Annotated in this window: 50 protein-coding genes; 28 read left to right on the forward strand and 22 right to left on the reverse strand. The window is 66.1% G+C overall.

The annotated features are described in order from the left end of the window. The 8 genes from BLIN9172_RS06580 to BLIN9172_RS06615 all read left to right on the forward strand — a co-directional run. A partial coding sequence (locus BLIN9172_RS06580; protein ID WP_180956946.1) for a transposase occupies window positions 1–584 on the forward strand: 584 nt, incomplete at its 5' end. Between the two features lie 182 nt (window positions 585–766). Further along, entirely contained in the window at window positions 767–1,561 is a 795-nt protein-coding gene (locus tag BLIN9172_RS06585) for an exodeoxyribonuclease III (RefSeq protein WP_101554345.1), read from the forward strand. A 110-nt stretch (window positions 1,562–1,671) separates the two neighbouring features. Next, the gene (locus tag BLIN9172_RS06590) at window positions 1,672–2,586 is read left to right on the forward strand and encodes a GTP pyrophosphokinase (protein ID WP_101554346.1); all 915 of its coding nucleotides are present in this window, start codon (window positions 1,672–1,674) and stop codon (window positions 2,584–2,586) included. Window positions 2,587–2,710: 124 nt separating this feature from the next. Further along, on the forward strand, window positions 2,711–3,589 hold the full coding sequence (locus BLIN9172_RS06595) for a DUF5926 family protein (RefSeq protein ID WP_101554347.1): 879 nt from the start codon (window positions 2,711–2,713) through the stop codon (window positions 3,587–3,589). 82 nt (window positions 3,590–3,671) lie between these two features. Then, window positions 3,672–4,445 (forward strand): glycosyltransferase family 2 protein, encoded by a 774-nt coding sequence (locus tag BLIN9172_RS06600; protein WP_101554348.1) that lies wholly within the window; start codon window positions 3,672–3,674, stop codon window positions 4,443–4,445. Beyond that, window positions 4,442–5,380, forward strand: coding sequence for a prephenate dehydratase (gene pheA / locus BLIN9172_RS06605; protein WP_101554349.1), 939 nt, complete (start codon window positions 4,442–4,444; stop codon window positions 5,378–5,380). The genes BLIN9172_RS06600 and pheA overlap by 4 nt, the downstream gene beginning before the upstream one ends. Window positions 5,381–5,578: 198 nt before the next feature. Then, window positions 5,579–7,345: an FAD-binding dehydrogenase gene (locus BLIN9172_RS06610; RefSeq protein ID WP_205751083.1), complete on the forward strand. Its 1,767-nt coding sequence runs from the start codon at window positions 5,579–5,581 to the stop codon at window positions 7,343–7,345. Continuing rightward, window positions 7,342–8,181 carry an SDR family NAD(P)-dependent oxidoreductase gene (locus BLIN9172_RS06615; RefSeq protein WP_101554350.1) on the forward strand — a complete coding sequence of 280 codons (840 nt, stop codon included), beginning with the start codon at window positions 7,342–7,344 and terminating at the stop codon, window positions 8,179–8,181. Before BLIN9172_RS06610 ends, BLIN9172_RS06615 begins: the two co-directional genes overlap by 4 nt. 41 nt (window positions 8,182–8,222) lie before the next feature. On the opposite strand, the gene BLIN9172_RS06620 is transcribed toward BLIN9172_RS06615, so the two are convergent. Then, the gene (locus tag BLIN9172_RS06620; RefSeq protein WP_101554351.1) at window positions 8,223–9,155 is read right to left on the reverse strand and encodes an NAD-dependent epimerase/dehydratase family protein; all 933 of its coding nucleotides are present in this window, start codon (window positions 9,153–9,155) and stop codon (window positions 8,223–8,225) included. A gap of 33 nt (window positions 9,156–9,188) precedes the next feature. After that, on the reverse strand, window positions 9,189–9,968 hold the full coding sequence (locus BLIN9172_RS06625; protein WP_101554352.1) for an enoyl-CoA hydratase: 780 nt from the start codon (window positions 9,966–9,968) through the stop codon (window positions 9,189–9,191). A gap of 107 nt (window positions 9,969–10,075) precedes the next feature. Here BLIN9172_RS06625 and BLIN9172_RS06630 point away from each other — a divergent pair, with 107 nt between their 5' ends. After that, window positions 10,076–11,653, forward strand: a complete 1,578-nt coding sequence (locus BLIN9172_RS06630; protein WP_101554353.1) for a Na+/H+ antiporter — start codon at window positions 10,076–10,078, stop codon at window positions 11,651–11,653. A 189-nt stretch (window positions 11,654–11,842) separates the two neighbouring features. After that, a complete protein-coding gene (gene clpB / locus BLIN9172_RS06635; RefSeq protein ID WP_101554354.1) occupies window positions 11,843–14,449 on the forward strand; it encodes an ATP-dependent chaperone ClpB in 2,607 nt (868 codons plus the stop codon). Window positions 14,450–14,780: 331 nt separating this feature from the next. On the opposite strand, the gene BLIN9172_RS06645 is transcribed toward clpB, so the two are convergent. The 3 genes from BLIN9172_RS06645 to BLIN9172_RS06655 form a co-directional block, all read right to left on the reverse strand. After that, window positions 14,781–15,974 carry an HTTM domain-containing protein gene (locus tag BLIN9172_RS06645; RefSeq protein ID WP_240812222.1) on the reverse strand — a complete coding sequence of 398 codons (1,194 nt, stop codon included), beginning with the start codon at window positions 15,972–15,974 and terminating at the stop codon, window positions 14,781–14,783. Continuing rightward, window positions 15,964–16,752 carry a DUF5819 family protein gene (locus BLIN9172_RS06650; protein ID WP_101554356.1) on the reverse strand — a complete coding sequence of 263 codons (789 nt, stop codon included), beginning with the start codon at window positions 16,750–16,752 and terminating at the stop codon, window positions 15,964–15,966. The genes BLIN9172_RS06645 and BLIN9172_RS06650 overlap by 11 nt, the downstream gene beginning before the upstream one ends. A 305-nt stretch (window positions 16,753–17,057) precedes the next feature. Then, window positions 17,058–18,233 carry a CaiB/BaiF CoA transferase family protein gene (locus BLIN9172_RS06655; protein ID WP_101554357.1) on the reverse strand — a complete coding sequence of 392 codons (1,176 nt, stop codon included), beginning with the start codon at window positions 18,231–18,233 and terminating at the stop codon, window positions 17,058–17,060. Window positions 18,234–18,433: 200 nt separating this feature from the next. Here BLIN9172_RS06655 and BLIN9172_RS06660 point away from each other — a divergent pair, with 200 nt between their 5' ends. After that, entirely contained in the window at window positions 18,434–19,468 is a 1,035-nt protein-coding gene (locus tag BLIN9172_RS06660; RefSeq protein ID WP_101554358.1) for an agmatine deiminase family protein, read from the forward strand. Window positions 19,469–19,680: 212 nt separating this feature from the next. Continuing rightward, the gene (locus BLIN9172_RS06665) at window positions 19,681–20,076 is read left to right on the forward strand and encodes a hypothetical protein (RefSeq protein WP_025779019.1); all 396 of its coding nucleotides are present in this window, start codon (window positions 19,681–19,683) and stop codon (window positions 20,074–20,076) included. A gap of 106 nt (window positions 20,077–20,182) precedes the next feature. On the opposite strand, the gene cls is transcribed toward BLIN9172_RS06665, so the two are convergent. Next, complete coding sequence (cls, locus tag BLIN9172_RS06670; protein ID WP_101554359.1) at window positions 20,183–21,679, reverse strand: cardiolipin synthase; 1,497 nt, start codon at window positions 21,677–21,679, stop codon at window positions 20,183–20,185. A gap of 189 nt (window positions 21,680–21,868) precedes the next feature. Between cls and BLIN9172_RS06675 the strand changes: the two genes are divergently transcribed. Continuing rightward, a complete protein-coding gene (locus BLIN9172_RS06675; RefSeq protein WP_101554454.1) occupies window positions 21,869–22,570 on the forward strand; it encodes an NUDIX hydrolase in 702 nt (233 codons plus the stop codon). Between the two features lie 83 nt (window positions 22,571–22,653). Here the strand turns inward: BLIN9172_RS06675 and BLIN9172_RS06680 are convergent, their stop codons facing one another. Beyond that, the gene (locus BLIN9172_RS06680; protein WP_101554360.1) at window positions 22,654–23,544 is read right to left on the reverse strand and encodes an enoyl-CoA hydratase-related protein; all 891 of its coding nucleotides are present in this window, start codon (window positions 23,542–23,544) and stop codon (window positions 22,654–22,656) included. A gap of 107 nt (window positions 23,545–23,651) precedes the next feature. Next, the gene (locus BLIN9172_RS06685) at window positions 23,652–25,043 is read right to left on the reverse strand and encodes an MFS transporter (RefSeq protein WP_101554361.1); all 1,392 of its coding nucleotides are present in this window, start codon (window positions 25,041–25,043) and stop codon (window positions 23,652–23,654) included. Between the two features lie 222 nt (window positions 25,044–25,265). Between BLIN9172_RS06685 and BLIN9172_RS06690 the strand changes: the two genes are divergently transcribed. The 4 genes from BLIN9172_RS06690 (at window position 25,266) to BLIN9172_RS06705 (ending at window position 29,441) form a co-directional block, all read left to right on the forward strand. Further along, window positions 25,266–25,706, forward strand: a complete 441-nt coding sequence (locus BLIN9172_RS06690; RefSeq protein ID WP_164742849.1) for a TM2 domain-containing protein — start codon at window positions 25,266–25,268, stop codon at window positions 25,704–25,706. A gap of 123 nt (window positions 25,707–25,829) precedes the next feature. Then, window positions 25,830–27,413, forward strand: a complete 1,584-nt coding sequence (locus tag BLIN9172_RS06695) for an FMN-binding glutamate synthase family protein (RefSeq protein WP_101554363.1) — start codon at window positions 25,830–25,832, stop codon at window positions 27,411–27,413. A 168-nt stretch (window positions 27,414–27,581) separates the two neighbouring features. Then, window positions 27,582–28,151: a dienelactone hydrolase family protein gene (locus BLIN9172_RS06700; RefSeq protein ID WP_101554364.1), complete on the forward strand. Its 570-nt coding sequence runs from the start codon at window positions 27,582–27,584 to the stop codon at window positions 28,149–28,151. Between the two features lie 306 nt (window positions 28,152–28,457). Beyond that, window positions 28,458–29,441, forward strand: a complete 984-nt coding sequence (locus tag BLIN9172_RS06705) for a hypothetical protein (protein ID WP_240811997.1) — start codon at window positions 28,458–28,460, stop codon at window positions 29,439–29,441. Window positions 29,442–29,564: 123 nt separating this feature from the next. On the opposite strand, the gene BLIN9172_RS06710 is transcribed toward BLIN9172_RS06705, so the two are convergent. Beyond that, window positions 29,565–30,368 (reverse strand): 3-oxoacyl-ACP reductase, encoded by an 804-nt coding sequence (locus BLIN9172_RS06710; protein WP_127365052.1) that lies wholly within the window; start codon window positions 30,366–30,368, stop codon window positions 29,565–29,567. A gap of 241 nt (window positions 30,369–30,609) precedes the next feature. On the opposite strand from BLIN9172_RS06710, the gene BLIN9172_RS06715 reads away from it, so the two are divergent. The 4 genes from BLIN9172_RS06715 to BLIN9172_RS06730 all read left to right on the forward strand — a co-directional run bounded on the left by BLIN9172_RS06715 (window position 30,610) and on the right by BLIN9172_RS06730 (window position 36,560). Then, window positions 30,610–31,638, forward strand: coding sequence for a hypothetical protein (locus BLIN9172_RS06715; protein WP_101554365.1), 1,029 nt, complete (start codon window positions 30,610–30,612; stop codon window positions 31,636–31,638). Between the two features lie 123 nt (window positions 31,639–31,761). Further along, window positions 31,762–32,790, forward strand: a complete 1,029-nt coding sequence (locus BLIN9172_RS06720; RefSeq protein ID WP_101554366.1) for a 3-oxoacyl-ACP synthase III — start codon at window positions 31,762–31,764, stop codon at window positions 32,788–32,790. Window positions 32,791–32,798: 8 nt separating this feature from the next. Continuing rightward, a complete protein-coding gene (locus BLIN9172_RS06725) occupies window positions 32,799–35,585 on the forward strand; it encodes an alpha/beta fold hydrolase (RefSeq protein WP_101554457.1) in 2,787 nt (928 codons plus the stop codon). Between the two features lie 9 nt (window positions 35,586–35,594). Continuing rightward, complete coding sequence (locus tag BLIN9172_RS06730; RefSeq protein WP_101554367.1) at window positions 35,595–36,560, forward strand: NAD-dependent epimerase/dehydratase family protein; 966 nt, start codon at window positions 35,595–35,597, stop codon at window positions 36,558–36,560. Between the two features lie 92 nt (window positions 36,561–36,652). On the opposite strand, the gene BLIN9172_RS06735 is transcribed toward BLIN9172_RS06730, so the two are convergent. Further along, window positions 36,653–37,936 (reverse strand): hypothetical protein, encoded by a 1,284-nt coding sequence (locus BLIN9172_RS06735; RefSeq protein WP_101554368.1) that lies wholly within the window; start codon window positions 37,934–37,936, stop codon window positions 36,653–36,655. A gap of 154 nt (window positions 37,937–38,090) precedes the next feature. On the opposite strand from BLIN9172_RS06735, the gene BLIN9172_RS06740 reads away from it, so the two are divergent. Then, window positions 38,091–40,022 (forward strand): acetate--CoA ligase, encoded by a 1,932-nt coding sequence (locus BLIN9172_RS06740; protein ID WP_101554369.1) that lies wholly within the window; start codon window positions 38,091–38,093, stop codon window positions 40,020–40,022. A gap of 89 nt (window positions 40,023–40,111) precedes the next feature. Here BLIN9172_RS06740 and BLIN9172_RS06745 read toward each other — a convergent pair whose 3' ends face one another. Continuing rightward, window positions 40,112–41,059 carry a hypothetical protein gene (locus BLIN9172_RS06745; protein WP_101554370.1) on the reverse strand — a complete coding sequence of 316 codons (948 nt, stop codon included), beginning with the start codon at window positions 41,057–41,059 and terminating at the stop codon, window positions 40,112–40,114. 85 nt (window positions 41,060–41,144) lie between these two features. Here BLIN9172_RS06745 and BLIN9172_RS18485 point away from each other — a divergent pair, with 85 nt between their 5' ends. Beyond that, window positions 41,145–41,732 carry a MarR family winged helix-turn-helix transcriptional regulator gene (locus tag BLIN9172_RS18485; protein WP_240811996.1) on the forward strand — a complete coding sequence of 196 codons (588 nt, stop codon included), beginning with the start codon at window positions 41,145–41,147 and terminating at the stop codon, window positions 41,730–41,732. A gap of 107 nt (window positions 41,733–41,839) precedes the next feature. Here the strand turns inward: BLIN9172_RS18485 and BLIN9172_RS06755 are convergent, their stop codons facing one another. The 5 genes from BLIN9172_RS06755 to BLIN9172_RS06775 all read right to left on the reverse strand — a co-directional run bounded on the left by BLIN9172_RS06755 (window position 41,840) and on the right by BLIN9172_RS06775 (window position 46,567). Next, entirely contained in the window at window positions 41,840–42,325 is a 486-nt protein-coding gene (locus BLIN9172_RS06755; RefSeq protein ID WP_101554371.1) for an SRPBCC family protein, read from the reverse strand. A 154-nt stretch (window positions 42,326–42,479) separates the two neighbouring features. After that, a complete protein-coding gene (locus BLIN9172_RS06760; RefSeq protein ID WP_101554372.1) occupies window positions 42,480–43,928 on the reverse strand; it encodes an LssY C-terminal domain-containing protein in 1,449 nt (482 codons plus the stop codon). Between the two features lie 188 nt (window positions 43,929–44,116). After that, window positions 44,117–45,187 (reverse strand): MerR family transcriptional regulator, encoded by a 1,071-nt coding sequence (locus BLIN9172_RS06765; RefSeq protein ID WP_240811995.1) that lies wholly within the window; start codon window positions 45,185–45,187, stop codon window positions 44,117–44,119. 209 nt (window positions 45,188–45,396) lie between these two features. Next, a complete protein-coding gene (locus tag BLIN9172_RS06770; RefSeq protein WP_240811994.1) occupies window positions 45,397–46,206 on the reverse strand; it encodes a HEAT repeat domain-containing protein in 810 nt (269 codons plus the stop codon). 94 nt (window positions 46,207–46,300) lie between these two features. Beyond that, window positions 46,301–46,567 carry a hypothetical protein gene (locus BLIN9172_RS06775; RefSeq protein ID WP_145997930.1) on the reverse strand — a complete coding sequence of 89 codons (267 nt, stop codon included), beginning with the start codon at window positions 46,565–46,567 and terminating at the stop codon, window positions 46,301–46,303. Window positions 46,568–46,718: 151 nt separating this feature from the next. On the opposite strand from BLIN9172_RS06775, the gene BLIN9172_RS06780 reads away from it, so the two are divergent. Together BLIN9172_RS06780 and BLIN9172_RS06785 are read left to right on the forward strand one after the other, a co-directional pair. Further along, window positions 46,719–47,306 (forward strand): peptidoglycan-binding protein, encoded by a 588-nt coding sequence (locus tag BLIN9172_RS06780; RefSeq protein ID WP_240811993.1) that lies wholly within the window; start codon window positions 46,719–46,721, stop codon window positions 47,304–47,306. A gap of 100 nt (window positions 47,307–47,406) precedes the next feature. Then, entirely contained in the window at window positions 47,407–47,766 is a 360-nt protein-coding gene (locus tag BLIN9172_RS06785; protein ID WP_101546621.1) for an ArsR/SmtB family transcription factor, read from the forward strand. Between the two features lie 98 nt (window positions 47,767–47,864). Here the strand turns inward: BLIN9172_RS06785 and BLIN9172_RS06790 are convergent, their stop codons facing one another. The 3 genes from BLIN9172_RS06790 to BLIN9172_RS06800 form a co-directional block, all read right to left on the reverse strand. Next, window positions 47,865–48,800 (reverse strand): DMT family transporter, encoded by a 936-nt coding sequence (locus BLIN9172_RS06790; protein WP_101554376.1) that lies wholly within the window; start codon window positions 48,798–48,800, stop codon window positions 47,865–47,867. Window positions 48,801–48,840: 40 nt separating this feature from the next. Beyond that, window positions 48,841–49,974, reverse strand: a complete 1,134-nt coding sequence (locus BLIN9172_RS06795) for a pyridoxal phosphate-dependent aminotransferase (protein ID WP_240812000.1) — start codon at window positions 49,972–49,974, stop codon at window positions 48,841–48,843. Between the two features lie 133 nt (window positions 49,975–50,107). Further along, on the reverse strand, window positions 50,108–50,680 hold the full coding sequence (locus tag BLIN9172_RS06800; RefSeq protein WP_205751030.1) for a peroxidase-related enzyme: 573 nt from the start codon (window positions 50,678–50,680) through the stop codon (window positions 50,108–50,110). A 173-nt stretch (window positions 50,681–50,853) separates the two neighbouring features. Between BLIN9172_RS06800 and BLIN9172_RS06805 the strand changes: the two genes are divergently transcribed. Beyond that, the gene (locus tag BLIN9172_RS06805; RefSeq protein WP_101554379.1) at window positions 50,854–51,159 is read left to right on the forward strand and encodes a cupin domain-containing protein; all 306 of its coding nucleotides are present in this window, start codon (window positions 50,854–50,856) and stop codon (window positions 51,157–51,159) included. 125 nt (window positions 51,160–51,284) lie between these two features. Here the strand turns inward: BLIN9172_RS06805 and BLIN9172_RS06810 are convergent, their stop codons facing one another. Then, window positions 51,285–52,766 carry a glutamate-cysteine ligase family protein gene (locus tag BLIN9172_RS06810; protein ID WP_101554380.1) on the reverse strand — a complete coding sequence of 494 codons (1,482 nt, stop codon included), beginning with the start codon at window positions 52,764–52,766 and terminating at the stop codon, window positions 51,285–51,287. Between the two features lie 149 nt (window positions 52,767–52,915). Between BLIN9172_RS06810 and BLIN9172_RS06815 the strand changes: the two genes are divergently transcribed. Continuing rightward, a complete protein-coding gene (locus BLIN9172_RS06815) occupies window positions 52,916–54,088 on the forward strand; it encodes a M20 family metallopeptidase (protein ID WP_101554381.1) in 1,173 nt (390 codons plus the stop codon). Window positions 54,089–54,178: 90 nt separating this feature from the next. Here the strand turns inward: BLIN9172_RS06815 and BLIN9172_RS06820 are convergent, their stop codons facing one another. Further along, complete coding sequence (locus BLIN9172_RS06820) at window positions 54,179–55,189, reverse strand: FkbM family methyltransferase (RefSeq protein ID WP_101554460.1); 1,011 nt, start codon at window positions 55,187–55,189, stop codon at window positions 54,179–54,181. Window positions 55,190–55,399: 210 nt separating this feature from the next. Between BLIN9172_RS06820 and menC the strand changes: the two genes are divergently transcribed. Beyond that, window positions 55,400–56,524 (forward strand): o-succinylbenzoate synthase, encoded by a 1,125-nt coding sequence (gene menC / locus BLIN9172_RS06825; protein ID WP_101554382.1) that lies wholly within the window; start codon window positions 55,400–55,402, stop codon window positions 56,522–56,524. A 62-nt stretch (window positions 56,525–56,586) separates the two neighbouring features. Here the strand turns inward: menC and BLIN9172_RS06830 are convergent, their stop codons facing one another. Beyond that, window positions 56,587–57,495 carry a cation diffusion facilitator family transporter gene (locus tag BLIN9172_RS06830; protein ID WP_101554383.1) on the reverse strand — a complete coding sequence of 303 codons (909 nt, stop codon included), beginning with the start codon at window positions 57,493–57,495 and terminating at the stop codon, window positions 56,587–56,589. Window positions 57,496–57,671 lie beyond the last annotated feature (176 nt).

Here is a 57,671-nt window from a genome sequence, read left to right on the forward strand (position 1 = left end):
CGATCTACGACGAAGAGACCAGGGCCTGGATTTCGAAGGCCGAAGTCGCCGAGGTCCCGTTCACCGCATTCACCTCGAAGAAGAAGTCCCTGCACGCCGCCGGCCGCTTGGTGGTCCGCCGCATCCCTGAACTCAACGAGACCAAACGCACTGCCGGGCAGGACCCATTGTTCGACTTGTTCCGCTATCACGCGTTCTTCACCACGGTGGACAAAGACCGTTTCGACACCGTCGCTGCTGATCACATCCACCGCAAGCACGCGATCATCGAGCAGATCAATGCGGAGCTGAAGAACGGTGCCCTGGCACATATGCCCTCTGGGGTGTTCAACGCCAACGCCGCCTGGGTAGCAGTCGCAGCGATCACACACAACCTGATGCGGGCTGCGGCCGGACTCATCGGTGGACGGATGAGCAAAGTGCGCGCTCAGACGCTGCGGACACGGATCATCGGCATCCCGGCCCGGATCGCTCACCGGGCCAGGAAGCTGATTGTGCACCTGCCGAGACGGTGGCCGTGGGCGACGGAATTCGCACGACTCTGGCACGCGGCTCTGAGCCCACCTACACGATCATTGTCCTGACCGATTCGCTCCTGCTCGAGCACGACGCCGCAGGGTCTGGAGGAGACCTTGGGAAACATTTGTGGAAGAGACCGGTGAGAGACCGGGACACTACTTCCTGCCCTCGCACCGCGTTCGCACTCGAATCCGAGTGAGCCCCTTGCCATCAAGCGAATCGGTGGATCAAGGCTTAGGGTGGGAGGGTGAGAATCGCTACGTGGAATGTGAACTCGATCCGTGCCCGCCACGACCGCATCGGGGCCTGGCTGGATCGTTCTGATGTCGATGTCCTGGCCATCCAGGAACTCAAGTGCAAGGATGCCCAGTTTCCCGAGGAGCTGTTCACCGAGCGCGGATACGAGGTCAGCTATCACGGCCTCAACCAGTGGAACGGGGTGGCCATCGCCTCGCGCGTCGGACTGGCCGACACCGAGATCGGGTTCACGGACATCCCTGTCTTCGGCTCGGAAGATCCCGTCGTCGAAGCCCGGGCGCTGTCGGTGACCTGCAACGATGTGCGCGTCTACTCGCTCTATGTGCCCAATGGCCGCGAACTCGACCACCCGCATTACGCGTACAAGCTCGACTGGTACAAGGCGCTGACGGCCGATATCGCCGCCCAGCTCAGTGCCGAACCGGAGAAGAAGCTCGTCCTCTGCGGTGACTTCAACGTCGCCCCGCTCGATGAGGACGTCTGGGATATGGCCGAGTTCGACGGCGCCACCCACGTCTCCGATGCCGAACGCGCCGCCTTCGACGAACTGCTTGGCGCGGGACTGTCCGAAGTCACTCGACAGTTCACGCCCGGCCCCGGCGTCTTTACCTTCTGGGACTACCAGAAGCTGCGGTTCCCGAAGAAGCAGGGCATGCGCATCGACTTCCAGCTCGCCTCACAGGCACTGGCGAAGACCGCGACCGCAGGCGAGATCGACCGCGAGGAGCGCAAGGGCAAGGGAGCGTCCGACCACGCTCCCGTCATCGTCGACTACGACGTCTGAGGCACCCTCGTCTCACCTTTCGGCACCCCGGCGCAACTTCAGCGTCGAAGCCATAGACATCTCCCCTCTCTTCTGGTGAAGTTGAATCAGGAGCTAGGAAGGTGACGAGGATGTCAGCAACTGTCCGTGAATTGGTCGACGAAGCCTACGACCGGCGTGAGTCCACCTGGAGAGCCGCCCTCGAGACGGTCAACGACTGGGTCGAGTCCGTCCGTGCTCCGTCCGCTCTGCTCTCCGGGGACCGAATCCGCGTCGTCGACGGTCGGATCAAGGATCGGCTGCGCACGGGCGAGAAGCTGCGCCGCAAGCTCGCCGATGCCAATGACGAGATCCACGAATCCGTCGAGGTCGAGAATCAGGTCATCGATGTCGTCGGGGCCCGCGTCATCTGCCGCACCGAACGCGAACAGTCGGCCCTGTGGGATCTGCTCACCGAGGTGAGTGACGATACGAACCTCTCCATCGCCGAGGTGCGCGACTACTCCGCGACCCCGAAGCCCTCGGGATACCGCGGCCGCCACCTCATCGTCGAGGTCCCCTTCGACTCCGAACCCTCCGTCCTCGTCGAACTCCAGCTGCGCACGATCATGCAGGACGCGTGGTGCGTGCTGGCCGAGGAGCAGCTGTTCAAACCCGGCCAGGCCCTGAAATCCGATCCCCAGCAGGAGCGGCTGTCGGTCATCCTCGCCGGACTCATGGCGCAGGCCGATTCCGTGGCCGGCTACATCGCCGATGACGTCGGCGCGTATCTGGGCATGGGCAATTCCGCCCCTCCGCGAGCCTTCGCCGAGGCGGACGAACCGACCGATCCGGCCATCGAGGTCACCATCCGCGAGCTCAACCACTCCTATGTCCTCGCCGCCGACGAGGTGGGCCGCCACGGCATCATCCGGCTCGAGACACTCGGGCTGACTCCCGACAATCCGGAGCGCTCGGCCTTCCCCCATCCCGGCGACAAGCTGCAGGTGCGCATGGACGAGTCGAACACCACGCGCTACTTCATCCCCGTCGGCCACGAGAGCTGAACGGCCCCGCATCGGCTCGGACAGACTGTGCTCAGTCACATTCGATGCCTCTGACCCCGCCGCCACAGGCACGCCTGCGAACCCAACAGCCTGGCACGCGCTCCACCGACTAGACTTGCGTCCCATGGGAAAGAAGTCGAAGCGCTCCAAGGAAGAACTCATCGCCAAACGCCTCGCCAGGGCGCAGGCCACGGCATTCGTCGCGCGTCCGTTCGCGGACCTGCCGTTCGAAGCCGACCTCATCTGCCTGCGTGAGCTCGTGCCCGCGGCCACCGCAACCGCGAAGCTCACCGAGGAATACGGCGGCCACGAAGTGACCATCACGTCCCTGCTGCCCGCCGCATGGCAGGCCTGGCGCCGCGACGACGGTGAGATCCTGGCCGGAATGCAGGTGCCCGTATCCTCGACCGACGCCTCCCGCGACGTCGCCCGCGGCCTGCTGGCCGCCGTCGACGCCGAACCCGGCACCTCCATCGAGGCAACGACCGAACCCGGTGAGGGCCCGCGTCTGCAGGACATCCTCGACACCTCTCACCCGTTCGACGTCCGCGTGCTCGAGAACTTCGACTACTGGGCCCTGCCCGAAGCCGAGTCCGATGCCGACGTCGCCGCCGCACTACAGCAGGCCAACGACTCCGTGGCCCCGACCGAGAAGCTCGCCTCCGTCGACTCCGCCTACTGGACCGAGATGTCCGGCCGCACCTACGTCCGCTGGGCCCGCCCCGAAGGTGAGGACCGCGTCGTCGATGCGATGGCCCGCCTGCAGGCAGAGAACGCCAACGACCTCGGCGGAATCGGCACCTTCCTCGGCTACTTCCGCGCCCACGGCATCATCGTTCCCGTCTGGGAACTCGAGTTCGGCACCCCAGTCGACGACGTCGACGAGCCCATCGCCGCGTTCGGCAAGCGCCTCGACGAAGCGCTGAACACGACCGAGCCGATGAGCACCGAGGCCCGCCGCGTCCGCTCGGGCATCGTGTCCCGCCAGCTGACCATCCACTGATATCCGTCACCACTCCATCACCGAGGCGGGACCCGAAAAAGGGTGCCCCACCTCGGTGATGGTGACGGACAGGAGAACCGACATGAGCGCACAGCCGCACCCCGCCCCCGAGGCAGTCGCCGCCATCATCCCCGCGATGAACGAATCCCAGCGGATCGGTGCCACCGTCACCGCGGCCAAGCAGATCCCCGGGGTCGACCTGGTCCTCGTCGTCGACGACGGATCGGCCGATGACACGGGGACTCGGGCCCGCCGGGCCGGCGCCGAGGTCATCACCCACCCGAAGAACAAGGGCAAGGCCGCGGCAATGATGACCGGGGCCTTCGCCGTGCGCAATCGGGAGATCTCCGACGCCGATCCGGGCGTCGACCCGCACCACCGAGCGCTGCTGTTCATCGATGGCGACCTCGAGGACTCCGCCATTAACACCGCCCCCCTGGCCGAGCCCGTGCTCGCCGGTCGGGCGGACATGACGATCGCGATCCTGCCCGCGCAGAAACGCAAGGGCGGAGGCTTCGGCTTCGTCGTCGGACTGGCGAAGAAGGGCATCGCCGAACTCTCCGGATTCGACGCCACCCAGCCCCTGTCGGGAATGCGCTGCCTGTCGAGGGAGGCCTTCGACGCGGCCCTTCCCTTCGCCGCCGGATGGGGCGTCGAGGCGGCTATGACCATCGATGTCGTGGGCGCCGGTCTGCGCGTCGAAGAGGTCGAATGCGACCTCCACCACCGCGTCACCGGGCGCGATCTCAAGGCGCAGCTGCACCGTGCCGCGCAGTACCGCGACGTCGCACGCGCGCTCCTCGTCCGCCGCCTCCGCGCGAAGCGGAACCGTAACCAGAAGGAGACCGGCAAGTGAGCCTCAACCGTTTCGCGTACCTCGGCCCTGAGGCCACTTTCACCGAGGCGGCCCTGCTCAGCTTCCTCGGCTCCCGGAACCTGCGCGCCGAGGCCACGACGCATCCGATGCGCAACGCCCCCTCGGCACTCGATGCGGTACTCGAAGGTGACTGCGATGCCGCAGTCGTGCCGATCGAGAACTCGCTGGAAGGCGGGGTGCCCGCCACGATCGATGCGCTCACCGAGAACGGGCGTCTGCAGATCATCGCCGAGGTGGTCGTGCCCGTCCGCTTCGTCCTCGCCGTCAAACCCGGCACCACCAGGGATGAGATCTCCTCCTTCGGTTCGCACCCGCACGGCGAGGCACAGGTGCGGGCGTTTATGAACGAGAACTTCCCCGAAGCCGTCTACCTGCCCACCTCCTCGACTGCCGCGGCCGCCCGGGATCTGGCCAATGACGCCGGTGACCATATGGCTGCCGTCTGCCCGGCCCTGGCCGCTCAGCGCTACGGACTCGAGATAGTCGCCGAGGACATCGGCGACCGCAAAGATGCCGTCACCCGATTCGTCGTGGTCACCCGCCCGGGTCCTCTGCCCGCTCCGACAGGGGCCGATAAGACGACCATCGTCGCGGCCCTACGCTCGGACCGTGCGGGTTCGCTGCTCGAACTGCTCGAACAGTTCTCCAGCCGCGGGGTGAACATGTCCCGCATCGAATCCCGGCCCACCGGTGACGGGCTGGGCCTCTACCAGTTCTCGATCGACCTGCTCGGACACATCCATGAGTCACGGATGGCCGAGGCCCTGCAGGGTGTCCACCGGGCGGCCCTCAAGCTGCACTTCCTCGGCAGCTACCCGAGCTCCGACGGAGCAGCGGTGCCCGTCGACCCGACGACGGCGGACGAGTCCTTCGCCGCAGCCGCCGATTGGCTCGACCGCACCCTCGAAGGCTGACGCATTCCGACCGGCGGCCCCCGTCCCAATTCGGTCCGCCTGCCCCTCTTCTCGCCGGGAAAATCTGCAATACTGAAACCTACTGGCAGGTAGGTGTGTCCAGATTGTCAGAGCCCTGAGCCCACCGGCCCAATTCGGACAATCCGAACCCACTTAACGTCGGTTCACACACCGGCGGAGACGACAGAGGAGTCGATTTTGGACACAGACAGCCACACGTCCCCCGATGCGATCGTCGTCGGGGCTGGACTCGCCGGTCTCGTCGCCGCCCACGAACTCACCCAGGCCGGCAAACGCGTGCTCATCCTCGACCAGGAGAACCGGGCGAATCTCGGCGGACAGGCGTTCTGGTCCCTCGGCGGACTCTTCCTCATCGACTCCCCCGAACAGCGGCGACTGCGCATCCACGATTCGCTCGAACTCGCCAAGGACGACTGGGCCACCTCGGCGGGATTCGACCGGGAGGACGATCATTGGCCCCGAAAATGGGCGGAGGCCTACCTCGAGTTCGCCGCCGGAGAGAAGCGCCGGTACCTGTGTGACCTCGGCTTACGCCTGACACCGATCGTCGGCTGGGCCGAACGCGGCGGGTCTGGCGCGGGCGAGCACGGCAATTCCGTACCGCGGTTCCACCTCACCTGGGGCACCGGCCCCGAGGTGGTCCGGGTCTTCCGCGAACCCGTCGAGACCGCGGAGGCCGCCGGACTCGTCGAGTTCGCCTTCCGTCACCGCGTCGACGAACTCATCACCGAGGATGGGGCCGCCGTCGGGGTCCGCGGGCACACGCTCGCCCCCAGCCACACGGCCCGCGGAGTCGAATCGAACCGCGACGAACTCACCGACTTCGAACTCCGCGCTCCCGCCGTCATCGTCACCACCGGCGGCATCGGACACAATTTCGAGCTGATGAAGAAGTACTGGCCGGTCGACCGCCTCGGCGAGTTCCCGGACACGATGCTCGCCGGAGTGCCCGCGCATGTGGATGGGCGGATGCTGCAGATCGCCGAGGATGCCGGTGCCAGCCTCATCAACCGGGACCGGATCTGGGCGTACACGGAGGGAATCGAGAACTGGAACCCGATCTGGCCGGAGCACGGCATCCGGATCATTCCCGGCCCGTCGTCGATGTGGTTCGATGCCGGGGGCAACCGATTCCCGGCCCCGAACTATCCCGGCTTCGATACGAATCGGACGATGCGCACGATCCTGGAGACCGGGCACGACTATTCGTGGTTCGTGCTCAACGAGTCGATTATCCGCAAGGAATTCGCGCTCTCCGGTTCGGAGCAGAACCCGGACCTCACGGAGAAGGACATTCGGATCACGCTCGATCGGGTTCGCTCCTCCGATGCGCCGGGGCCGATCGAGGCTTTGAAGAAGTACGGCTCCGACTTCGTCGTGGCCGAGACCACCGAGGAACTGGTGGCGGGAATGAACGAACGCTCCCGCGGGCCGGTCATCGATCACGACCACCTCATCGCACAGATCCGGCAGCGGGACCGGCAGACCGAGCACGCTTTTTCGAAGGACGCGCAGGTCCAGGCCATCCACAATGCGCGGTCCTATCTGGGCGACAAGATCGTGCGTGCGGTCAAACCGCACAAGATCCTCGACTCGGCACACGGTCCGCTCATTGCTGTGCGCCTGAGCCTGCTTTCACGCAAGACCCTCGGCGGGCTGGAGACGAACCTCGACGGGCAGGTGCTGGCGGGAGCCGTCACTGGTGACAGCGCAGGTGGCACAGACTCGAACACACCGATCCCTGGCCTGTACGCGGCCGGCGAGGTCACCGGTTTCGGGGGCGGCGGAATGCACGGGTACAACGCGCTCGAGGGAACGTTCCTCGGCGGGTGCATCTTCTCCGGCCTGCGTGCCGGGCGCGCTGCCGCCGAGCAGGCGGGCCGTGCGGTGACATCTGTGCGACCGGAAAGCGGGTCTGCACGAGACGAAGCAGCGCACTCGTGACCGGCAGCGCGCGTTCAGCCCTCACCGTCTTAGTCACCGGCGGCACTTCGGGAATCGGCAGAGCCGTCGCCGAGGCGCTGTCGGCGAAAGGCTGCACGGTGCTGGCAACCAGCCGGAACCCGGACCGTCTCTCCCCTGCCGATCGGATCCCCGGCGTCAGTTATCTTCGGCTCGATCTCGCCGACCCGGATGGCCCCGACCGACTGGCCGCAGAGCTCGACGGGCTCGGTCTGCTCGAGAGCCTCGATGTGCTCATCAACAATGCCGGGGAGAGCCAGTCGGGTCCGTTCGAAGAGCTGCCGGCCGAGGCGATCGAACGGCTCTTCCGCACGAATGTGTTCGGGCCGGTTCGCTTGAGCCAGCTCGTTCTGCCCGGAATGCGTGCGAGGTGGGCGGGACGCATCATCATGGTCGGGTCGATGCTCGCCAGCTTCCCTTTGGCCCACCGCAGTTCGTATTCTGCGGCGAAGGCGGCTCTGCGCGCTTTCGCCACGGCGGCTCGGCAGGAGCTCTCACCCTTCGGCGTATGGGTGAGCACCGTCGAACCCGGATCGATCGCCACAGGTATCGGGCTGCGACGGACGAAGTACCTCGACGAGGGGTCGCCCTATACGCAGGACGTGACGACGATGCTCCAGCATCTCGACGCCAACGAACGCGGCGGCATTCCGGCCGCCGAGGTTGCGGCCACGATCGTCGATGCGATCATCGCGCCGAGGCCGCGAGGATTCTATGCCGTCGGCAGCAGAGCGCCGCTGCCGTTCCTGCTCCAGCGTGCGCTTCCCCGCGAGCTCGTATCGAAGATCGTCGCCGCCCAGCACGGGCTGAAGCGGTGAGCGCCTCAGTCGCCGGGTCCGGCGGCGGAGTGGTCATCTGACTACCGCAGGCGGGACGGGATGAGGTGTTGTGTAGTCGAGATGCCGAGCACCCGCTGCTGCCGCGACAGGTTGTACGTCCGATCGGACTGCAGGTACTTGACGAGGAAGAGCTTCGCTCGGTCCCCGCGCTTGAACACGCCCTTGATCTTGAGTCCGAGCTTCGCCGCGACCAGCGCCTTGTCCTTCGCCACGCCTTCGATGACGACTTGGTCGTAGCCCATCCGCGCGAAGTGCGTGACGATCGCCTCTTTGAGCCGGTACGGAATCGGGTCGCCGATATTGAAGGGTCCCGCCGCCGACGGCACGTCGAGGCAGGCGAGAGCGGCTCGCACCACATTGTCGACATGCGTCAGGGTGAGCTTCTGCCGACCGCCGCCGGGCAGCCGCAGCACACCCTTCTTGGCCAGCCTCGACAGGAACGGCATGAGCATCGTCTCCCCCGGACCGTAGACCGACGCGGGCCGGAGAATCGCGGCATCGGGGCGGATCCTCATGACAAGCTGCTCGGCGAGAGCGTGAGTGCGGGAGTAGGCGTCGGCGAATTCACTGGGGTCCTTCGGCCCGGCCTCCTCCCACAGCTCGGCGTGGGGTTCGGTCTGGGAGTACACCGTCGTCGAGGACAGGTGGACGATTCGGGCGACCGGGAAGGCATCGAGGACATGACGCGTGCCCGTCACCTTCACGGCGTAGAGATCGTCGTCATCAGCGCTGACCGAAGAGATTCCGGCACAGTGGAAGACCGAAGTCACGCTCTTGGCCAACGAGGTCACCGACGCGGGAGCAGGTTGCGTGATGTCCCAGTACTGGAAGTTCACCCCGGGGATCTCGGGGTCTCTCCGGCACAGGGCATAGACCGTTTCGTCCCGATTGGCGAGCGCCCGTGCAATGGCACCACCGATGAAGCCGCTGGCTCCGGTCACTATCACCGACACGACGGTCCTCTTCTCATCGTCACACCCTCCGCCTCAGCGGCGGTGCTGCCACTGCGGTTCCCTCTTGTTCAGGAAGGCATCGATCCCCTCCTGCGCATCGGCTGCGACGGCGTTGTCCGCCATCACCTGCGACATCCGCGCATAGGCATCGGCCACAGGCAGTTCCCGCTGTTCGTAGAACGCAGCCTTTCCTAGGGCAACTGTAGCCGACGAGGCGGACGCGACCTTGCGAGCCAATTCCAAGGTCGCCGACTCCAGATCGGCATCGGCGACGACATCCGAGACGAGACCGAACGTCAGCGCATCGTCAGCGGTCACGAAATCACCGGTCAGCAGCATCCGCATCGCCTGCTTCGCCGGCACCGCACGGGAGACCGACACCATCGGCGTCGAACAGAACAGCCCGATCTTCACCCCGGGGGTCGCGAACCTGGCGGATTCGGCGGCGACGGCCAGATCACAGGTCGCCACAAGCTGGCAGCCGGCCGCCGTGGCCACTCCCTGGACCTGCGCGATCACCGGCTGCGGGATGGATCGGATGAGCTGCATCAGCCGTGCACAGGCATCGAACGTGACCTGCTGGGTCTCCAGATCCGCCCCGCGGATCTCGGTGAGGTCATGACCGGAACTGAACACATGACCGGCGGTCGACAAGATGACTGCGCGCACATCGGTGCGGTCGGCCACCTCGTTGAGGGTGTCGATGAGGGATTGCATCACCTTAAGCGACAGCGCGTTGCGCGTGGATGGCCGATTGATCGTCACGGACGCGACCCCGCCGTCGAGCTGCGCGAATACAATTGATTCCGACATAGCCTCATTCTGCCAAAGGCCACGGGCCCGGCGCGGAATCTGCGCCGACGATCTCCGCCCGCCTCCGGACCCATCCGCCCCGAGGGGAGCGGCACGGAAGGACTGGCATGACCACACTGCTGATGATCATCGGATTCGGTGCCGCCACCTCGGTGGTGGTCGGTCTGGGGCAGAAGCTCAAGCTTCCGTGGCCGGCGCTCATGGTCCTCATCGGCATCGCCGGCGCGTTCATCCCCACCTTCGCCGAGGTGGCCATCGATCCGGAGCTCGTCCTCCCCCTGTTCCTGCCGCCCCTGCTCTTCGCCGCCGCACAGAAGACGTCGTGGGCGCTGTTCGCGATCCGGTGGCGCACGATCCTCGGCATGTCCGTGGCCTTGGTCGGGGTGACCGTGGCCGCCGTCGCCGGGTCCGCGGTCTTCCTCATCCCCGGAATCACCATCGCCGCAGCCATCGCGCTCGGCGCGATGCTCGCCCCGCCCGATCCCGTCGCCGTCGAAGCCGTGGCCAGCACCGTGTCCATCCCGCGCCGCATCATGTCCACCCTGCAGAGCGAGGGCCTGTTCAACGATGCCGCCTCCCTGGTCATCTTCCAGACCGCGATGGCCGCGGTATTGGCCGGGACCGAGGTGGACTACGCAGATCTGGCCGTGTCGTTCGTCGTCTCCGCCGTCGTGGCGATCCTCGTCGGTCTGGTCCTGTCCTTCGCCGCCTGGTGGGTGATGGAGAAGATCGATCACACGATCGCTCGGTCCTCCCTCATGCTCGTCCTGCCCTTCGGCGTCTACCTCGTCGCCGAGCACTTCCACGCCAGCGGGGTCATCGCCGTCGTCGTTGCGGCCCTCGAAGTGCGGCGCCGCGATGTCGCGGGCAACTCGGCGGAGCGGGTGACGCAGAATTCGACGTGGCAGGTCCTCGAGATGCTCATCACGGGAATCGCCTTCGGACTCATCGGCCTCGACCTGCGCCTCATCGTCGAATCCGAGCATGCCGACCTCGGGCGAGCGCTGCTCGTCGGCGGCTTCATCGCCGTCGTGGTCGTCGCCGTCCGTTTCGTCTGGCTGGTGCTCGGCACGGTCATCGAACGCAAGCGACGCGAGGAGGATCCCGACGCCGCCCCCTTGAGCGTCCGCGATGCCACACTGATGACCTGGGGCGGGATGCGCGGCCTGGCCACAGTCGCCCTCGCCCTGTCGATCCCGGCCACGACGGCCTCCGGCGCCCCGTTCCCCGGCCGGTCGTATGTCGTCGTCGCGGCGGCGGTGGTCCTGCTGGTCACACTGGTGCTGGCGGGCCTGAGCTTTCCGACAGTCGTCGCCGCCCTCGGCATCGACGACGAAGCGGAGAAGGAACATCAGGCGACCAGGGACATCGCACTGCGCGCCTACAAGGCCGCGATGCGCGAGATCAAGAACGATGACAGCCTGCCCGACGACATCATCGAACCCCTGCGTGCGAGGTTCAAAGTCCTGCACGATCAGCTCAGCGGAACCACCGATGACCAGGCGAGTTCGGAGCAGGCGATGGCGTTCAAGGAACACCGGGAGCAGATGTTGGCCGTGCAGAAGAAGGCCATGCAGTCCGCCCGCGCCGAGGTGCTCAAAGCTCGTCGTGAGCGCGGCACCGATCCGGAGGTCGCGGACAAGGTGCTCCACCGCTTCGACCTGCAGTCGGTCATCACGAGGTAGGGGCGGGTCGGTCCCGACCGGACGGGATTCCGGGCCGGTCCCGGTGGGGCAGGGGCACGCATCCGGGCGGGATGCTTCGACGAAGATTCCTCTGGAAATTCAAAGTTGAGCGGAATAGACTCAACTTTGTCGATGTTGTTCTAGGCGAGAGTTCAAATCAGCCCGGAATCTTAAGAAGGAGATGCGCAGATGGACGCACAGATGACAACCAAATCCCGGGAGGCGCTGCAGACTGCGGTCAACGACGTCGTCGCCCGGCACAACAACCAGATCGAACCGGCCCACCTCGTGGCCGCGCTGCTCAAGCAGCCCGACTCCCTGGCCTCGGCCCTGCTGACGAAGGTCGGCGCCGACCCGCAGTCGGTGCTCACCGCGATTGAAGCAGTGATCGGCGGGTTCCCCACGGTCAGCGGCGCCTCGGTCAGCCAGCCGGGCCTGTCCCGCGCCGGACTCGAGATGATGAACCTCGCGCAGGAGGAGATGACCTCCCTGGGCGATCAGTTCGTTTCTACCGAGCACCTGCTGCTCGCAGCGGCGGCCGGAGATGACGGCGCCGGAGAGACGCTGCGCGCGAATGGGGCGAACCGGGACGCACTGCTTGCGGCCCTGCCCGAACTGCGCGGAGGCAAGAAGGTCACTTCGGAGAACCCCGAGGACACCATGCAGTCGCTGGAGAAGTTCGGCGTCGACCTCACCGCCACCGCCCGCGAAGGCAAGCTCGACCCGGTGATCGGCCGCGACAAGGAAGTGCGCCGCGTCGTCCAGGTGCTCTCGCGCAGGACGAAGAACAACCCCGTCCTCATCGGTGATCCCGGCGTCGGCAAGACCGCCGTCGTCGAGGGCCTGGCCCAGCGGATCGTGGCCGGAGACGTGCCCGAATCGCTGCGGGACAAGACGCTGATCAGCCTCGACCTGTCCGCCATGGTCGCCGGTGCGAAGTACCGCGGCGAGTTCGAGGAGCGGCTCAAGGCCGTGCTCGAGGAGATCAAGAACTCCGACGGGCAGATCATCACCTTCATCGACGAGCTCCACACTATCGTCGGAGCCGGCGCCGGCGGGGACTCCTCGATGGACGCGGGCAATATGCTCAAGCCGATGCTCGCCCGCGGCGAGCTGCGGATGATCGGCGCCACGACTCTGGACGAGTACCGCGAGAACATCGAAAAGGACCCCGCCCTTGAGCGCAGGTTCCAGCAGGTGTTCGTCGGAGAGCCCAGCGTCGAGGACACGATCGCGATCCTCCGCGGGCTCAAGGAACGCTATGAGGCGCACCACAAGGTCTCGATCAATGACGGCGCGCTGGTGGCCGCGGCGACGATGTCGGACCGGTACATCACCGGCAGGCAGCTGCCGGACAAGGCCATCGACCTCGTCGACGAGGCGGCCTCCCGCCTGCGGATGGAGATCGACTCGGCTCCGGTCGAGATCGATGAGCTCCGCCGCGCCGTGGACCGCCTGAAGATGGAGGAAATGGCCCTGTCGAAGGAGACCGATTCCGCATCGGCCGAGCGCCTGACCGCCCTGCGCGCCGACCTCGCCGACAAAGAGGAGGAGTTGCGTTCGCTCGAAGCGACGTGGGAGTCCCAGCGTGCCGGCCTCAACCGGGTCGGTGAGCTGAAGACGAAGCTCGACGAACTGCGCTCGCAGGCCGAGAAGGCTCAGCGCGACACGGACCTCGAGACCGCATCCCGCCTGCTCTACGGGGAGATCCCCGCCGTGCAGAAGGAGATCGCCGAAGCCGAAGCAGCAGAGGCTCAGGCCGACGCCGGTCAGACCTCGGATCCGATGGTCTCGGACAAGGTCTCGAGCAGCGATATCGCCGAGGTGGTCTCCTCCTGGACGGGCATCCCCGCAGGACGCCTCGTCCAAGGTGAGGTCGAGAAGCTGCTCGAAGCCGAGAACATCCTCGGTGAGCGCCTCATCGGTCAGAAGAACGCCGTCGCCGCGGTCTCCGATGCCATCCGCCGTTCGCGTGCGGGTGTCGCCGACCCCGACCGTCCGACCGGTTCGTTCCTGTTCCTCGGGCCCACCGGTGTGGGTAAGACGGAGCTCGCGAAGTCGCTGGCGGACTTCCTCTTCGACGATGAGAAGGCCCTGATCAGGATCGATATGAGCGAATACGGTGAGAAGCACACCGTGTCCCGCCTCGTCGGTGCCCCTCCGGGCTACGTCGGATACGACGAGGGCGGCCAGCTCACCGAAGCGGTCCGCCGTCGTCCGTACTCCGTCGTCCTGCTCGACGAGGTGGAGAAGGCGCACCCGTCCGTCTTCGACATCCTGCTGCAGGTCCTCGACGACGGCCGCCTCACCGATGGTCAGGGCCGTACGGTCGACTTCAGGAACACCATCCTGATCCTGACTTCGAACCTCGGTTCGCAGTTCCTCGTCGACACGAACCTGTCGACCGAGGAGCAGAGGTCCAAGGTGCTTGATGTCGTACATTCGACGTTCAAGCCCGAGTTCCTCAACCGGCTCGACGACATCGTGCTCTTCGACGCACTCAGCCAAACCGAGCTCGCGTCGATCGTCGATCTGCAGATCGCGCACATGTCGCGCAGGCTCTCCGACCGCCGGATCTCGCTCGAGGTCACACAGGGTGCCGAGGACTGGTTGGCCCTCGAAGGCTACGATCCGGCGTTCGGTGCCCGGCCGCTGCGCAGGCTGGTCCAGCGCGAAATCGGCGACAAACTGGCCCGCGCGCTGCTGGCTGGCGACATCGTCGACGGGGACACCGTGGTCGTCGACCTGCCCGAGGATCCCGAGGCCACCGGCCTGGAGCTGCGCCCCAAGCGCTGAGTCTCCCGGCCACGCGGGTTCAGCCCAGTCTGAGTTGGAAAGCACATGTTTGAACATGGGCTATTCAACTCAGACTGGGCTGTTCCGCCTACCGATGCCGGCCGAACGCGGGAACTGCGAATGTCTTCGCCGACAGGAGGAGTGGCTGAGAGTCGTTGCGGCGCAGTTCCCTCAGGCGGCACAGAACGAGGGCACTGAACTGGAGCACAGAGTCGAATGGGACATGTTCTTCCGAATCGCTCACTTTCTTCGGTGAGCATTTCAGAGAAACATGTCCCATTCTGCGCCTGCAGGACGCTGAGCACCGTCTGCTGGAGGCTGTGCGCGCGGTCTACTTGCCGCGGGAGCCTGCGGAAGTCCGTGCGCCGGCCTTCGCGGCATTCCCACCGGCCACTCGACCAGCCGAACCGCCCGAAGCCTCACCAGCACCCCGCGGCGCCGATGACGTCCACCAGTGCCGCAGGTAGGCGGAGACCTTCGCGAACGAACGGTCGCGGATGAAGATCGCATCGACGGCGATCATCGTCAGCGAGAACCACGGCAGGCCCATGAGCAGCGCGATGCCCAAGTGGAAGGACAGGATGCCCAGCAGCGCGATGATGCGGGTGTAGCGGTTGAAGAGCATGAACGGGAAGGCGCACTGGAAGAGGATCGAACCCCACGAGATCGCCACGACCATCGGCCCCCACGCCGTGACCAGGTCCGACAGCACCGGCCACGTCCCGAACTGCTGAGTGTGCAGCGGGTTGTACACGGCGAAACCGTGCTGCCAGGCTTCACCTCCGGCCTTGTACAGACCACCCGACATGTAGATCGCACACACCTGGAACGCGAGCACGACGATCGCCAGATTGTTGGCCATGATGAGCGCCCAGCGACACTGACCGCCGTCGGTGTCCGGGAACTCCGGATTCCGCGCCCGCCGCCTGGCATCGAGGGACCACCGGCGTGTCGTATCGGCGAAGAGCATCGCGATCATGAACATCCTGTAGGCGTTGTCGCCCTGGTCGCCGGCCCCGTCGTTGAGCTCGATGAAGCTCACCCACAGCACGAGGTAGATCGGCAGGACGATGCGCGTGCGCCAGCCGAGGATGATGACGATCGCCAACAGCGCGAGTCCGATCAGCATCGCGGTGAACAGCGGCGGCACAGTCACCGCCCGGTGGAAGAGGGAGAAGAGCCAGATGTTCGGGAAGTCGCTCTTCGGTTCGGCGATCTCCCCGTTCCAGGCCGCCCCCACCCCGAAGGCGTAGTGCCGAGCGCTGAAGTTCGTGAGGATGAGGCCGAGACCGGTGAGGCCGATGAGGATCCGCGTCACCGCCAGACCGTACGTCGCGTGGTACCGGCCGGTGAGCATCTCCTCGAGCCAGTTCCACCCCTGCGCGAGCTTTGTCCGCACGAGGGCCGTCACCGGGACGAGCCCGAATTCGGGGGCGGAGACCTGCGCCGAGGCGGTCGTACCGGTCCGCTGGTCCGTGACCTCTGCGTCACGGTCGTCCCTGCCGGTCGTGTTGTCACTGTTCACCGACGCACCTCACTTCGTCGGAGGCGCAGAAGTACTTCGTGAATTCCTCCTGGGACTGGTCGTCTTCGACGACGAGTGCGCGCCAGCCCACGGGGACGGGCTGGATGTTCGGACGTTTCGCGCCTTTGTCGTTGCGGTCGGCGAACGGTACGACGTTCTGGCGGGCGGCCTGGTATTGGACGCGCTGGACATCGTCGCCCCAGATGGCCTTGGCCACCTGGGTCGCATAGGCCGTGGCCAGGTGTTCGCTCTCGAGATAGGCCGGGATCGCGTTCTCCGGGTCGTCGTACTCCTTCATCTTCGTCTCCAGTCGGTCGACGGAGTCATCGCCCTTGAAGTAGTCGAGTTTGACGATCGCCTTCTGGTCGTCGGGCAGATCCTCCCACGAGCCCTTGATGTCCGAGGCCACTCCGATGCCCAGTCCCGCCGACCGCGGCGGGAAGAGCTTGTAGGTGGAGTGGTCGAGTTCGACGTCGGTGGCCCGCACCCACTGAGTGATCTCTTCGCCGCTGTCGGTTGTGATCACCGCGCGCACGTCGAAGTAGTAGTCTCCGTTGATCGGTTCGGGGGCGAACACGCTCCACGACTGTCCCCACAGCGGGATCATGTATTTGGAGAGCAGATCACCGGGAATCACCTCCCGCATCGTCGACGCAGGGGCGATCCACAGGAAGCTGGCGAAGATATGGAACCCCGTGATCGCCATCGCGATGACCATCAGGGTCCGTTTCACCGCCGAACGTCGCCGAGGTGTGACCTCGGTCGGCTCATTGTCCATCTCGGTTCCGGATTTCTTTTGGGAGTACGACAGTCGTCACCGCTGGTCCCACACCGCGCTGGTCGCTTCGCAGTTCCCTCGGTGACAACGCACAGTCAATAGCGTACTTCAGCTGTGGCAGTGCCCGCCCGGGTGTCGGCACAATCATTCGCGGTCATCAGACGCACGATGACCCATCATCCGTGACCACCGCACACACGATGTCCCACCTTTCGCGGTCGCAGGCACGATGGCTCGCCGAACCACGGCAGACCGACCACGGCCGCCTCGCCGGCCCACGGCAGCCGACCACGGCAGAGCGCCGCCTATTCGCCGGCTCGCAGCCACGCCTTGACCGCTTCGGTGGAATCGCCGAGCGTCGGCGGGGCCAGTTCGTAGCTGGGCGGGGTCTCGGACAGTCGGATCGGGTTGGCCACGGTGGGGATGACGCGATCTCCCTGACCCGCCTCGGCGACGGGTTTGAGCCCCAGCGACGATGCCAGGTCCACGCCCTGGGCGATCGAGTTGATCGGTGCGCAGGGCAGCCCCGCCTCGGTGAGGATGTCGAACCATTCCTGATTCGTCTTCTCACTCAGCGCGGCGATGAGCTCGGGTTCGAGGTCATCGCGGTTGACGTTGCGGTCGGCGAAGTTCGCGAACCGTTCATCGGCAGCCCATTCGGGGTGGCCGAGCACCTCGGCGAGCCGGGCGAACTGCTTGTCGTTGCCGCACGCGATGATGATCTGCCCCTCGGCCGTGGGCATCGGCTGGTACGGGTAGAGGCTCGGGTGCTTGTTGCCCATCGCCTGCGGAGTCACGCCGCCGGCCACGTACGCCGAGGTCTGGTTCGCCAGACCGGACAGCGCCGAGGACAGCAGGTTCGTCTCCACCAGCTGACCGACCCCGGTGTCCTTGCGATGGTTGAGCGCACCGAGGATGCCCACGGCCGTGTGCAGCCCCGTGATCACGTCGACGACGGCGACACCGGCCTTGACCGGGCCCGATTCCTCGGATCCGGTCACCGACATGAATCCGGACAGACCCTGGATGAGCAGATCGTAGCCGGGCTGCGGGTTGCCTCGACCGAAACCCGTCACCGAGGCGTAGACGATTCCGGGATTGACCGCGCTGACCGTGTCATAGTCGAGGCCGTACTTCGCCAGTCCCCCGGCCTTGAAGTTCTCCACGAGCACGTCCGCACGAGCGGCCAGCTGCTGCGCGAACGCGAGATCATCCTCGTCCTTGAAATCGAGGACGACGGAGTGCTTGTTCCGGTTCGCCGTGAGGAAATACGTCGCATCATCCCCTCGCCGAGGCGGCGCCCAGTGACGTGTATCGTCCCCGGTCGTCCCCTCCACTTTGATGACCGTGGCACCCAGGTCCGCAAGCATCATCGTCGCGTAGGGGCCGGCGAGGACTCGCGAGAAGTCGGCCACGACGGTTCCGGCCAGCGGCCCCGTCCCCTGCCGACCGAATGCTGCGTCTGCGTCCGCTGCTGACAACTGATGCCTCCCTTGGCACGTTCGACTTGTCTGTTCTCCGCCCGACTATACGGAATCGACATGGCTGCCCTGGACTGCGGGTTGCGCGAGAGCGGAAACGAGTCGAGAGCCGGGCAGGTCGACAACGAAATCCGTCGACCGCCGTGGCGAGATTCTGGCTACACTCGGCCTCAGTGACCGGCCAAGCGAAGGGACGAACGATGACGTTGCACATGCCGGCGGAGACCGCCGCCCAGGATCGAGTCTGGATGGCGTTCCCGTCGTCGGGCTACGCCCTCGGCGATACGGAAGCAGAGGCCGAGGCCGCACGCGCCACCTGGGCCGCCGTCGCCCGCGCCACCAGCGAATTCACCCCAGTCACGGTCGTGGTGACCAGGGCACAGACCGATCATGCCAAGCGCCACCTCGGCGAGGGGATCACCCATGGGATCACGATCGTCAACGCCGACCTCGACGATGCGTGGATGCGCGATATCGGGCCGAGCTTCGTCATCGACGAGGCGGGCGCGCTGCACGCGGTGGACTGGGTGTTCAACGGCTGGGGTGCGCAGGAGTGGGCGAGTTGGGATCACGACGAGCACATCGGGAAATTCGTCGCGGACCTCGCCGGGACACCCGTGGTGTCTTCGGATCTGCGCAACGAAGGCGGCGGAATCCACGTCGACGGTGCGGGCACCGTGCTTGCCACGCGCAGCGTCCAACTCGATCCCGGGCGCAACCCGGGGCTGACGGAGGCCGATGTGGAGGCCGAATTCGCGCGCACGATCGGGGCGAAGAAGGTCATCTGGCTCGACCGCGGACTCCACCGGGACAACCAGACCTTCGGCACCCGAGGACACGTCGACATCGTCGCCGCGATGCCCAGCCCAGGCGTCGTGCTCGTCCACGATCAGCGCAATCCCGAGCATCCGGACTTCGAATTCAGTCGCGGACTCAAGGAGCAGTTCGCGGCCGAGACCACGGCCGACGGCACACCGTTCGAGGTCGTGCCGATCCCGGCCCCCGAGGTGCTGCGCGACGAGGAGGGATGGGTCGACTACTCGTACGTCAATCACCTCGTCACCAACGGCGGGGTCATCGCGTGCACCTTCGATGATCCGATGGACGCCGAGGCGGCTGCCGTGCTCGAACGCGTCTACCCGGGCCGGAAGGTCGTCGGGGTCGATGCTCGCGAGCTCTTCGCCCGCGGCGGCGGAATCCACTGCATCACTCAGCAGCAGCCGAGTCTCGGCTGAGCCGGACAGGGCACAATCGCAATCACCGCGTGCCGGCCCGGTGGCCGTGGGGAATCCGCTTCAGCGGCGCAATCCATACCCGTACGGGCCCCACTCGGTATAAGGTGGTTCCAGAGGGCACAGAGCCCGTGCGCGGCCACATCGTTGCCCGGACCTGTGTCGCACAGCAGAGCCGAATACGGTGACGTCGAGTTGCGAAGAGGAGCAAGACCATGAAGAAGAGATTGATTCTCCTGGCCGGTCTCGGAGTCGGATTCATCCTGGGATCACGCACCGGGCGCCAGAGCTACGAACGGCTGAAGGCCCAGGCTCAGGAACTGTGGACCGACCCGCGCGTCCAGGACACCGTGGAAAAAGCCAACCAGTCGATCCGCGAGAAGTCGCCGGCCGTCGCCGATGCCGTGCAGACCGCGGCCGACAAGGTCAATGCCGCCGCAGCCACGAATACTCCGGTCTCCGAATTCGACGGTGACGAGGATTCGGCCGGCGCGAAGGCATCGGGCGGTGCCGCCAAGCACTCGCCGTCACCGAAGGCGAAGGACACGATTGCCGATCCCGAGCGTCACCTCGACGACGAAGGCCCGGCCGGAGTCGCCGACGACGACTGAGAATCGGCTGGCTGAGTCAGTCGGCAACAGCACAGAAAAAGGTGAACAGCCCATGTTGGAAACTGGGCTGTTCACCTTTTTCTGTGCTGTTCGCGGATTCCGGCGTCTACAGCAGTGAGCTCGTCAGGCGGGCCACGTTCTCCACATACTTCTTCAGCATCGGCCGCGCCTCCCATTCCTCGGCATTGAGTTCGACCGAATTCGGCGCGTAGCGTTCGGCTTCGAGGTCATACATGCGCTGCGTGAATTCCTTGTTGACGATGAAGAGGGTGACCTCGAGGTTCATCGCGAATGACCGTTCGTCCATATTTGACGAACCGATGATCGAAACGTCGTCGTCGATGATGAGGAACTTCGAGTGCAGCACCGTCGGAGCGTGGTACATGAAGATCCGCACCCCGGCCCGCACCAGCTCGTCATAATAGGATTGCTGCGCCTTGTGGGTCAGCCAATGGTCGCTCGTCTCACCGACGTACAGGCGCACATCGACCCCGGATCTGGCCTCCGTCGTCAGCGCGTGCAGCAGCGATTCGTCGGGCACGAAATACGGTGAGCAGACGACGACCCGGTGATTCGCGTTGTAGATGAGGTGGTTGAACAGGCGCAGATTGTTCTCGTCTTCGAACCCCGGACCCGACGGCACGATCTGAGCCTGGATGCCACCGAACTCGGGGGCCTCGAGTTCGAAGCTGTCGGGTTCGTCGAGGATCTCATCGGTCTCCGAATACCAGTCTGCGATGAACACGGCATCGAGCTCTTCGACGACCGGCCCCCGGCATTCCACCGACAAGTCCTTCCACTGGAAGCCCTTCCGACGGTTGCGGGCCTTGTTGTACGTGCGGTCGATGATGTTCTGCGAACCGGTGAACGCGACCTGCCCGTCGACGACGAGGATCTTGCGGTGATTGCGCAGGTCGGGCCTCTGGTATTCGCCCTTCCACGGTCGGATCGGCAGGGCCCGGCGCCAGCTGACGCCCGAGCCGTCGAGCTTCTTCACCAGCTCCGAATATCCCGGGTAGCCCAGCGACCCCACATGGTCGATCAGGATCCGCACATTCACGCCGCGCCGGTGCGCGTCCACCAGCGATTCGAGCAGCCGCCTCGTCGTGTCATCGATGGCGACGATGTAGAACTCGAAGTGGACGAACCGCTGCGCGCGGTCGACGGCGTCGGCCATCGCCTCCACGCAGGCATGGTTGTCGACATGGAGGTCGAAGGAGTTGCCGTGCGTCATCGGCAGGGCACCGAGGTCGAAGTTGAGCTGCGCAGCCGTGCGCAGCGGCTCGGGCATATGGTCGTTGCGCCCGACGATCGCCTGGTAGCGGGTCTGATCACGGAAGAGATCGTTCATCTTCGACTGTTTGTCCCGCCGCCGCTTCGGCAGCTTCGCCGAACCCAGCAGCAGGAACGCCGCGATGCCCACATAGGGGATGAGGAAGATCGCGAGCAGCCAGCCGAGCGCGACCGACGGCCTGCGGTTGTGCGGAATCCAGCCGAGCGCGATGATGCGGATGATCAGGTCGATCAACAGCAGGATGATGATCAGCCAGTTCGGCCACGCCTGGTCGATGGTGAAGAACGGATAGATCCCGAAACTGCTCATATAGTGCCCGTTCAGCTCCGCCCTGTTCGTCACAGCTGAGGTATTCGGCCTCCGCTGGAGGATGTCAGATTGTCCCCCATCGTATCCTGCCCGTCCCGGGCCCATCCGGCCCACCCCGCCGTCGGCCGTCTGACCGATCCCGGGCATACTGGACGGTGACATCAATTGCTGAGAGCGAAGGTGCTGAACGTGATTCGAGACATCAACCCCGAGGGTTCCGACCGTTCGGATACCGCCGACAGCGCGAGCCGCGGACCCGATATCGCCGACGCCGAGGCGGTCCCGATCAAGCCCGCCGTCAGCGTGCTCATGCTCCGCGACGGGGGCGAAGGACTCGAGGTGTTCGTCCAGCACCGGGTGTCGACGATGGATTTCGCCGCCGGCGTCGTCGTCTTCCCCGGCGGTCGCGTCGACCCCATCGATCACACGATCGCACCGACCATCACCGTCCCCGATCCGCAGGTGCACACCTCCGCATGGTCGGCATCGACCATCGCCGAGGATGCCGAGGGGTGGCGTGTACTGCTCGCCACCGCTGTGCGCGAGGTCGAAGAGGAGACGGGCGCGGTCCTCGACCCGGCCGGGCTCAGACCGTGGGCGAACTGGGTGACTCCGGTTGGTCGGCCCAAGCGCTTCGATACGTATTTCTATACGATCGCGGCTCCCGAACTCGCCGCCGCCCAGCATCAGACGACGGAGGCACACACGAGCGAGTGGCGTTCCGTGACCGGGATCCTCGCCGATGAGGGGGCCCGACGGCTGAAGCTCATGCGTCCGACGTTCGTGCTGCTGCGTGAGCTCGCGGGGTTCTCCACCGTCGCCGAGGTGGTTGCCGCCGAGAGGATCATCGACCCCGTCCGCCCGGAGTTCCCCTCCAACCGCGGTTCTTGAGTTCGGCTCTTCGCCCGAGTCCTGCTGCCCGCATCTGAGCCCAGCATCCCGCTGGTCGCAGCAGGACGCGGGAGTACCCGACTTCAGGCCTTGGCGCGAGCCTTCATCGCGGCCAGGCGAGCGGCAACGACCTGCTTCTGCTCGTCGGTGCCCAACAGTTCGGCCAGTGCTTCCTGTTCGGCATCGAGTCCGGTGCTGAGGTCGGAGTCATACGACAGGTCGACGAGACGCTTCGCCCACACCAGCGCCGACCGAGACCGGGCGGCGATCTGCCCGGCCAGCTCGAGCGCCCGGGCCATGGGATCCTCGACGACCTCGTCGACGAGGCCGATGCGCAGAGCTTCCTCGGCACCGATCGTGTCGGCGGTGACGATGAGCTTCTTCGCCTGAGCCGGTCCGACGAGGCGCGGCAGCAGCTGCGTGCCGCACATATCGGGGATGATGCCCCAGTTGAGTTCCATGAGGGAGAGCTTCGCATCGGGTCCGGCCACGCGCATGTCCGCGCCCAGGGCGATCTGCAGTCCGCCTCCGAGTGCCGGTCCGCGTACCGCCGCGATGACCGGAACCTCGACGAGCGACCACACATGCACGGCCTTCTGTGCCAGCGCCCGGGCCGAGCCGAGTCGCTCTCCGAGATCGACGGCGGTGGCCACGGAGTCCGACTCCCCGCCCTCCCCGCCCTCGGCGGCCGCTTCCCCGGCGGCCGCCTCCTCAGCGGATGAGCGGGTCGCGGCTCCCGCCTCGGCGATCCGGGCGAGCTCGGTGAAGTCGAGGCCGGCGCTGAAGGCACGACCGCGACCGGACAGGACCACGGCCTTGATCTCGCTCGAACCTTTCAGCGCCAGCCCCGCCTCGACGAGGTCTTCGAAGACCTCACGGGTGAGCGAATTGAGTGTGTCGGCACGGTCGATCTCGACGTGGGCGACGCCGTCGGTGATCGCATAGACGACGGTCGAGTTGGTGGTCTCGGGCATGAGCTGGCCTTTCGAAGACGTGACCGGCGCGAGGGCAGCCGGCGGATGAGGAACACGCTGCGATCGCAGGCTCCGCGGTGCCGGCCCCGGCGCCGCTGAACGAGCGATCAGCTGCGTTTCCTGAACCCTATCGGAGCTGCCGTCAACGTCAAGACCAACACGGCGATCAGCGACGCCGCACACATGCCGACGACCCCGGACCAGGCGAAGTGAGCGAAGAGGACCGCCGAGAGCCAGGCGCCGAGACTCGTGCCCAGGTAGTAGACGGTGAGGTAGATGGCCGCGGATCGGGTCGAGTCGACCCCCGGCCGAGCCGCGCTGGCTGCCGCGGAGGCACCCGTATGGCCGAGGAAGAATCCGGCGGTGAGCAGCGACATGCCGATGACGATCACCACGAGCGAATCGACGAGCGTGAGTCCCGCGCCGACGAGCGCGATGACCATTCCCGCCAAGGTGATCCGGACGCGCGGGTACTGCGTGGCCAGGCGGCCGTAGTACGTGGTGACGACGGTGCCGACGAGATAGATGAGGAAGAACAGGGCGACCGCGCCCTCGCTCAGGTGCCACGGATCCTGCTGCAGGCGGGTGCCGAGCATCGTGAACGATCCGCCGAAGACGATCATGCACAGGAACCCGGTGAGATAGATCCGCCACAGTCCCCCGCGCAGCGGAATCGCTCGCCGAGGCGGCCGCGCACTCCCGGCCCCACCGTCGTCGGCGGCGGTGCCGGCAGAGAGGGAAGCGTCGTCGGCGGGCTCATCGGTGGCGGCCGGGACGCCATCACCGTCGACGAGAGCATTGCTGGCACTGCCGTCACCTGCGGTGACAGCGTCGGGGTCGGCCGCCTCGGTGAAGGTGGGATCCGCATCGGGCGGACCGGAATCGTCCGTGTCGAGGACGGCGCGGCTGCGGCCGGTGGAGAAGAGGTCGTGGCGCAGCAGCCAGACGACGATGAGGCCGAAGGCCAGCGACACGATCGCGGTGAATGCGAGTCCGCCGTGCCAGCCGAGGAGCTCGGAGGCCAGCCCGGTGAGCAGCCTCGAGCACAGTCCGCCGATCGTGTTGCCGGCGATGTAGACCCCGATCGCTCCGGGCAGCGCGGCCGGCGGCAGGCGCAGGGACAGATAGGCCATGGCCGTGGCCGGCACCGAGGCGATCGCCAGTCCCTGGAGGAACCGGACGGCGATGAGCAGCTCCGGGGTCGGGGTGAAGGGAAGGACGAGCGCGAGGATCGCCGCAACGATCACTCCCGCACCGATCTGGCGAGCGTGGCCGATGCGCGGGGCGAGCATCGAGAACGGGATGAGGAAGCAGGCCATGGCCACATTCGTCGCGGACACGGTCAGGCTCGCCGTCGGACCGTCGATTCCGTAGGCGTCTCGGATCGCCGGCAGCAGCCCTTGAGTCTCGTAGAGGACGAGGAAGACGGCGATTCCCGCGAGGAAAACTGCAGCGACGGTTCGCCGAGTGCTCGTCGGACTCGGCTCACCTGTGCTCATGAGTCCAACGCTATGCCTCCGAGAAGCACCCGCTCAAACGATTCCGAGTCCCGGACCGCGTGAGTCCGGACACCGCGGATGCCTGTGGGCCCTCGATGTCTGTGCACCCGCACGATCGCACGGCACCGCGGGGATGTGGAGGATAACCCCATCGCCGAGGCGGCCCGACGTTTCATAGGCTGAAACCAGAAGTTCGACGAGCAGTGAATGGACGTGCCAGCGATGACGGCGACCAGCGAGATTCCCGCACTCAGCGCAGACCCCGCAAACCGCCCTGCCGCGCCCTCCCCCGGCGTCCCCACCTCGTCCCTGGAATCGCTCGCGCCGACCGACGGTCGGCACACGGACGTTCCCGGCAACCGCTCCTTCGTCATCACCTGGCTGTTGTCGATGCTCTTCGGCGTCCTCGGTCTTGACCGGTTCTACACCGGCCGGTACCTCACGGGCGCGCTCAAGCTGCTCAGCCTCGGCGGGTTGGGGATCTGGTGGATCATCGATCTCGGCATCGTTCTGGCCGGCGGTCTGCGCTATGGGCGGGCTCCGCTGCGCGGCTACGCTCAGGACAAGGAGATCGCGTGGATCGCCACCGGTTTCACCCTCATCGTCGCCTATTCGATGCAGGTCGACGAGCTGGTCACGGCGCTGCTGAGCTCCCTGTTCTGACGCATTACCCACGCCTGTTCCGATGCGCTTCGCCGACTGTTCACAACCGTCTCAGGTCTGCCTTTCCTGAAATCTGCGTCTCCCGGGTCTAGGCTCGAAGTCAGAACAGTTCAAGGAGGCACAATGAAACGGCAATTCCCCATTGTCAGGATGGTCACCGGTGACTCGGCAGGCAAACAGATCGCGGGGGCGGCGGCGGCCGCCTCGGCGCTCGGGTTCGGCGCACTCGCCGCATGGGATCTCACGCAGAAGAAGCACTCGATCCTGCGCAACTATCCGATCGCCGGGCACGCCCGATTCCTGCTGGAGTCGATCCGGCCGGAGATCCAGCAGTACTTCATCGAACGCAACTGGGACGGTCGCCCATTCAGCCGCGACACTCGCACCACCATCTACGAACGGGCCAAGGGCACCCACTCCGAGCACGCGTTCGGCACCGAGCGCGATGTCGACCGTGCCGGCTACGAGTCGCTCATGCACTCGAATATGCCGATCCCCAATCCGCCGCGTCCGCCGCGAGTGCGCATCGGCGGTGACGACTGCACTCAGCCCTACGACATCTCGCTGCTCAATGTCTCGGCAATGAGCTTCGGTTCGCTGAGCAACAACGCCATCCGTGCCCTGAACAAAGGAGCGGCACTGGGCGGATTCGCCCACGACACCGGTGAGGGATCGATCTCGCCGTATCACCGTGAGCACGGCGGCGACCTCATCTGGGAACTCGGCACCGGATACTTCGGCGCCCGCACCCCGGAAGGACAGTTCTCCCCCGAGGTCTTCGCCGAGAAGGCTCGGGACCCCCAGGTGAAGATGGTCTCGCTCAAACTCTCTCAGGGAGCGAAGCCGGGCATCGGCGGTGTGCTGCCCGGGGCCAAGGTGACCGAGGAGATCGCGGAGATCCGCGGCATCCCCGTCGGCCAGACGTGCATCAGCCCGCCCGGACACACGGTGTTCTCGACCCCGATCGAGCTGCTCGTGTTCATCCGGCAGATGCGTGAGCTCTCCGGCGGCAAGCCCGCCGGCTTCAAACTGTGCATCGGTTCGCGCACGGAGTTCCTCTCGATCGTCAAGGCCATGGTGGAGACGAACATCCTGCCGGACTTCATCATCGTCGACGGCTCCGAAGGCGGCACCGGTGCGGCACCGCTGGAGTTCGAGGACAATGTCGGTCTGCCGCTGACCCAGGGGCTGATGATCGTGCACAACGCGCTCGTCGGCGCGGGGCTGCGGAAGAAGATCAGGGTCGGCGCCTCGGGCAAGATCGCCACCGGCACCGATATCGTCAAACGCCTCATCCAGGGTGCGGACTTCACGAATTCGGCCCGCGCCATGATGATGGCCGTCGGCTGCATCCAGGCCCAGGTCTGCCACACGGGCAAATGTCCCGTCGGCGTCGCCACTCAGGATCCGCGGCGAGCCCGCGCCATCGACGTGCCCACCAAGGCCGAACGGGTGCGCAACTATCACGACGGAGTCGTCGCCGAGGCGGTCCGGCTCATGGCGTCGATGGGTGCGGCCGCACCGGATGAGCTCGAACCGACGATGCTGCGTCGCAATGTCTCGGCCTCCGAGTCCTGGTCCTATGCCCGCCTCTACGACTGGCTGAAGCCCGGCGAACTCCTCGACGACACCCCCTCGGAGTGGGCCGACGACTGGTCCACGGCTCGCGCCGACACATTCTCGATCCCCCGCGGACACAGCCGCTGATCCGCCGAGGCGGTCACTCGGCTCCGGCCTCCCCAGCTACCGGACGCGTGACGCTGAACTGACCATTCGGCTCCGGCCGCACGGCCGGTCACTCGGCTCCGCCGATTGACGTCGACCATTCGGTTCCAAGCGCCTTGTCGACTTCGCCGATCCTCCGAAAGGAACTCGATGACCACCCTTGTCCTTCTCCACTCGGCTCTGGGACGGACGTCCGGAATGGATGCCGTCGCCGAACGCTTCGCACTGGCCGGGTATGCCGTCCACACTCCCGACGTCTACGCGGGCAGAACCTTCGACACCGCCGAAGCGGGAGTCGCCCACTCCCAGGAGGTCGGGTTCTCGAGCCTCGTGGATCGGATGAAGGAGGAGTGCGAGGATCTCGGCGACGACCTCGTCTTCGGCGGGTTGTCGCTGGGAGCCGCGCTCGCGCAGCAGATGGGCAAAAGCGATCCGCGCGCTCGCGGCGTCCTGCTCTTCCACGGCGGCGGATTCCCGAAGCCGACGCGCTGGCAGGCCGGTGTGCCGGTGCAGGCGCATTTCGCCGTCGACGACTCGTGGCGCAGCCCGGGCACGATCGAGACCCTGATGGAATCCGCTGCGAGGGCCGGCGCGCAGGCAGAGTACTTCCTCTACCCGGGCAACACCCATCTGTTCAGCGACCCGACGACCCCGGATTACCGCGAAGACAGCGCCGAACTCCTCTTTGAGCGGGCCCTGGCCTTCCTCGACCGCTTCTGAGGTCCTCCACTCACCATCGGGGTCGTCCTCGCTGGCCGGCCTCCTCGCGGTGGAAGCGCCCAGCGCTCACGTCAGCGCCGAGCGCTCATGCTGCCGTCGACCGATCACCTCAGCACTCCACCTCCTTGCCGACCGCTCGAGTCAGCGCCGAGCGCTCGACGCATACCTTGATACAGCGGCGTTGAGTCGAGCGGTCGGCGAAATCAGTCCCTTGCAGATGAGAGCTGACCACCCTCATATGCATTCGTTTGATTCCATTTGCTGAATTTTCTTGCCATTTGACTTCCATGAAGGCACAGTGTTGTCATGGTGACCGTCTTCAGCACCAAGAGACTTCGCAGCCTCGGCTTCGCGCACAAGGACATCGTCAAGGCTCTGCAGTGCTGTCTGCAGAGGGTCCGACGTGGCCAATTCGTCCTCACCTGGTCTTGTGATCAGCAGGCTCACGCCGTGCTGCAGGACGTACACTCGGCATCCTCGACCTCGTACCCACAGGTCTTCGGTGACATCCGAGACGCATCCGAGAACCTCAAGTCCCTGATCCGGTCGTACGCTGATGACCGGCTGCCCGACGCAGTCTTCTCCCATGTGTCAGCGGCCTTGTTACATGGTCTCGATCCACCGTTCCCCGCAGTCGACAAGTGCGAGATGATCCGGCCCGGAACTCGCCGGAGCAGCGACACTCTCCACATTCGTGATCGGCACCTGCCTCCAAGCGACGTCGGTTCGATCGGAGGACTCCCCGTCACGACATTGCTCAGGACTCTCGTGGACATTGCTCGCGAATACGACCCCGAGTTCTCGGTCCCATTGCTCTCGGACGCACTTCGCCGGCGGCTGGTCACCAAAGCAGCACTGCGAACCGCCCTTCCACCGGCCCACCGAGGCTGTCGCACCGCCGCTCTTGCCATCAGCCTCGCGGATGCGAACCACGAGTCGGCCGCAGAATCGATCACTGCCGTCAAGTTCTATCGCTTCGACATCACCGGAATGATCCCCCAGGTCGAGACCTGCGACGCGGCTGGAAATCTCCTCGGCCGCAACGACTTCCGCCATGAGAAGTACGGACTGATCGTCGAATGCCACGGTGTCGGAAAGTATTTCATGGGGCGCAACAGCCCCGATGAGGCCAGCAAGAAGAACCATGAACGGCACATGAAGCTGCTCAACGCGGGGTTCCGCATCGTCAATCTCGTCTGGGCGGACCTGTTCCGACCCCATGAGTTCATCAAGATCAAAGCTGAGCTGGACACGCTGGCGAAGAATGAACTCAACCAGCACGGCAAATGACCACGGCTTCTCCGCCGACCGCTCATCTCAGCGTCGCTGTATCAAGTTATACGCCGCGCGCTCGACGCGGAGTCGAGCGGTCGGCGAGCTGAGTTGGTTCGCTCTACGTTGCGGCGGGACCGGTCACCCCATGACGAGGCCGTTGTCGACGATGAGATTCTGGCCGGTCACCGCACGCGAAGCGGGAGAGGCGAAGAACACCACCGCCGAGGCGAAGTCCTCCGGAGTCGTCACCCGTCGCAGAGCGCTGGCGGCGGCGATCTGGTCGAAGACCGCTTCGGGTGTCGCCGAGGAGGCGTCCGTGGTGCGCAGCAGTCCGCCGGAGACCATGTTCACCCGCACCCCGGCCGGGCCGAGATCCTTCGCGAACGTCCTCGTCAGCGACAGCAGCGCCGCCTTGCCGGCCGTGTAGTCGTGGTACGGCACGACCGGATGCTGGAACAGGTTGGTGCCGATGTTGATGACGCGGCCGGAACCGAGCTCGCGGAAGCCGTGCATCGCGGCCTGGATCGTGTTGACCGCACCTTCGACCGAACCGCGGAACTGGTCGGCGAAATCCGAATAGTCGATCTCGTCGGCCGGCTGGCGCTCATCGCCGTTGAACGAGAAGTCGGCGAGGGCGTTGTTGACGACAGTGGATACCGGAGCTCCGAACTCGGCTGCCGCGGTCTCGAACATGGCGTCGACGGCGCGGGAGTCGGTGACGTCGGCCTCGATGGCCACGGCGCGCCCACCGCGAGCGCGGACCGCCTCGGCGAGCTCTTCCGCGGCCTCGGCCGAATACCGGTAGTTGATGACCAGCGCCGCACCCTCCGGCGCGAAGGCCTTCGCGATCGCGGCGCCCAGGCCGCGTCCGGATCCGGTGACAAGCACGACCTGCTCGTCGAGAGGCAGGGCCTCGGAGGTGAATGCCTGGGGGTTGCTCATCGCGTGTCTCCTTCGGACGTCGGTGGGCGGATCCTGACCCCACCATACCCAGGAACCGCATACGCCAGGACGGAGCTGCGCCAGCACGGAGTCATGCGCGAAGGCGATGTTCGCATCCCCTTCAGCACGGAGCCGATCGCTCCGAGCCGCGCGCATATGCGCCGCGAAACGTGCTCTGAGCGGCATGAGTCCATAGACTGACAAGAAGACCACCGTTGTCCATCCCCAGGAAGTCACCCTTATGAACGAGCTCGGCGCCGGCATCTCCATCGGAGTCCTCGCGGCTCTCGTCGTCTTCGTCATCTACTTCATCGGAGCGAAGCTCGGACGATGGCAGCCCCGGAATCCCAACGGCGGAGCCGGTGCTCAGGACGGCTACCCGCAGGCACAGTATGGTCAGAACCCCTACGGCCAGTCCGGCTACTCCCAGTCCGGTCGCCCGTGGAGCAGCGAGGATGAGACCCGTGTGCTTCCCAACAACGCACAGGGCTACGACGCCCAAGGCTACGACGACGTCGACGCCGATCAGCCGCGGGCCACGAAGAGAGAACTCGCCGCCAACATCCAGTACTCGGGCCAGATGATCGAAGCGAACCGGCGGGCCGCGACCTCCTCCAACGGTGACACCCTCGCGGTGTTCACCTACATCTTCGGCGCCGCGCTCATCGCCGTCGTCGCCTTCGTGTTCTTCAACAACCTCCTGCTCCCGGCCACCATCGGTGCCCTGACCGGAGCGATCATCTGCGTGGCGCTGTCGGCGACCTACACGCTCAAATCGCTGGACTTCTGGCCCGACAATGCGACGATCACCATCATCAACCTCCTCGTGGCCCTGGCGGCCTCGATCTTCATGTACATCGGTGCCGTGCAGACCCAGCGCGATGGCACGAGCCTGAACTCCATCACCGACTCCTTCGCCCCGCTTCCCTTCAGCGAAGGGTTCTCCGGGTTCGCCATGGCCATCGGAGATCGGGTCGTGACGTTCTTCAAGGACTTCGGCTTCCTCGGCTTCGTGTTCCTGCTGTTCATGGGCATCGGCTGCATCATCGTGTTCACCCTGGCCGCGAAGTCGCTCGTCGACGTCATGGACTGGCGGATCTTCGCCCAGTTCGGCCACAACGTCACCGACCGCCCGATGTCGTATTCGCGTGCCGTGCGCTTTCAGACCTCGAAGGTCTCGCACACCGTGACCTCGCTCGTTCTCGCCGTCATCGCCGTGCTCGCGGCCACAGGATTGCTCTATGACGGCTTCACCTGGTTCACACGCTGAGGAACATCTCAGAAACCGGGCGGTAAGATAGGTCCGGAATTCCCCGTCGTGACGCGTCACGCGCGCGCCTCTGCGGCCGATATCGACACCGACGAACGACCCGAAAAGGGATGAGTTACTCAATTGGCGAATGGCAACGCAACATTCCGGCACTCGAACGTGGCCCTGCTCGGCCTGACCGAGACCCTGGCCCCGAACGAAGTGACCTCCCAGGAATTCGACGACCGCCTCGCCGATACGCTGTCATCGCTCAAACTGCCGCAGGGTCTGCTCCGACGAGTCGCCGGCGTGTACGCCCGCCGCAACTGGGATGAGCCCCATCAGTTCGCCGCGGGTGCGATCACGGCCGGAAAGAAGGCCCTCGCCGAGGCGGGGGTCCCTCCCGATTCCATCGGACTGATGGTCAACACCTCCGTGACCCGTGAGCACCTGGAACCGTCCGTGGCCGTCGGCGTCCACGCCGGCATCGGGCTCGGCCCGCAGGCGATGAACTTCGACATCGCCAACGCCTGCCTGGGATTCGTCAATGGGATGACCCTGGCCGCGAACATGATCGACGCCGGGCAGATCGAATACGCCCTCATCGTCGCCGGCGAAGACGCCTCCCGCGTCCAAGACGCGACGCTGCGCCGCCTCAACCGTCCGGAGATCACCCGCGAGGAGTACCTCAACGAATTCGCGTCCCTGACCCTGGGTTCCGGCGCTGCCGCGGCCGTCCTCGGGCCGGCCGACAAGCATCCGGAGGGCCACCGCATCCTCGGCGGGATCACCCGTGCGGCCACCCAGCATCACGAACTGTGCGTCGGCGACCACAACGGCATGTTCACCGACACGAAGGGGCTGCTCTCCGGCGGCATGGAACTCGTCGTCGCCGCGTGGGAGGAAGCCCACGAGACCGGGTGGGACTGGCGGGAGATGGACCGCTACGTCATGCATCAGGTCTCCGATGTGCACACGAATTCGATCACAAGGGCCGCGAACCTCGACCCCGACCGGATCCCGGTGACCTACCCGGAGCTGGGCAACGTCGGCCCCGCCTCACTGCCCATCACCCTGTCCCGTGAGGCCGAGAACCTCAGACCCGGCGACCGCATCCTGTGCATGGGCGTCGGATCCGGCCTCAACACCGCCATGACCGAGATCGAGTGGTAGAGACCTTCATGAGATTTCCTGCACGGCCGGCCACGATTCCCCCGCAGCTGCCCGAGTGGGACCGCGCCTGGTCCCGGATCGTCGAGGCGAGAACCTCCGACGGGACGCATGCGTTCCATGTGCTCGACACGCTGCCCGCCCTGACCGCGGCCGGTGTGAAGCCTGCGGGCACGATCGTCGCCCTCCACGGCAACCCCACCTGGTCGTACCTGTGGCGTCGGCTGGCCAGCGCCACCATCGCCGCCGCTCTGTCGGGCGGACGAGCCTGGCGGCTCATCGCCCCCGACCAGCTCGAAATGGGCTTCTCCGAACGGCTCGCCCACTCTTCCATGCCGGCCCCGAAGTCCGCCGAGGTCCGTCGCATCGCCGATCGCCTCAATGATTTCGATGCGGTCGTCTCCAACCTGTTCGCCGAGGTGGCCGCCACCGGATCCGCCACCCACCCGATCGTGACGATCGGTCACGACTGGGGCGGAGTCCTCTCTCTCGGTTGGGCCGCCCGAAATACCGACAGGGTGTCCGCGGCGATCAGCCTCAATACGGCCGTCCACCAGCCCGAGGACGCCCCGGTGCCCGCGCCGCTGCGTGCGACCTTGGCCGGGCCCATGCTGCCTGCGGCCACCGTGCTCACCGACGGGTTCCTGCGCGCGACTTTGGGACTCGGCGATCTCGCTGCCGAAACCAAGGACGCCTTCCGCGCCCCGTACCGCACACCTGCAGACCGGTGGGCGATCGGCAACTTCGTCGCCGACATCCCCGTCGACGACACGCATGCCTCCGATCCCGAGCTCCAGCGCATCGGCCGGGACATCGCCGCCTTCGGCAAACCGGCGCTGCTCGTCTGGGGCCCGAAGGACCCGGTGTTCCTCGAACGCTATCTGCGGGACCTGCGCCGGCGCCTGCCGCAGGCCGATGTGCATCGGTTCGAAACGGCGTCCCACCTCGTCAGCGAAGATCACGATGTGGCCGGACTCGTCCTCGACTGGCTGGACGCGCAGTTCGATACACCCACCACTGCGAACACCCCCACCGAGGCGGCCCCTGCGGAGGGATTGTCCGCGCGGTCGGGCACAGCCGCGTCGGCGAGGAGATCGGCGTCCGATATCGCGGATGACTCCGCCGCCGGCGACGGATCCGCGGATGTCCGCTCGGTCACGGCGATCCTCGATGCCCGCCGTGACGACGAGGCGATCGCCTCGGTGGACTTCGCGCAGAACCCGGCGCAGCAGATCAGCTGGCGGCACCTGTGGCACGTGACGACGTCGATCGCGAACGGCCTCCTTGACCTCGGCGTGAAGCCCGGGGACCGGGTGTCCATGCTCGTGCCTCCGGGCAACAATCTCACCGCCGCCCTCTATGCGTGCCTGAAGATCGGTGCGGTCGCCGTCGTCGCCGATGCCGGACTCGGCCCGAAGGGAATGACTCGGGCGATCACCTCGGCCGATCCGCAGTGGATCGTCGGCGAGCTGCCCGGACTCACTCTGGCGCGGGCCTTCGGCTGGCCGGGACGACGCATCTCCGTGCGTCCGCTCGGACCTGTGCGCTCGCGGATGTTCAAGGCGGAGACGAGCCTGACGGAACTCTCCCGCACCCCGCACCGGGCCGAGCTGCCGACCCCGTCACCGGATGCCGATGCGGCGATCCTCTTCACCTCCGGGTCGACAGGACCGGCGAAGGGCGTGCGCTATACGCATGCGGACATCTCCGCGCTGGCGGCCGTGCTGACCAGGACCTTCAATGTCACCGAAGGCACCGGTCTGGTGGCTGGGTTCCCACCGTTCGCCCTGTTGGGACCGGCCATCGGGGCCACCTCGGTGACACCGGACATGTCGGTGACGAAACCGAAGACGCTCACGGCCGCTGCGATCGCCGATGCGATCATCGCCGGACGGGCCACCATGGTCTTCGCCTCCCCTGCCGCATACACGAATGTCGCCGCGACCGCCGGCGAGCTCGACGACCAGCAGCGGGCAGCGTGTGCGGGGGTCGAACTCGTGCTCTCGGCGGGTGCGCCCGTGCCGCTGGACCTCATGGATGCCATCGCCGAGGTATTCCCGAACGCCTCCATCCACTCCCCCTACGGCATGACCGAGGGACTGCTGCTCACCGACATCGACCGCGACGGGGTGGCCGAAGCCGATGCCACCGGTGGTCTCGGGGTCTGCGTGGGGCAGCCGATCGACGGCGTCGAACTCGCCCTGGCCCCCATCGATGAGTCGGGACGTTCGGCCGATGAGCTGCTGCAGGGCGCGGCCGTACAGGGCCGCCTCGGCGAATTCGTCGTCAGCGCCGCCCATATCAAGTCCGGCTACGACAACCTGTGGCGCACCACTGCGGCTTCGGCGCGTGATGATCTGCACGGTCTGACCTGGCACCGGACGAACGACATCGGCCATATCGATGACGCCGGTCGGGTGTGGCTCGAAGGACGACTGCAGCATGTCGTCACGACGCCACGTGGGCCGGTCGGACCCGGTGGTCTCGAGGCGCTCATCGACGCCGACGCACAGGTCAGCCGCAGCTCCGTCGTCGGAATCGGACCCGTCGGCACTCAGGCTCTCGTGGCGGTGCTCGACGCCGAGGGCACCTCGCTCGCACCGGGTCTTGCGCCCTTGGACCTGACGGAACGTCTGCGGGAGACGGTCGCCGAGGCTGGCGGTCATGATCTGGCTGCGGTGCTCGTGGCGCCCGAATTCCCCACCGACATCCGCCACAATTCGAAGATCGACCGTTCCCGCCTCGCCGCCTGGGCCGACAGCGTCCTTGCCGGTGGGCCGGTGCGTGGAAGCGTCTGAGGAGTTGAAGTGAGAATCACCGTCACCGGAGCCTCCGGACTGCTCGGTTCGTCCGTCGCTCGTGAGCTCGTCACCGCTGGTCACGAGGTCACGACCCTGCAGCGTCGCCCCTCTGGGGTCGACGGCGCCACCGATGTGGTGGGGTCGGTGACCGATGCGGCTGCCGTTGAGAAGGCGGTCACCGGCGCCGAGGCGGTCGTGCATTTGGCCGCGAAGGTCTCCATGATGGGTGACCCCAAGGAATTCGAGGCCGTGAACATCGGCGGCACCCGCACTCTCGTCGATGCGGCTCGGGCCGCCGGCGTACAGCGCCTGGTCCATATCTCATCGCCGTCGGTGGCCCATACCGGTGAGTCGATCATCGGCGACGGCGCCGAACCCGCGTCTCCGGAGTTCGCTCGCGGTGAGTATGCGCGGACGAAGGGCGCCGGTGAGCGGATCGCCCTGGGCGCCGACTCGCCTGACTTCCGAGTGCTCGTCCTGCGTCCCCACCTCATGTGGGGACCGGGAGACACTCAGCTCACGGAGCGGGTCATCGATCGCGCCCGTGCGGGGCGGATGCCGGTGCTCGGATCGGGCGCGGCGCTGGTCGACACGCTCTTCGTCGACAATGCCGTCGAGGCGATCGTCGCAGCGGTGACCGCGGTCGATTCCACTCATGGTGAGGCGCTGGTGGTGACGAACGGTCAGCCGCGACCCATCGGCGAGCTGATGTCACGCATCGCAATCGCCGGCGGTGCGTCGGAGCCGAAGCTGCGCATTCCGGTGTCGCCGGCGCTGGCGGCCGGAACCGTGGTCGAGAAGGTGTGGGAACTCGGAGAGCACGACGACGAACCGCCGTTGACCAGGTTCCTCGCCGAACAGCTGTCGACCGCGCATTGGTTCGATCAGCGGCGGACGCAGGAAGTTCTCGACTGGACTCCCCGCGTCAGCATCGAAGAGGGTATGCGGATCCTCGCCGCACACTACGCCTGAGCGGGTTCGCCAGCAGAGTTCGACTGTTCAGCTCCGGCAGCGACGCGGGCCAGTAACGGCTCAGGCCAGCTGCGGCTTAAGTCAACTGCGGCTCAGAGCCGGTACTGGTTGTTTTCCTCGGCTGAGGGACCCTTGCGTTCCGGAGCCTCAGCATCAACGGCGTCGTCATCGGCGGCCTCTTGTCCGGCCGTGTCGGCGGACTCGTCGGCCTCGTCCGGCAGCTTGCCGGAGAGCGCGTCGGCCGACATTCCGGGCTCGCCGGTCGGAGGTGCCTCGAGCGAGGATCCGCTGGCGGATTCGTCGTATTCCTCCGGGTCGAGCGTCACTGGGTCATCGGCCGGCCCTTCGGGATCCGGGTTGGAAGCCGGAACGGACCCGCTGTCGCTGACACCGTCCTGATTCAGCGACGGAGCCGCGGACTCGTCATCGTTCGTCGCGTCGCCGCTATCGGCCTGCGGTGCCTCGGCGACATCGGCCTGCGGGGCGGCGGTGGGTCGGGCGGGGAACGACGGCGGCATCGGCGGAGGTGGCGGCAGTTCGGACGAATCCCCTGTCTGGACGGTCGGCTTCTCAGCGGGCCGAGAGGGTTCATCAGCGTCAGCGCCGGTGTCTCCGGCTTCGGTGTCACCGCCGGCGTGGGCCTTGGCGGCGTCGGTGTCGCCCGGCTGTGCGGATTCGGCGGAGTCTGTCGGCTCTGCGGGTGCGGCCGGCTCCGCGGTCTTCACGACCACTGCGGGCTTCGCTGACTCGGCGGGTCGTTCCTCATCCGTCGAGGCCTCGTCACCTTCGGCTCCGTCGGATTCCAGGGAGGAATCTGACTCATTGTTCTGCTCGGCTGCATCGTCAGCCGCTTCGCCCTCTGAGACCTCCCCCTCGGGAGGAGACGCTGCGGCGGACTCACCGCCTGCTCCTTCTTCCTCGGCGGTTACCTCCTCTGCATCGGCACCCTCGAAGCGAGACATCTCCGCGTCGGCGCCCTCGGTGGAAGCCGCCTGAGCATCGGCACCCTCGGTGGGGGCCGCCTCAGCGGTGTCCGTCTCATCCGACGAGGTCGCCTCGGCGGACTGGGCGGTCGATCCCGGCAGGGCACCGTCGATGCCTTCGAGGCTCACTCCCGCCTCGGCGGCGAGTCGGGCACGTCGGTCGGCACGTGCCTGAGCGCGCTCCTCTTCGCTTTGCTGAGCCTTCGCCAGCTCGCCCTTGGGCTGAGTCGGGCGGACGACCTCCCAGATGAGGAGGACGATGAGCATCGTGACGCCGACGGTCGCGCCCATGAGGATCGAGCCCAATGGCCGCGACATCGAGAAGAAGTCGAAGAGGGCGTTCAGGCCGAACATGACGGCCAGGCCGAGGATCAGTGCAACCAGGAATCTCATAACCCCATTGTGCCCTCTCCTGGTCCGAGTGCAGGGAAATGGGTCCACTTTCGTGCCGCACCGATCCTTCTCAGCCCCGCGGCACCTCACGCGCAGGACGAAGAATCCGGGCCCCACCTCGGCGAGATTCTGTGCCGTGGGTCACAATGGGGATATGGATACGCAACCCGACACCGCCGCCCCCAGCTACGACGACGTCGTCGCCCGCATCGCCGCCGATGCCGACGGATTCTGGCTCGAGCAGGCCAGGAACCGCATCGACTGGATCACCGAACCGACGAAGGCCGTCGACAATTCGAATGCGCCGATCTATCGCTGGTTCCCCGACGGCGAACTCAACGTCTGCTACAACGCGATCGACCGACATGTCGAGGGCGGCCGCGGCGACCAGGCCGCCATCATCTACGATTCGCCCGTCACCGACACCGTCCGTTCGATCACCTACGCCGAACTGCTCGATGAGGTCTCCCGCTTCGCCCGCGCCCTGGCCGACAAGGGCGTGGCCAAGGGCGATCGCGTCGTCATCTACATGCCGATGATCCCCGAGGCAGCCGTGGCCATGCTCGCCTGCGCCCGCCTCGGCGCGATCCATTCGGTCGTCTTCGGCGGCTTCGCCCCGAACGAGCTCGCCGTGCGCATCGACGACACGGCACCGAAGGCCGTCATCTCCACCTCCTGCGGGGTCGAGAAGAGCCGAGTCCTCGAATACAAGCCGATGCTCGATGAGGCGATCGAGATCGCTGCGAACAAACCGGACTTCACCGTCATCGTCCAGCGCGACGAACATCGCTGCGAACTCGGCGAGAACGACCTCGACTACGCCGAGCTGCTCGACCAGACGCCCGAGGGCATCGATCCGGTGACCGTCAGGGCCACCGACGAGCTCTACGTCCTCTACACCTCGGGCACCACCGGCAAACCGAAGGGAATCGTCCGCGACTCCGGCGGCTACGCGGTGGCCGGCGCGTTCTCGATGCCGACCGTCTTCGGGCTGAATCTGGGCGACACGATGTTCACCGCCTCCGATGTCGGCTGGGTCGTCGGGCACACCTACATCGTCTACGCACCCCTGCTCGCCGGCGTCACCTCGGTGCTCTACGAGGGCAAACCCGTGGGCACACCCGATGCCGGAGCCTTCTTCCGCGCCATCGAGCAGCACAAGGTCAACGTCCACTTCACCGCCCCGACCGCCATGCGCGTGGTGCGCAAGGAGGACCCGAACGGCGAGCTGATGAAGAAGTACGATCTGTCGAGTCTGCGTGCGGAATTCCTCGCCGGCGAGCGCCTCGATCCTGACACGTATGAGTGGACGACGACAATCCTCGCCGAGGCGACCGGACGCGACGTCCCCGTCGTCGACAATTGGTGGCAGACGGAGACCGGCTGGCCGATCACGGCGAATCCGCTGGGACTGACCCGGTTCCCGCTCAAGGCGGGGTCCTCGACGAAGCCGAATCCCGGCTTCCACGTCGAGGTCGTCGACCCCGGCGGTCAGCCCGTTCGCGCTGGGGAGGAAGGACTCATCGTCATCCGGCTGCCGCTGCCTCCGGGCACCATGGCCACGGTGTGGGGTGACGACGAGCGGTTCATCTCCTCCTACCTCGCTGCCTTCGACGGCTATTACCTCACCGGCGATTCCGGCTATCTCGATGAGGAGGGGTACGTCTTCGTCATGGGTCGCACCGACGATGTCATCAACGTCGCCGGCCACCGCCTGTCCACCGGAATCATCGAGGCGGTCGTCGCCTCCCATCCAGCCGTAGCCGAGGCCGCTGTCATCGGCGTCCACGATGACGTGAAGGGGCAGATCCCACGTGCGCTGGTCGTGCTCGGGGATTCCGCCGAGGCGGCCGATCCGGACACCGTCATCGACGAACTCGTGGCGCTCGTCCGCAGGGAGATCGGGCCCGTCGCCGCGTTCAAACGCGTCGACATCGTCGCGGGTCTGCCGAAGACCCGTTCGGGCAAGATCCTGCGCAAGACGATGCGCCAGATCGCCGATGGCGTCGACGATCCGGCAGTGCCGTCGACGATCGAGGATCGCAGCGTGCTCGATGACATCGGGGCGGTGCTCTCCCGCGGCTGAGCGGTCTCAGGCTTCAGCAGGCGGACCGGAGCGAACCCGCTCCGGTCCGCCTCTGCGCGCTGGATCGGCAGGCGGACCGGCCGATTCGGCTACGAGTTGCGTCCCTGTTCGAAGCCCGCGGCGAATCCGCGTTCGAAGGCCTCTTGGACCTCCTGCTCGCGGCTGCGGCGCTCATCGGCCCAGCCGAAGGGGTCGAATCCTCGTCGGCCCGGGCCGAAGCCGGGACCGAAGTTCGAGCCGAACCCCCGCCGTCCGCGGCCTCCCCCGCGGCGCCGGTTGCGGTCGCCGTTCCCACCCCGGGGTCCATGGGGCCCGTGACGGTCAGGGCCGCCTCGGTGATCGTCATGGTCGTGGGGGTGTTCGCGGTCGTGCGGTCCGTCATGGCGGTCCGAGTCGTCTCCGCAGCGGTCGGAACCGAAGTTGTCGACGATCTTCGACAGCGAGGCCTTGAGGTTCGCGAACTCTTCGGAGGTGAGCACCTCTTCGAGGCGATCGCCGACTCCGTCGCGCATATCCCGGAAGCGCTGGCGCAGCTCTTCGGGATCGATGTTCTTCGATGGTCCCCATCCACCTCGGCCACGCGGCGGACCGTAGGTCACAGGCTCTTCCGGGTAGGCGGCACCGTCGGCGACTACCTCATCGGAATCCCAGCGGCGACGTCCTCGCCGCATACGTCCGAATTCGCGGGGGTCGAATCCGGAGTCGGCGGCGGCCGCACGGAATTCGCGACGCAGCACGTGGCTGAACTCGCGCAGCAGCTGCGGCAGGTCGGTGTCGGTGTCTTCGCCCTTGCCGTCGCCGGATTCGGCGTCGTTCACGGGCTCAGTGCGTGCGGCCGAATCATTCTCTGTCGCCTCGGCCTTGTCCGCTTCGCCGGATCGGTCGCGATCGGCCTCGGGGCGCGATGCATCGCCGGCGGCAGTGTTCTCGTCGGTATTCGGCGAGTCCTTCCGGTCATCGGCACCTGCCGCGCCGGCTCCTCCGGTCTGGGTGGTGAAGTCGTCATTGTCGTCATTGAAGCCATTGTGTGCAGTCATCTCATCTCCTCAGTTGTCATCTGACATGTATATGCAGAATGACATGCACTTCGATTGCATGTCAAATGGCATGTAAAATCGAATCATGAGCACGAACGATGACATTCAGGCGATCGCCGAGGCGCTCACCCGCCTGCAGTGGCGGCGCGGGCCCGGCGGTTCGCGCGGATTCGGGCCCTTTGGCGGGTTCGGTGAGCACGGCGGCCCTGGCCAGCGCGGGGGCTCTGGTGAACACGGTGGATTCGGAGACCGTGGTGGATTCGGCGGCGGCCGGAACTCAGACGACTTCCCCTTCGGCGGCAAGCGTCATCCCGGTGGACCGTTCGCCGCACACGGCCGTGGGCGTGCGCTCATCCGTCTGCTCGTCTCACTCGTCCAGGCGGGCACGGCGCTGGGAGTCAGCGCACTCGGCGATGCGATCGGCGTCGATCAGCCGCGCGCGTCCAGGCTCGTATCGCAAGGCGTCGAGCTCGGTCTACTGCGTCGCGAGGCAGACCCGGATGATGCCCGGCGAACCCTCATCGCGCTGACTGACAAGGGCCGCGCAATCACCAACAGATTCCGCGGCGCCCAGCGTGACAACGTCGATCAGGCATTGAGCACATTCACCGAGGACGAACGGGCACAGCTGGCATCGCTGCTCACGCGCCTCGCCGACGCCTGGCCGAAGTGAGCGCCGCTATCCGTCTGTTCCGACCGGACTGCTGTCCCGGCGGAGCGGGCACTCGGATGCGGTAAGCGGTCAGGCCTCGGCCGCGGCTGTCTGCCAGGCGCCTGATCTCAGCCTTCGGCGAGCTGCTTGAGTCTCTTGAGCGAGGCGAGCAGATTCGCCGCGGTCGTCGACTGCGCCCGCGACAGACGCTTCGGATCGCGCAGCTCGGTCCAGTCATAGGTGTGACGAACCAGGACCGAGTCGTCGCCGGTCGGTTCGATGTCCCACACCCACTTCTGACCGAACGGCTCTCCACCCACTTCGGAGGGCTTCCAGGCGATGAGCCTGCCCTCGGCGAAGTCGACGATGTGGTTCTCCCGGTCCACGCCCTTGGTCAGAGTCGTGACGAACGAGCCCCCGGCCCCCTGCACTCGCTGGCCCTCGACGGCCGAGCCGAGGTTGTCGTTGCCGTCCCATTCCGGCTGTCGCTGCGGGTCGGCGATGAGTTCGAAGACCGCCTCGGCGGGAGCTGAGATCTCGATCTCGGCAGTGACGACCTTGAGGACCGGGTCGATCGAATCGAACACGGAAGCATCGGGGGTCTGCTCGGTCATGGAGTCCTGCCTTCGTGTGTGGTCCAGCCTCGGCGTCAAGCTGAAGTGCGGAGTGCGGAGTGGATCGGACACGTTCAGAATACACGGACCCGCCGCCTCAGTCCTCGAGCGCGTGAGCCACCGCTCCAGTCCCCGCGTGCGCGGGCCCGCCACCTCAGTCCTCGAGGGCGCGGTCCTGCCGCTCGGCGCGCAGCGCGGCCGTGCTGAAGCGGGTGAACATCCGGGAGGAGTCGCTCGACAGCGCCAGCAGCACCGCCACCTGCATGGCGATCGTCGTCAGCGCATACATATTCGTCGCCAGGTCGCGATCGCCGGTGAAGTAGTTCGTCATCGACACGATCACGGAGATCGTCGAGAGAGTGAGGATCCACAGCCTCGCTCGGTTGCTGCCGCGGAACACCGACGTCGAGGCGATGACCTGCAGACACCCGATGTGGAGGCTGAGACCGACGAGGAATCCCGCGACGATGCGCGTGGCCGTGTCGTCGCTGACGGCCGCGATGTCCGAGCTGTAGTCGACGACTTCAGACCGCAGCCCGTTCCAGTCGAGGAGCATGCTGATCACATCCCACGCCTGGAAGAGCAGCAGAACGAGCACGAGGGCGGCCCCGACGACCGTCTGCAGGGGGCGCTGTCGCCACAGCGTCTTCGTCACTTCGGACACGCTGTGTGAATCGGAGTAGATGCGGGTGGCGTCGAGGGCCAACTCCAAGCGTTCGGGGTGGTCGGCTTCGTCGGCGACCACCTCGGTGACGTCGACGATCGGCAGGTGCCCGTCGGTGATGATCGCATCGCCGCCGCCGTTGCGGGAGTGGTATCCGGTGGAGAAGTCCTTGATCCGATCGACCGAGATCACCTCGTCGGCACCGGTGACAGTGTCGACGATGTGGTCGCGTTCGACGTCGGTGTTCTCTTCGATCTTGTGGGTGAACTGGAGGGTGAACAGGGAGATGCCGACGGCTTTGTCATAGGTTCCGGCGGCCAGCCAATCGGCCTGGTGTCCGCCGGGCAGCAGCCATCCGTGCGGGCATTTCCAGAACCGCACGTGGTGACGCTGTCCCGGATCGCCGTCGACTTCCTGCTGGTAGGCGAAGTCGTGACGGCGGCCGAAGAGCAGCAGCGGGGACACCGGCGCCTGCGGGTAGCTGCGCTTCGTCACCGTCGAGCGGATGATCTCCCACGTCGATGCGGGAGTGATGCTGTCAGCAAGGGTACACCCTGCTTCGCGCATCGCATGGTGGATCTGCGCTTCCTCACCGCGCCAGGCAAGGTTGACCGGATCGCCGAGCAGACCGTCGGAGGTGCGGGTGCGGCCGATGAAGTAGTTCGGCACATAGATCTGGGACAGAATGCGGTGCAGCCGGGGCAGAGCCAGGTAGGACACGACTGCCCAGAACACGAGCAGCGTGAGCACCTGCCACCAGCCGAGGCTGAATCCTTTGAGCAGGATGAGCAGTGCCAGCCAGGTCGAGGCCGCGCCGGCGAAGAGGAAGAACAGGTAGTCGAGCACCCCGGTGGGCGTGAAGTGGTGTCGTCGATAGACGAACGGCTGCCTCAGCCGCCGCTTCTGCCCGACCGCCGCGTCCGTTCCGCCCGAAGTCATGGGCGTCAGTTTAGCCAACCTCTTCCAGCGCCCGGACTGCGGATTCCCGCCGTCCTCCGCCTAGGCGGCCCGGACGGAATCAGTCAGGCTCGCCCCTCCCAGGGCGGCTGCTCCCCTCGCCGAGGCGGCCCGGCCGGAATCGGTCAGGTTCGCCCTGTGCGGGGCGGCCGATCCGCATCCGTTCATGTTCACCGTCGCCGGCGCTCGAGGGCGGCACGTGCGGTGGCCGCGAGTTCCGGACTGTCGTCATTGCTGAGCTCGGCGATGAGTTCGTCGCTGCGGTCGCCGGAGATTTCGAGGAGGACTTGGAGCACACGGAACCGTGTAGCCGTCTCGCTCGAGTCCGCGTGCCGGTGCAGTTCGGTGAAGACCCGTTCGCTCATGTCGGCTCTCGGCCCGGCCGCGTCGACGATGGAGCCGATTGCCTCTGCCGCCTCGATGTCCTTCGGTCCGTTCATCGCCATGTCGAGCAGCACGGGCACAGCCTTCGCATCACCTGAGCGACCGAGGGCGAGCGCGGCGATGCTGCGGATGTCGGGGACGGCATCGTCGAGTGCGAGTTCCAGGGCCTGCTGGATCATCGACGTCGAGCGTGAGTCGAGTTCCTCGTCCGGTGTGGTTCGGCGGATCTCGTCGAGGGTGAGCAGTGCGTTGCGGCGCACTTGGGCCGATGCGTCGTCCATTCCGACAACCACATGGGGCACGGCCTCGGCGCCGGCTTGGGCAAGTGCCCACCGCATAGCCCCAGCCGCGTTGAGCACGGTCTCCTGCAGGACCGCCTGCGAAAGGGCCTCGATCGGCATTCCTCCGTCGACTCCGCTGCCGAGTGCGGCCTTGTGCCGTTGGATGACATCGCCGGATTCGAGGGAGCGCATGAGGTCGATGGTGTACAGGAGCGATTCGCCATCGGTCCGGCCGAGCCGAGCGACGGACTCGAGGTGGTCGAGCAGTCGCTGCTCGGCCGCAATCCGCTCACGTGCCTGGTCGATGAGGTCCCCGAGCACGCTGCCGGGGTCGAAGTCCGGCTCGGACAGCACCCGCCCCACTTCGCTCAGAGACATCCCGAGTCTGCGCAGACCCTCGATATGGAAGATTCGACCGATATCGGCATCGGAGTATTCGCGGTAGCCGCCGGTCGTCCGCTGGCTGGGCGCGACGAGTCCCAAGGATTCGTAGTGGCGCAGCATGCGTGCGCTTACACCGGAGCGCCGGGCCACCTCGCCGATGAGCATTGCCACCTCTTCTCTGCTGTCAGCCACTCTATGCCGCAGTCGCGGCCCTCCGGGTGCAGTGTCCCGAAATTCGTCGGTGCCGGGGGACCGTTCGGACGTCGCTCACCGTTCGCAGGCGGTTTTCGCACAGGTGCTAGAACCACCCACTGAAGGAAGGGATCCGAGACCTCGGCCGTGTGCCGACGGGCTTGCCCCACCTGACGGCACACGCACGATCGGACCTTCCCTGTGCCGATCTAGACCGCGGTCTCGGACCCCAGTGCGACCAACCGCTTGGCTGCGTCCAAGGCGTGGGCGAAGCCGGCATCCGGGTCATCGAACATGTCCCGGGTCGCCATGGCGTGAGCCCGCACTGTGTCGTCCTCTGCATGAAGCCTCTCATCGACCACTGACACGAGGTCCTCACCGAGGGCCACGATCGCTCGACTGAGGCTCTTCTGCACCTCGACTTCACCGCGTCCCAGCTGTGTCACCAGGGCGGATGCCAGTTCTGCGCGATTGTCACCGGGGACAAGGGCAACGGCGGCTCTCCACGCACTGCGGGCCACCTCGGTGTCGGTGTGGGCGATGAGGGCCGCGCCGATCCGGGCCGGGTCCATGGCCGGCCAGGCACGGACGTCGCCGATCTTCGACAGGGTGTGCAGGGATTGGCTGATCGCCTGCGGCAGCGGCGAGTCGAGTTCGGCGATGAGGCGGGGAACGGTGTCGTCGGCAGGCAGCCGAGTGAGCGCCCAGGTGACCATGTCGCGGGCGAAGAAGTCCGGTTCGATGCGGCACCGGGCGATGACCACGTCGAGGTCACGGGGTTCGGCCCGTGTGCCGATGGCCATCGCCGCCTGCAGGCGCTTCTGCGGGTTCGACGCACTCAGCGCGTCGATCATGGGATCGCCGGTATCGTCCCGAAGGCTTCCGGTGTCGTTCTGAACGTCGCCGGCGCCTTTCCGAAGGTTTTCGGTGTCGTTCCGAACGTCGCCGCCGGTCTGTTGGTCAGCCTCGGTCGGGGGTTCCGGTCCGCGAGTCTGATGGTGCCCCAGTGGATGTGTCATGGTCTCAAGCTTCTTGTCACCCAGTGAAGACCCTGACATCGTGTCAAGGTCAAGGAGGCTGGACTCGCTTCCTTCTCATCCTCAGTGCGGAGCCTCAGCCTCCGCTCGACCAGCCCCCGCTGACCGGAGCAGTGGTGCTCGGACCGGGGCCGCCGTCCGAGTCGGAATCGGAGGATGAGGATCCGATCGACGAGGAGTCCGAGGTCGGCGATGAACCTGTCGACGACGATTCCGAGGACAGAAAGATGACGGCGACGAGGATGCCGGCAACGGTCAGGATGCCGAGAGCGACGAAGGAGAAGACCACAATGAGGCAGGTCATCAGAGGTGGGCGGTTGTTGCGCCGAACGATTCTCACCATGGTTCAAGCCTAAGCTGTGCGGGGTCATCCGAAACCGGTCCGCACTCGGCTCCGCTCGCCCCCTCAGCGCCACTCGGCCGTGACCTTCCTGTGATAAGAACCTCGGCGTTGCCCCATGCAGTCTTAAGTTTGTTGCATTATCGTTATATTCATGCCTCGTCTGACATCATCTCGCAAGGGCCGCCGGTCCGTGCTCACTGGTGCCCTCATCGGGCTCGGGGCTGCAGTGATGGCACTGGTCGTGGGCGCCGTCATCATCCTCAATTCCCCCATTTCGTTCGGGTCCACGAAGATCAGGCAGATGCAGATGGCTTCGGTCAACCAGCTCAGCGAACAGCAGATCGACAATGCTCGGCTCATCATCGGCGTCGGCCGCGGGGGCAACTTCGACGACCATGCGATCAGGATCGCCCTGATGACAGCGCTGCAAGAGTCCTCGCTGCGCAATCTGGATTCCGGCGACCGCGATTCGGTCGGCCTGTTCCAGCAGCGCCCGTCACAAGGCTGGGGCGAGCCCCATCAGCTCACCGATCCCATCTACGCGGCCAAGGCGTTCTACGGGATTAACCCCGAGGTCGAGAACCCCGGCCTCAATCAGATCGACGGCTGGGATTCGATGTCACCGACCGAAGCCGCGCAGTCCGTGCAGCGGTCGGCACTACCCGACGCCTACGGTCAGTGGGAGACCTTGGCCGATGACCTCCTCGGATCGCAGGCCGACGTCGAAGCCCTCGACTGAGACGCGGGCAGCTCCGACCGCCCGAACCCCGCGACAGCCACGACCACTCCACAGTGCCGGATATCGCATGACCACCCCGGTTGTCCGGTAATCTGCACTCATGGCTTCCGTTCCCGATTCCGTTCCCGTCAATGACGACGTCGAGCAGCTCCTGCTCAATCCCGAGGACCATCTCGAAGCCATCACCGAGACTGCCGACCTCTTCAAGGCACTTGCCACACCCTCCCGGCTGAAGATGCTGCTCGTCCTCACCCACGGCGAGGCCACTGTCACCCACATCGTCGAGGCGACCGGACTGTCCCAGCCGCTGGTGTCCCAGCACCTGAAGTTCCTCCGCGGACTCCACCTCGTCGGAGTCAATCGGATCGGCCGCGAAGCCTACTATTCGCTCAAGGACGACCACGTCGCCCACATCATCGTCGACGCCATCGCCCACACGATCGAGGCCCACGAACACTGAGTCCCGCCTGGGGCGGGGCTTCCACAGCGATTCCTTCGCCGAGGCGGCCCACCGTTCCCAGCCCACAGCAGCGCATCTCTAGCCGAGGCAGCCCACCCCTACCGACGTCGCCGACGTGTCAGGGCCGCGGGTCCTCCACCGACGACCCAGACGATGAGGGCCACGAGGACGGCGCCGATCCACTGTCCCGCCTGCAGCCGCTCCCCGGCGACGAGGGATCCGAGCACCACTGCGGACAGCGGTTGGAGCAGCATGAGCGCCGCGGTCATCGGCACCGGCACCAACGGGCTGGAGATGCTCAGCAGCACCCATGACAGGGCCTGACCGCAGACGGCCAGGGCGATCATCCAGCCCCAACCGGCCCAGCCGAGGTCGAAGTCGAGGCCGCCGAGGGTCAGCCCGGCGACCGCGGTCATCACCCCGGCGGAGATCGTGCCCACTTGGACCGGGGCGACGACGAAGTCTCCGGCGACCTTCCGGCTGTGGTGGATGCCGAAGATGTAGACGCCGTAGAGCACACCGGACAGGACCCCGAAGATCGCTCCCCGCATCGGATTCGCTGCCGTCTCGTCGGCGCCGAACACTCCCCCGGTCAGCAGCATGCCGATGATCATGACCGGCACACAGCAGATGAACAGCCATCCCGGCCGGGACCCGCCGAACACCCACACCAGCGCCGGGAACACGATGACCTGCACGCTGATGAGGACCGTGGACACGCCCAGGCCGGCGTCGAGCACGCTCTGCGCCCACAGCACATAGTCGATTCCGAGCGCCGCTCCGGAGACCGCGGCGATGAGGATCGCCTTCGGCGGGAAACGGCCGTGCCGGCGCAGCTCGAGCACCGCCAACGGGGCGAGCACAATGACCGCTATCCAACACCGCAGGAAGGCAGCGGTGGGAGCGGTAGCCTCGGCGAGGATGACGAGCAATCCGGCCGATCCGAGCAGGACGGCGGCCAGGATGACGCCGAGCACCGGCAGGGCTTTCGGGGCGGGAGGCGGCCCTCCCGACGGCGCATCCTCGGCGCTCATCGGATCCCCTCGTCGGAACTCATCTCACGACGTTCGGGGCTCAGCCCACGAAGTCGAGGATGCGGTCGATGGCTTCGGCCGTCCGGTCCGCTCCGACGGCCAGCGACAGGCGCACCGACCTGGATCCGTCGACGGAGTCGAAGTCGTCACCGGGGGCGAGCGCGACGCCGGTCGCGTCGAGCACCTGCTCACACCACTGCCCGGAGGTGGCCAGACCCGCACGGTCGAGGATGTCGTCGACGCGGGCGTACATGTAGAAGGCGCCGTCGGGTGGGGCCATCTCACCGAAGCCGAGGTCGGCAGCGGCGTTCAGCACATGCTCGCGAGCCCCGGCGAATGAGGCCACGGCCGCTTCGCATTCGGCATAGGACTCGTCCGCGAAGGCCGCGACCGCCGCGTACTGCGCCGGAACCGGGGCGCACAGGGAGAGATTTCCCGTGACGTTCTGGGCCGGGGCGACGAGCGCTTCGGGCAGGATCGCCCAGCCGAGGCGCCACCCGGTCATGCCCCAGTATTTGGAGAACGAGGAGATGACGATGGCAGTGTCGTCGTGGGCGAGTGCGCATTCGCCGCGGGTGCCGATGTAGCTGATGCCGTGGTAGATCTCATCGGAGATCACCTGCACCCCGTTGTCTCGGCACCAGTCGACGATCTGCCCGAGCGCCTCGGGGCCGATCATCGTGCCCGTGGGGTTCGCGGGTGAGGCGAGCATGAGCCCCTTGAGCGGGGCCTTCGCATGGGCGGCGGCCAAGAGGTCGACGGTGGGCTGGAACCCTTCGTCGGCACCGCAGTCGAGTTCGACGACCTCGCAGCCCAATGCGGCGAGAATGTTCTTGTACGCGCCGTATCCGGGCCGGGCCAGAGCCACCCGGTCGCCGACGTCGAAGCAGGTGAGGAACGTCGTCTGGAAGGCGCCGGAGGATCCGGTCGTCACGGCGATGCGGTCGGGTGCGATGTTGAGTCCGTACCAGTCGCGGTAGTGGGAGGCGATGGCTTCGCGCAGTTCGGGGATGCCGAAGATCGGCGAGTATCCGAGTCCCGTACCGTCGGTCATGACTTCGGCGGCGCGGGTGAGCACTGGGCTGGGCGCGCCCTGGGTCGGTTCGCCCAGGCACATGGCGATGGTGTCGCGACCGGCGCGCTGCATCTGCCCGACGGTGGCGACGATGCCCATCGCGGCGAACGGTTTGACGAGCCCGGACCGGGCGGAGGCAGCCGGGATGTTTTTGGCGGAGGCGGCCGGACCGGACACGGCGTTGGCACGGGTGGTGGGGTCCGCCTCGGCGGGGGTGGATGAGGTCATCGGTTCACTTCTTCTCTCGCGGGAGGCGGCCGAGGGTGTAGAACTCCGGGTTCGGGAGCATTCCGGAGATGTGGGCCATGCGGTTGGACAGGCCGAAGAAGCCGGTGATCGCGGCGATGTCCCAGGCGTCTTCGGCGTCGAATCCGTGGTCGGCAAGCCTCTGGTGGTCGGCGTCGCCCACGGCCCATGGTTCCTCGCAGACCTTGACGGCGAAGTCGAGCATAGCCACCTGACGTGGGCTGATATCGGCTTGCCGGTAGTTCGTGGCGACGACATCGGCGATGAGCGCGTCCTTCTGGAAGATCCGCAGCATCGCTCCGTGCGCGACGACGCAGTAGAGACAGTGATTGATCGCCGAGGTGGCCACGACGATCATCTCCCGATCGGCCTTGGTCAGGTTCCCCGTCTCCTTCTCCATGAGCGCGTCATAGTAGGCGAAGAAGGCGCGGAATTCGTCCGGTCGGCGGGCCAGGGCGAGGAAGACGTTGGGCACGAAGCCCGACTTCTCGGCGACCTCGAGGATCTGGGTGCGGATGTCATCGTCGACGTCGTCGATGTCAGCAAGTGGGTATCGCATATCACTCATGCTAGCCCGGGTGGCTCGGGCTGCGTCGAGCCCTCTCGCCGTGAGGGCAGGTGGCGGTGTGCGTCCGTGAGATGCCCAGACGGAGCGGTGCGAGCGATACAGTGAAGGCGTCAGGTCCGTCCCGGCTTCCGCCGCAGGCCGTTCGCGCATCGAAGGAGATCACCATGACCGCAGACAATGCAGCAGACACCGGTTCGACCGGCGAGGTCCAGCTCGACAACGGCGTATTCCGGGTGACGAAGTGGACGATCCGGCCCGACGGCGTCATCCCGATGCACAAACATGAGTATGAGTACGTCGTGGTGCCGATGGTCACGGACACGATGCTCGTGCACAATTCGGATGGCACCGAGATCCGTGCCGAGCTCGAGGCCGGAGTCTCCTACACGCGTCCGGCAGGGTCCGAGCACGAGGTCTCGAATCCCGGAGGCTGCGCCGACGTCGTCTTCGTCGAGGTCGAACGCCTCTGAGCCTCGTCGACTGAGTCCGAGAAGTGGTCGCTATCGGATACTTTCTGCGTGGCGAAGTGTCCGATTGCGACCTACGTTTAGCGCAGAATGTCCGATAGCGACCTATTTTCGGCAGAGGCCGCGACTCAGCGGGTGGGGATCTCCCAGGTGTGGACGGGCTTCCCGGTCGCCTGGTTCGCCAGGTAGGCGTCCATCATCGCTTTGAGGCCCTCGCTGCGTTCCGGCGAATCCGGTCGGCTGCCCGGCGCGAGACTCTCGAGCGTCCGCAGCTGCCAGGTCGCCCCATTGATGCGGCTGGCCGCCCGGCCCTCGATGATCGACATGTACTCGTCGATGACGTCCTTGTCGATGTTCAGCCGCGCCAGCCCGCGCCTGGCCTGGGGCGCAAGCACATCGATGACGAGGTCGGCCACGCCGATGCGACCGATCTTCGGCCACGTCACTCGCGCCTCGATCCCGTCCTTGGCGCAGGCGTTGAAGTTCTCCTCCGCCTCGGCGAACGACATCCGCGACCACACGGGACGGTTCTCACCGACGAGGAACTCGGCCAGTCCGTAGTAGAAGGCCGCATCGGCGACCATGTCGACCGGGGTCGGGCCGGCCGGCAGCAGCCGGTTCTCGACACGGATATGAGCGCCGCCGTCACCGGAGTTGTAAATGGGACGGTTCCAGCGCCACACGGTGCCGTTGTGCAGATTGAGTTCGAAGAGCTTCGGAGCGTCGGCGGCACGGAATTCGACGAAGTCCTTGATCTCCGGCAGCAGCGGCGGGAAGTAACGGACGTTCTCCTCGAAGAGGTCGAAGACGCTGGTGATCCACCGTTCGCCGAACCATACGCGGGGTCGCACACCCTGGTTGACCAGTTCGGGCGTGCGAGTGTCGATGGACTGCGCGAAGATCGGGATCCGGGATTCGTGCCACAGCTTGCGGCCGACGAACAGCGGCGAGTTCGCCGCCATCGCAACCTGCGTCCCGGCGATCGCCTGCGAGGCGTTCCATGCATCGGCGAACCGATTCGGCGCCACCTGCAGGTGCAGCTGCATCGACGTGCAGGAGGATTCCGGAGCGATATCGGAGAACTCCGCCCTGTACCGCTCTTCACGGCCGAGTTCGATGCGGACGTACTCGCCGCGGGCGTCGATGACCGAGTTGCTCAGCGCCTCGTACCGGTTCTCCTCGGTCATCCACTTCTCGTCGGTGAGGAACTCGGTGGTCAGGGTCGGCAGGGTGCCGATCGACACCGCTTTGAGTCCGTCCTGCTCGGCGGCCTTCTGCGCTTGCTCCAGACGGTGGGCGACACCGGCTTCGAGTGTTTTGAGCCCACGGCCCGCGACCTGAAGCACCGGGTGGTTGAGTTCGAGGTTGAACGCGCCGATCTCGGGCTGATATTCGTCATCGAGTCGGGCGAGCACTTCCTTGTTCCGCAGGCTCGGCTGATTGCCGTCGCCGACGAGGTTGAGCTCGAGTTCGAGCCCGATCGTGCCCGCCGATTTGAAATCCGCATGGCGAAGGTAGGTATCGAACAGCTCGAGGTTCTCCGCGAGCTTCTCCCGATACAGTGTGCGTTCCTCCGGCGTGTACCGCTTCGAGCTGACTGCCTCACCCATAGGACAAGCAAACCACAGACGGCTGGGTTTGTGCGCGGTGATCTCCGTCCCGCATCCAGGCACACATCTGGTGCCGTCACCGGTCATGCATCGATCACACCATCCGGACACCGCGGGAGACGGCAACCGGTCTTCCGTAGACTCGCACCATGACTTCCACCGCATCATCGTCGTCCCGGCCCGCTGACTTCGTCGAACAGGCGAAGCGACGCCTGCCCGACATGCTCGCCGACATCGAACGGGTCATCTCCCGCGAGACCCCCTCCCACGACAAGGCGGCCGTGGCCGCGGGCGCCCGGGACTTCGCCGCGCTCCTGGGCGACCGCCTCGGCGCCGAGGCGGAGCTGCTCGACGTCGACGGCACCACCCACGTGCGCCTGCGCTTCGGCACCGGTCCCGCCCGCGTCGTCCTGCTCAACCATCAGGACACGGTGTGGCCGCACGGCACGCTCGAACGCCTCCCGTTCTCCACCGAGGACGGCGTCCTCCGCGGTCCCGGCAGCTTCGACATGCTCACCGGGGCGATCATGAGCGTGCACGCGACCGCGATCGTGGCCGACCACCTCGGCGAGGGCGGACTGGACGGTCTGTCGATCCTCGTCACCGGTGATGAGGAGATCGGCTCCGTGTCCTCGTCGGACCTCATCCGCGCCGAGGCGGCCGAGGCGAAGGCCGTGTTCGTCATGGAGGCGAGCGCCGGCGGGGCGCTCAAACTCGAGCGCAAGGGCACGAGCAACTACGTGCTGAAGTTCACCGGCAGAGCCTCGCACGCCGGCCTCGAACCGGAGAAGGGCATCAACGCAGGCATGGCCCTGGCCCTGACGCTTCCGTTGGTGGCGGGTCTCGCCGACGCCGAGGCGGGGACGACGGTGGTGCCGACCGTGATCAGCGCGGGGACGACGTCGAACACCGTGCCGGCCGAAGCCCGCGTGGACATCGATGTGCGGGCCCGGACGGCGGCCGAACTCGAACGCGTGGATGCGCAGATCCGTGAGTTGGCCGCGAAACCGCAGGTGGAGGGCTCGACGACGGAGGTGCTCGGCGGGATCAACCGGCCACCATTCGAACGGGAGCAGTCGGCTGCGCTCTTCGACCGGGCGACGGCCCTTGCGGGCGAACTCGGACTGCCCGCGCCGCAGGGAGTGTCGGTGGGCGGCGCCTCGGATGGGAACTTCACCGCCGGTGACGGCATCGCCACCCTCGACGGTCTCGGTGCCGTCGGCGATGGGGCGCACGCCGAACACGAGCACGCCGTCATCGACGAGATCGCTCCGCGCACCGCGCTGCTGGCCGCCCTCATCGCCGATCAGCTGCAGGGCTGAGACGGATCGGCGCCGGCGGCTAGTCGACCAGTCCCGCTGTCAGTGCGCTGGGGCCTCCCCTGCACACAGTTGACTGTCGGCAGCAGAGCATCAGTCGACCGGGTAGCCGGCGGCGCGCATCTGATCCGGTGACTTCAGCGTGAACAGCCAGTCGCGCAGGTGCGCATCGGGCCGGATCACCGTCCGTGCGTACAGTCGGTCTTCGCCGACAAGATAGTAGTGGTAGCTGTGCTCGCCGAGGTGGCTCATGAGTTCTCGTGGCTTTGCGCGGTCGAAGAGGACTTCGCACAGAATGTCCGGACGGAAGGCCGAGAGGAATTCCCGCCCGTGGGCGAGGACGTCGTTCTCCCCGCCCTCGACGTCGATCTTCACCGTCACACGTGGCGTCTCGCCCCGTACTGAACCGTCGGGGAGGCCCTCCCCTGGCTGCGACTGCGTGTCTCGGTCCGGCACTTCGGCCAGCATCTCAGGCAGGAGGGCGTCGAGAGAGGTGAAGCGCACCTCGGCGTCGGAGTCGAAGTGCATGGCCGAGGAGTAGAACGACGGCAGCGCCGATCCCCCGTCCCCGATGGGCACCTTCATCCAGGTGTCGGGACTGCCGACACCGGTCGGGTGGACGGTCACGCGGGCGTTGAAGCCGTTGCGGTCGATGTTCTTCTCCGCGCCGGCGACGACAGCAGGGATGATCTCGAAGAGGTGGGCGCGCACATTCTCGTTCGCCGCGAGGACGGCCATGGTGAAGACCCCGGTGTAAGCGCCGATGTCGAGGAAGACGTCCGCGTCCGCACTGAGCGCGACCATGAGATCGAGGGCGAACGCGTCTTCGGGTTCGGTGCGTCGGCCCTTGCCCCAGTAGAACTCCTTGGCGATCTCGCAGCGGAAGGGCTCGACGAGGACGAAGTCCGCTCCGCCGGCTCGTCCGCGCACCTCGGTGAGTTCGATCGGTGCTGGGAGGCGACCGACCTTCAGCCCTCTGATCCGGGGCGCGATCGTTCGCAGCAGCGGGTGGAACGCCGGTTGCGCGAGGGCGGTTTTGACCGGCAGCTTGAGGCCGAACCAGGACTGTCTGCGCGCGGTGAGAGTGCGCAGGTGGTCGTTCACGACGGTGGCCCCCTTGCTGACAGGAAGACTTTTGTTCACATTATCAATCCCCGGACCGCCGCTCCAGGGTTTCTTTCCCGGAGGTATTGCAATGAGGCTCCAGAGTCCTTCCCGACCTGAATCGCGATACTCGCCTCCTTGTTGCGGACCGCTGGCATAAGGTGGAGGCGAAGACCCATCCGCCCCGTTGCGAAGCAGGAGCCCCGGCACATGAAGCTCAAGTCAGTCACCCTCCACCAAGTCTCGATTCCTCTCGTCACCCCGTTCGAGACCTCGTTCATGCGGGAGACCGAGAAGGACTGCTACCTCGTCGAGGCGGTGTTCGACACTCCGAAGGGCGAGATCACCGGGTGGGGTGAGTCCGTCGCGATGATCTCCCCGCTCTACTCTTCCGAATACGTGGCCGCCGGCATCGACGTCACCCGCCGCTGGCTGGCACCGCTGCTCTTCGACGTCGAGGACCTCACAGCGGAGACCGTCGGGTGGCATCTCCGCCACGTCATCGGCCACCCGATGGCGAAGTCCGCACTCGAGATGGCCGTCATCGAAGCTCAGCTGAAGCTCAACGACCAGTCGTTCAAGGACTACTTGGGCGGAGTCGTCGATACGGTTCCCTCGGGCGTATCGGTGGGCATCCAGGATTCCGTCGAGGAGACCGTCAAGGTCATCGGCGACTACCTCGACGAGGGGTACGCCCGGATCAAGCTGAAGATCAAACCCGGCAAGGACATCGCCCCCGTGGCCGCCGTGCGCAAGGCCTTCGGCGACGACTTCGGCTTCCAGGTCGATGCCAACGCCGCCTACACCCTCGTCGACGCTGCTCATCTGCGGCGCCTCGACGAATATGGGCTGCTCCTCATCGAACAGCCCCTCGGCGAAGCCGATATCCGCCAGCATGCGGAGCTCGCGAAGCTCATGGACACCCCGATGTGCCTTGATGAGTCGATCGTCTCCGCCGAGGCGGCCGCGGACGCGATCATGTTGGGAGCCACCTCGGTGATCAACATCAAACCCGGACGAGTCGGAGGGTTCATCGAGGCGAAGAAGATCCACGATCTCGCCGCGGCCCACGGCGTCGCCGTGTGGCACGGAGGAATGGTCGAAACCGGCCTGGGGAGGGCTGCGAATGCAGCGCTGGCATCGCTGCCGGGCTTCACCCTGCCCGGCGATATCTCCGGCTCGAACCGCTTCTTCCATGAGGACATCACCGAGGAGATCGTCATGTACGACGGCAAGGTCGATGTGCCCACCGGCGTCGGCTTCGGCGTCTCCATCGACCCGGCCAAGCTCGAACGCTTCCGCACCGAATCAGTGGAGATCCTGCCCGGACAGTGATCCGAATCCCGCCGAGGCGGCCCGCCCTTCACCGGCCACGGACCGATGATGGGCGGGCCGCCTCAGTCGTGGGTGTGGGTCTCCTCGGCGGCGTCCTTCGCCCGGTCGAACTGGAAGGTCGAGTGTTCGATCGCGATCTTGTGGTGTTCCGTCAGGCACTCCTGCAGAGCCTTGAGGATGCGCGGGGCATGCCCGTCATAGAAGCATTCATCGGCGAGAACGACATGAGCGGTGAGCACCGGCAGGTTCGAGTCGATGCGGGTGATGTGGAGGTCGTGGACTTCCTGCACATGCTCGACCGCCTCGAGATGCTCGCGGACCTTGTCCAGATCGAGCTCCTTCGGTGCCTCTTCCAGCAGGATCGACCCGGTCTCGCGCAGGATGGCGAACGCCCGCGGGACGATGAGCGCCGCAATGACCAGGGCAGCCACCGCGTCGGCGCGCTCCCACCCGAAGAGCCAGATCGCCAGAGCTGCGAGAATCACAGCCACGGAGCCGAGCGCGTCGGCGATGACCTCGAGGAACGCCGCTTTGAGATTGAGGGAGTCTTCCTTCGATGAGCTGAGGATGACGATGGAGACGAGATTGCCCACGAGACCGATAGCGCCGAAGAGCAGCAGGCCCGGCCCGGGCACCTCCGGCGGGACGAAGAATCGCCGGATGCCTTCGATGAGGCTGTAGACGCCGAGCCCCAGCAGCAGTGTTGCCTGGGCCCCGGCTGCGAACACTTCTGCCCGACGGAACCCCCAGGTCTTCTGTCCGCCCGTCGGTTTGCTGACCAGACTCGCCGCGAAGAGTGCGATCCCGATGCCGATGAGATCGACGGCATTGTGGCCGGTGTCGATGAGCAGCGCCAGGCTGCCCGTGACGACGGACCCGATGAGCTGGAAGACGAAGATCGTCGCGACGATGCCGAAGACGATCCTCAGCTGCCGCCGTGAACCTGAACCATGCGCATGATCATGAGCCATAGATACCTCCTCAACTCAACACATTAACATATGCACATTTATTTATGCATCTGATCGACCTCGACGAAGCATCGGAGCCGCCCGACCCCAGCTGCGTCTCCTGCTGGTGAATTCACCTCGAAATCGTTCGGAGAATCGAGGTGGATCCACCCGCAGGACACATCACCGCCCGGCCG

Origin of the sequence: Brevibacterium linens ATCC 9172 (assembly GCF_900169165.1) — a bacterium.
Lineage (GTDB): Bacteria > Actinomycetota > Actinomycetes > Actinomycetales > Brevibacteriaceae > Brevibacterium > Brevibacterium linens.

Excerpts from the sequence above, each read along its gene's own strand:
- BLIN9172_RS06590 (WP_101554346.1), top strand. The coding sequence starts at position 1,672 with ATGTCAGCAACTGTCCGTGAATTGGTCGACGAAGCCTACGACCGGCGT.
- BLIN9172_RS06595 (WP_101554347.1), top strand. The coding sequence starts at position 2,711 with ATGGGAAAGAAGTCGAAGCGCTCCAAGGAAGAACTCATCGCCAAACGC.
- BLIN9172_RS06600 (WP_101554348.1), top strand. The coding sequence starts at position 3,672 with ATGAGCGCACAGCCGCACCCCGCCCCCGAGGCAGTCGCCGCCATCATC.
- BLIN9172_RS06625 (WP_101554352.1), bottom strand. The coding sequence starts at position 9,968 with ATGTCGGAATCAATTGTATTCGCGCAGCTCGACGGCGGGGTCGCGTCC.
- BLIN9172_RS06630 (WP_101554353.1), top strand. The coding sequence starts at position 10,076 with ATGACCACACTGCTGATGATCATCGGATTCGGTGCCGCCACCTCGGTG.
- clpB (WP_101554354.1), top strand. The coding sequence starts at position 11,843 with ATGGACGCACAGATGACAACCAAATCCCGGGAGGCGCTGCAGACTGCG.
- BLIN9172_RS06650 (WP_101554356.1), bottom strand. The coding sequence starts at position 16,752 with ATGGACAATGAGCCGACCGAGGTCACACCTCGGCGACGTTCGGCGGTG.
- BLIN9172_RS06660 (WP_101554358.1), top strand. The coding sequence starts at position 18,434 with ATGACGTTGCACATGCCGGCGGAGACCGCCGCCCAGGATCGAGTCTGG.
- BLIN9172_RS06665 (WP_025779019.1), top strand. The coding sequence starts at position 19,681 with ATGAAGAAGAGATTGATTCTCCTGGCCGGTCTCGGAGTCGGATTCATC.
- cls (WP_101554359.1), bottom strand. The coding sequence starts at position 21,679 with ATGAGCAGTTTCGGGATCTATCCGTTCTTCACCATCGACCAGGCGTGG.
- BLIN9172_RS06680 (WP_101554360.1), bottom strand. The coding sequence starts at position 23,544 with ATGCCCGAGACCACCAACTCGACCGTCGTCTATGCGATCACCGACGGC.
- BLIN9172_RS06685 (WP_101554361.1), bottom strand. The coding sequence starts at position 25,043 with ATGAGCACAGGTGAGCCGAGTCCGACGAGCACTCGGCGAACCGTCGCT.
- BLIN9172_RS06690 (WP_164742849.1), top strand. The coding sequence starts at position 25,266 with ATGACGGCGACCAGCGAGATTCCCGCACTCAGCGCAGACCCCGCAAAC.
- BLIN9172_RS06695 (WP_101554363.1), top strand. The coding sequence starts at position 25,830 with ATGAAACGGCAATTCCCCATTGTCAGGATGGTCACCGGTGACTCGGCA.
- BLIN9172_RS06700 (WP_101554364.1), top strand. The coding sequence starts at position 27,582 with ATGACCACCCTTGTCCTTCTCCACTCGGCTCTGGGACGGACGTCCGGA.
- BLIN9172_RS06705 (WP_240811997.1), top strand. The coding sequence starts at position 28,458 with ATGGTGACCGTCTTCAGCACCAAGAGACTTCGCAGCCTCGGCTTCGCG.
- BLIN9172_RS06710 (WP_127365052.1), bottom strand. The coding sequence starts at position 30,368 with ATGAGCAACCCCCAGGCATTCACCTCCGAGGCCCTGCCTCTCGACGAG.
- BLIN9172_RS06715 (WP_101554365.1), top strand. The coding sequence starts at position 30,610 with ATGAACGAGCTCGGCGCCGGCATCTCCATCGGAGTCCTCGCGGCTCTC.
- BLIN9172_RS06725 (WP_101554457.1), top strand. The coding sequence starts at position 32,799 with ATGAGATTTCCTGCACGGCCGGCCACGATTCCCCCGCAGCTGCCCGAG.
- BLIN9172_RS06735 (WP_101554368.1), bottom strand. The coding sequence starts at position 37,936 with ATGAGATTCCTGGTTGCACTGATCCTCGGCCTGGCCGTCATGTTCGGC.
- BLIN9172_RS06740 (WP_101554369.1), top strand. The coding sequence starts at position 38,091 with ATGGATACGCAACCCGACACCGCCGCCCCCAGCTACGACGACGTCGTC.
- BLIN9172_RS06745 (WP_101554370.1), bottom strand. The coding sequence starts at position 41,059 with ATGACTGCACACAATGGCTTCAATGACGACAATGACGACTTCACCACC.
- BLIN9172_RS18485 (WP_240811996.1), top strand. The coding sequence starts at position 41,145 with ATGAGCACGAACGATGACATTCAGGCGATCGCCGAGGCGCTCACCCGC.
- BLIN9172_RS06755 (WP_101554371.1), bottom strand. The coding sequence starts at position 42,325 with ATGACCGAGCAGACCCCCGATGCTTCCGTGTTCGATTCGATCGACCCG.
- BLIN9172_RS06760 (WP_101554372.1), bottom strand. The coding sequence starts at position 43,928 with ATGACTTCGGGCGGAACGGACGCGGCGGTCGGGCAGAAGCGGCGGCTG.
- BLIN9172_RS06770 (WP_240811994.1), bottom strand. The coding sequence starts at position 46,206 with ATGACACATCCACTGGGGCACCATCAGACTCGCGGACCGGAACCCCCG.
- BLIN9172_RS06775 (WP_145997930.1), bottom strand. The coding sequence starts at position 46,567 with ATGGTGAGAATCGTTCGGCGCAACAACCGCCCACCTCTGATGACCTGC.
- BLIN9172_RS06780 (WP_240811993.1), top strand. The coding sequence starts at position 46,719 with ATGCCTCGTCTGACATCATCTCGCAAGGGCCGCCGGTCCGTGCTCACT.
- BLIN9172_RS06785 (WP_101546621.1), top strand. The coding sequence starts at position 47,407 with ATGGCTTCCGTTCCCGATTCCGTTCCCGTCAATGACGACGTCGAGCAG.
- BLIN9172_RS06790 (WP_101554376.1), bottom strand. The coding sequence starts at position 48,800 with ATGAGCGCCGAGGATGCGCCGTCGGGAGGGCCGCCTCCCGCCCCGAAA.
- BLIN9172_RS06795 (WP_240812000.1), bottom strand. The coding sequence starts at position 49,974 with ATGGGCATCGTCGCCACCGTCGGGCAGATGCAGCGCGCCGGTCGCGAC.
- BLIN9172_RS06800 (WP_205751030.1), bottom strand. The coding sequence starts at position 50,680 with ATGCGATACCCACTTGCTGACATCGACGACGTCGACGATGACATCCGC.
- BLIN9172_RS06805 (WP_101554379.1), top strand. The coding sequence starts at position 50,854 with ATGACCGCAGACAATGCAGCAGACACCGGTTCGACCGGCGAGGTCCAG.
- BLIN9172_RS06810 (WP_101554380.1), bottom strand. The coding sequence starts at position 52,766 with ATGGGTGAGGCAGTCAGCTCGAAGCGGTACACGCCGGAGGAACGCACA.
- BLIN9172_RS06815 (WP_101554381.1), top strand. The coding sequence starts at position 52,916 with ATGACTTCCACCGCATCATCGTCGTCCCGGCCCGCTGACTTCGTCGAA.
- menC (WP_101554382.1), top strand. The coding sequence starts at position 55,400 with ATGAAGCTCAAGTCAGTCACCCTCCACCAAGTCTCGATTCCTCTCGTC.
- BLIN9172_RS06830 (WP_101554383.1), bottom strand. The coding sequence starts at position 57,495 with ATGGCTCATGATCATGCGCATGGTTCAGGTTCACGGCGGCAGCTGAGG.